The organism is Acinetobacter sp. 226-1, assembly GCF_030329325.1.
In the GTDB taxonomy this organism is placed as follows: domain Bacteria; phylum Pseudomonadota; class Gammaproteobacteria; order Pseudomonadales; family Moraxellaceae; genus Acinetobacter; species Acinetobacter sichuanensis.
The window spans coordinates 403700-461370 of record NZ_JACANU010000003.1; the positions used below are offsets into that span (position 1 = coordinate 403700).

45 protein-coding genes and 3 pseudogenes (1 of these 48 cut by a window edge) are annotated in these 57671 nt (G+C 36.2%); 15 read left to right on the forward strand and 33 right to left on the reverse strand.

What is annotated here, in order from left to right; genetic code table 11:
• The 3 genes and pseudogenes from HX124_RS08035 to HX124_RS08045 form a co-directional block, all read right to left on the reverse strand.
• A pseudogene (locus tag HX124_RS08035) lies at nt 1-763 on the reverse strand (SAM-dependent methyltransferase) (its annotated part extends 53 nt beyond the left edge of the window); the annotation flags it as partial.
• Nucleotides 764-769: 6 nt separating this feature from the next.
• Nucleotides 770-2068, reverse strand: a complete 1299-nt coding sequence (locus HX124_RS08040; RefSeq protein WP_286382994.1) for an FAD-dependent oxidoreductase — start codon at nt 2066-2068, stop codon at nt 770-772.
• A 452-nt stretch (nt 2069-2520) separates the two neighbouring features.
• Entirely contained in the window at nt 2521-3396 is an 876-nt protein-coding gene (locus HX124_RS08045; RefSeq protein ID WP_286382993.1) for a pirin family protein, read from the reverse strand.
• A gap of 306 nt (nt 3397-3702) precedes the next feature.
• On the opposite strand from HX124_RS08045, the gene ycaC reads away from it, so the two are divergent.
• Both ycaC and HX124_RS08055 read left to right on the forward strand, forming a co-directional pair.
• Entirely contained in the window at nt 3703-4329 is a 627-nt protein-coding gene (gene ycaC, locus HX124_RS08050; protein WP_286376111.1) for an isochorismate family cysteine hydrolase YcaC, read from the forward strand.
• A gap of 108 nt (nt 4330-4437) precedes the next feature.
• Nucleotides 4438-5361 (forward strand): LysR substrate-binding domain-containing protein, encoded by a 924-nt coding sequence (locus HX124_RS08055; protein ID WP_286376112.1) that lies wholly within the window; start codon nt 4438-4440, stop codon nt 5359-5361.
• Nucleotides 5362-5486: 125 nt separating this feature from the next.
• Here the strand turns inward: HX124_RS08055 and ahpC are convergent, their stop codons facing one another.
• Together ahpC and HX124_RS08065 are read right to left on the reverse strand one after the other, a co-directional pair.
• Nucleotides 5487-6050, reverse strand: a complete 564-nt coding sequence (gene ahpC / locus HX124_RS08060; RefSeq protein WP_286376113.1) for an alkyl hydroperoxide reductase subunit C — start codon at nt 6048-6050, stop codon at nt 5487-5489.
• Nucleotides 6051-6217: 167 nt separating this feature from the next.
• Nucleotides 6218-6682: an Lrp/AsnC ligand binding domain-containing protein gene (locus HX124_RS08065; RefSeq protein ID WP_107007227.1), complete on the reverse strand. Its 465-nt coding sequence runs from the start codon at nt 6680-6682 to the stop codon at nt 6218-6220.
• Nucleotides 6683-6818: 136 nt separating this feature from the next.
• On the opposite strand from HX124_RS08065, the gene HX124_RS08070 reads away from it, so the two are divergent.
• From HX124_RS08070 to HX124_RS08080, 3 genes are read left to right on the forward strand one after another with little or no spacing between them, the layout of a single operon-like run.
• Complete coding sequence (locus HX124_RS08070) at nt 6819-8078, forward strand: D-amino acid dehydrogenase (RefSeq protein ID WP_107007228.1); 1260 nt, start codon at nt 6819-6821, stop codon at nt 8076-8078.
• A 31-nt stretch (nt 8079-8109) separates the two neighbouring features.
• Nucleotides 8110-9222: an alanine racemase gene (gene alr, locus HX124_RS08075; RefSeq protein WP_286382992.1), complete on the forward strand. Its 1113-nt coding sequence runs from the start codon at nt 8110-8112 to the stop codon at nt 9220-9222.
• A gap of 12 nt (nt 9223-9234) precedes the next feature.
• Entirely contained in the window at nt 9235-9594 is a 360-nt protein-coding gene (locus HX124_RS08080; protein ID WP_286382991.1) for a RidA family protein, read from the forward strand.
• Between the two features lie 38 nt (nt 9595-9632).
• On the opposite strand, the gene HX124_RS08085 is transcribed toward HX124_RS08080, so the two are convergent.
• The gene (locus tag HX124_RS08085) at nt 9633-10274 is read right to left on the reverse strand and encodes a TetR/AcrR family transcriptional regulator (RefSeq protein WP_286382990.1); all 642 of its coding nucleotides are present in this window, start codon (nt 10272-10274) and stop codon (nt 9633-9635) included.
• 123 nt (nt 10275-10397) lie between these two features.
• Here HX124_RS08085 and HX124_RS08090 point away from each other — a divergent pair, with 123 nt between their 5' ends.
• On the forward strand, nt 10398-10862 hold the full coding sequence (locus HX124_RS08090; protein ID WP_286382988.1) for a hotdog fold domain-containing protein: 465 nt from the start codon (nt 10398-10400) through the stop codon (nt 10860-10862).
• A 194-nt stretch (nt 10863-11056) separates the two neighbouring features.
• Here the strand turns inward: HX124_RS08090 and HX124_RS08095 are convergent, their stop codons facing one another.
• From HX124_RS08095 to HX124_RS08105, 3 genes are all read right to left on the reverse strand, one after another.
• Nucleotides 11057-11215 (reverse strand): hypothetical protein, encoded by a 159-nt coding sequence (locus HX124_RS08095; RefSeq protein WP_286382986.1) that lies wholly within the window; start codon nt 11213-11215, stop codon nt 11057-11059.
• A gap of 232 nt (nt 11216-11447) precedes the next feature.
• Entirely contained in the window at nt 11448-14162 is a 2715-nt protein-coding gene (locus HX124_RS08100) for a TrlF family AAA-like ATPase (RefSeq protein WP_286382984.1), read from the reverse strand.
• Between the two features lie 29 nt (nt 14163-14191).
• A complete protein-coding gene (locus HX124_RS08105; RefSeq protein ID WP_286382982.1) occupies nt 14192-14410 on the reverse strand; it encodes a helix-turn-helix domain-containing protein in 219 nt (72 codons plus the stop codon).
• Nucleotides 14411-14744: 334 nt separating this feature from the next.
• Here HX124_RS08105 and HX124_RS08110 point away from each other — a divergent pair.
• Nucleotides 14745-15002: pseudogene (locus tag HX124_RS08110) on the forward strand (transposase); the annotation flags it as partial.
• A 235-nt stretch (nt 15003-15237) separates the two neighbouring features.
• Here HX124_RS08110 and HX124_RS08115 read toward each other — a convergent pair.
• From HX124_RS08115 to HX124_RS08150, 8 genes are all read right to left on the reverse strand, one after another.
• Nucleotides 15238-16080, reverse strand: coding sequence for a hypothetical protein (locus HX124_RS08115; protein WP_286382980.1), 843 nt, complete (start codon nt 16078-16080; stop codon nt 15238-15240).
• Nucleotides 16081-16083: 3 nt separating this feature from the next.
• On the reverse strand, nt 16084-16596 hold the full coding sequence (locus HX124_RS08120; RefSeq protein ID WP_286382978.1) for a hypothetical protein: 513 nt from the start codon (nt 16594-16596) through the stop codon (nt 16084-16086).
• 6 nt (nt 16597-16602) lie between these two features.
• Nucleotides 16603-17295: a P-loop NTPase family protein gene (locus HX124_RS08125; RefSeq protein WP_286382976.1), complete on the reverse strand. Its 693-nt coding sequence runs from the start codon at nt 17293-17295 to the stop codon at nt 16603-16605.
• 24 nt (nt 17296-17319) lie between these two features.
• Nucleotides 17320-20763, reverse strand: coding sequence for a DEAD/DEAH box helicase family protein (locus tag HX124_RS08130; protein ID WP_286382974.1), 3444 nt, complete (start codon nt 20761-20763; stop codon nt 17320-17322).
• A 245-nt stretch (nt 20764-21008) separates the two neighbouring features.
• On the reverse strand, nt 21009-22238 hold the full coding sequence (locus HX124_RS08135; RefSeq protein ID WP_286382972.1) for a PD-(D/E)XK nuclease family protein: 1230 nt from the start codon (nt 22236-22238) through the stop codon (nt 21009-21011).
• Between the two features lie 10 nt (nt 22239-22248).
• Entirely contained in the window at nt 22249-23622 is a 1374-nt protein-coding gene (locus HX124_RS08140) for a DNA translocase FtsK (protein ID WP_286382970.1), read from the reverse strand.
• Nucleotides 23623-23805: 183 nt separating this feature from the next.
• Nucleotides 23806-24939 (reverse strand): restriction endonuclease subunit S, encoded by a 1134-nt coding sequence (locus tag HX124_RS08145; protein ID WP_286382968.1) that lies wholly within the window; start codon nt 24937-24939, stop codon nt 23806-23808.
• Nucleotides 24936-26417 carry a type I restriction-modification system subunit M gene (locus HX124_RS08150; RefSeq protein ID WP_286382965.1) on the reverse strand — a complete coding sequence of 494 codons (1482 nt, stop codon included), beginning with the start codon at nt 26415-26417 and terminating at the stop codon, nt 24936-24938. Before HX124_RS08150 ends, HX124_RS08145 begins: the two co-directional genes overlap by 4 nt.
• 163 nt (nt 26418-26580) lie before the next feature.
• Here HX124_RS08150 and HX124_RS08155 point away from each other — a divergent pair, with 163 nt between their 5' ends.
• Complete coding sequence (locus tag HX124_RS08155) at nt 26581-27123, forward strand: hypothetical protein (RefSeq protein ID WP_286382963.1); 543 nt, start codon at nt 26581-26583, stop codon at nt 27121-27123.
• A 3-nt stretch (nt 27124-27126) separates the two neighbouring features.
• Here HX124_RS08155 and HX124_RS08160 read toward each other — a convergent pair.
• The 9 genes and pseudogenes from HX124_RS08160 to HX124_RS08200 form a co-directional block, all read right to left on the reverse strand.
• Nucleotides 27127-27287 (reverse strand): annotated as a pseudogene (locus HX124_RS08160) (helix-turn-helix domain-containing protein).
• A 361-nt stretch (nt 27288-27648) separates the two neighbouring features.
• Nucleotides 27649-28638, reverse strand: a complete 990-nt coding sequence (locus tag HX124_RS08165) for a hypothetical protein (protein ID WP_286382961.1) — start codon at nt 28636-28638, stop codon at nt 27649-27651.
• Nucleotides 28639-28702: 64 nt separating this feature from the next.
• Entirely contained in the window at nt 28703-29122 is a 420-nt protein-coding gene (locus tag HX124_RS08170; RefSeq protein ID WP_286382959.1) for a hypothetical protein, read from the reverse strand.
• On the reverse strand, nt 29119-31278 hold the full coding sequence (locus HX124_RS08175; protein WP_286382957.1) for a hypothetical protein: 2160 nt from the start codon (nt 31276-31278) through the stop codon (nt 29119-29121). Before HX124_RS08175 ends, HX124_RS08170 begins: the two co-directional genes overlap by 4 nt.
• Nucleotides 31275-32828: a site-specific integrase gene (locus HX124_RS08180; RefSeq protein WP_286382955.1), complete on the reverse strand. Its 1554-nt coding sequence runs from the start codon at nt 32826-32828 to the stop codon at nt 31275-31277. The genes HX124_RS08175 and HX124_RS08180 overlap by 4 nt, the downstream gene beginning before the upstream one ends.
• A complete protein-coding gene (locus HX124_RS08185) occupies nt 32825-34192 on the reverse strand; it encodes a tyrosine-type recombinase/integrase (protein ID WP_286382953.1) in 1368 nt (455 codons plus the stop codon). Before HX124_RS08185 ends, HX124_RS08180 begins: the two co-directional genes overlap by 4 nt.
• A gap of 146 nt (nt 34193-34338) precedes the next feature.
• Nucleotides 34339-34977: a single-stranded DNA-binding protein gene (gene ssb, locus HX124_RS08190; protein WP_286382951.1), complete on the reverse strand. Its 639-nt coding sequence runs from the start codon at nt 34975-34977 to the stop codon at nt 34339-34341.
• Between the two features lie 51 nt (nt 34978-35028).
• Nucleotides 35029-36393: an MFS transporter gene (locus tag HX124_RS08195; protein ID WP_107007235.1), complete on the reverse strand. Its 1365-nt coding sequence runs from the start codon at nt 36391-36393 to the stop codon at nt 35029-35031.
• A gap of 136 nt (nt 36394-36529) precedes the next feature.
• Nucleotides 36530-37615: a DUF475 domain-containing protein gene (locus HX124_RS08200; RefSeq protein WP_107007236.1), complete on the reverse strand. Its 1086-nt coding sequence runs from the start codon at nt 37613-37615 to the stop codon at nt 36530-36532.
• A gap of 221 nt (nt 37616-37836) precedes the next feature.
• Here HX124_RS08200 and tenA point away from each other — a divergent pair, with 221 nt between their 5' ends.
• Nucleotides 37837-38505: a thiaminase II gene (gene tenA, locus HX124_RS08205; RefSeq protein WP_107007237.1), complete on the forward strand. Its 669-nt coding sequence runs from the start codon at nt 37837-37839 to the stop codon at nt 38503-38505.
• A gap of 432 nt (nt 38506-38937) precedes the next feature.
• Here tenA and HX124_RS08210 read toward each other — a convergent pair whose 3' ends face one another.
• Nucleotides 38938-39285, reverse strand: a complete 348-nt coding sequence (locus tag HX124_RS08210; protein ID WP_286382946.1) for a GlpM family protein — start codon at nt 39283-39285, stop codon at nt 38938-38940.
• Nucleotides 39286-39453: 168 nt separating this feature from the next.
• Here HX124_RS08210 and HX124_RS08215 point away from each other — a divergent pair, with 168 nt between their 5' ends.
• From HX124_RS08215 to HX124_RS08225, 3 genes are all read left to right on the forward strand, one after another.
• On the forward strand, nt 39454-39828 hold the full coding sequence (locus HX124_RS08215) for a hypothetical protein (protein WP_286382945.1): 375 nt from the start codon (nt 39454-39456) through the stop codon (nt 39826-39828).
• Between the two features lie 272 nt (nt 39829-40100).
• Nucleotides 40101-42932 (forward strand): excinuclease ABC subunit UvrA, encoded by a 2832-nt coding sequence (gene uvrA / locus HX124_RS08220; RefSeq protein ID WP_286382943.1) that lies wholly within the window; start codon nt 40101-40103, stop codon nt 42930-42932.
• Between the two features lie 139 nt (nt 42933-43071).
• A complete protein-coding gene (locus HX124_RS08225; RefSeq protein WP_286382941.1) occupies nt 43072-43917 on the forward strand; it encodes an AbiJ-NTD4 domain-containing protein in 846 nt (281 codons plus the stop codon).
• 50 nt (nt 43918-43967) lie between these two features.
• Here the strand turns inward: HX124_RS08225 and HX124_RS08230 are convergent, their stop codons facing one another.
• Both HX124_RS08230 and blaOXA read right to left on the reverse strand, forming a co-directional pair.
• The gene (locus tag HX124_RS08230) at nt 43968-45323 is read right to left on the reverse strand and encodes an MFS transporter (protein WP_286376125.1); all 1356 of its coding nucleotides are present in this window, start codon (nt 45321-45323) and stop codon (nt 43968-43970) included.
• Between the two features lie 348 nt (nt 45324-45671).
• The gene (blaOXA, locus tag HX124_RS08235) at nt 45672-46457 is read right to left on the reverse strand and encodes a class D beta-lactamase (protein WP_286383038.1); all 786 of its coding nucleotides are present in this window, start codon (nt 46455-46457) and stop codon (nt 45672-45674) included.
• 1048 nt (nt 46458-47505) lie between these two features.
• On the opposite strand from blaOXA, the gene omp33-36 reads away from it, so the two are divergent.
• On the forward strand, nt 47506-48384 hold the full coding sequence (gene omp33-36 / locus HX124_RS08240; RefSeq protein WP_265935919.1) for a porin Omp33-36: 879 nt from the start codon (nt 47506-47508) through the stop codon (nt 48382-48384).
• A 66-nt stretch (nt 48385-48450) separates the two neighbouring features.
• On the opposite strand, the gene HX124_RS08245 is transcribed toward omp33-36, so the two are convergent.
• Together HX124_RS08245 and HX124_RS08250 are read right to left on the reverse strand one after the other, a co-directional pair.
• Nucleotides 48451-50430 carry a glycine betaine transporter gene (locus HX124_RS08245; protein ID WP_286382939.1) on the reverse strand — a complete coding sequence of 660 codons (1980 nt, stop codon included), beginning with the start codon at nt 50428-50430 and terminating at the stop codon, nt 48451-48453.
• A gap of 162 nt (nt 50431-50592) precedes the next feature.
• Nucleotides 50593-51270 carry an ion channel gene (locus tag HX124_RS08250; RefSeq protein WP_286382937.1) on the reverse strand — a complete coding sequence of 226 codons (678 nt, stop codon included), beginning with the start codon at nt 51268-51270 and terminating at the stop codon, nt 50593-50595.
• A gap of 160 nt (nt 51271-51430) precedes the next feature.
• Here HX124_RS08250 and HX124_RS08255 point away from each other — a divergent pair, with 160 nt between their 5' ends.
• Nucleotides 51431-51805, forward strand: coding sequence for a hypothetical protein (locus HX124_RS08255; RefSeq protein WP_286382935.1), 375 nt, complete (start codon nt 51431-51433; stop codon nt 51803-51805).
• A gap of 69 nt (nt 51806-51874) precedes the next feature.
• Here HX124_RS08255 and HX124_RS08260 read toward each other — a convergent pair whose 3' ends face one another.
• Both HX124_RS08260 and HX124_RS08265 read right to left on the reverse strand, forming a co-directional pair.
• The gene (locus tag HX124_RS08260; protein ID WP_286376128.1) at nt 51875-53590 is read right to left on the reverse strand and encodes a cation acetate symporter; all 1716 of its coding nucleotides are present in this window, start codon (nt 53588-53590) and stop codon (nt 51875-51877) included.
• A gap of 1 nt (nt 53591) precedes the next feature.
• On the reverse strand, nt 53592-53927 hold the full coding sequence (locus HX124_RS08265; RefSeq protein WP_107007248.1) for a DUF485 domain-containing protein: 336 nt from the start codon (nt 53925-53927) through the stop codon (nt 53592-53594).
• Nucleotides 53928-54112: 185 nt separating this feature from the next.
• Here HX124_RS08265 and HX124_RS08270 point away from each other — a divergent pair, with 185 nt between their 5' ends.
• Entirely contained in the window at nt 54113-57604 is a 3492-nt protein-coding gene (locus tag HX124_RS08270) for a hybrid sensor histidine kinase/response regulator (RefSeq protein ID WP_107007249.1), read from the forward strand.
• Nucleotides 57605-57671 lie beyond the last annotated feature (67 nt).

The following is a 57671-nucleotide window of genomic DNA, read 5'->3' on the forward strand; positions in this document are numbered from 1 at the left end:
CACATAATCGCGCTGTCATTTGAATTTTAATATTGTCTAAAGATGTCAACTGAGTATCAGCAGCTTTGATATATTGTGAAAATCCGTGTAATACTTGTTCAGAAAGATCAATGATTTGAATATGTTCAAACCCACAATTCGATATGATTTTTTCAGTATTTTTCTGATTTTCTAAATTTTGAATTTTAATATCAGCCGATTTAAGTAAATAACGATATTTTTGTTGTTCAAAATGTGAAAGTTGCTGCCATTTTTCCGATAACATTAAATAGTGAAAACCCAAACGTCCTTTTGAATTTAAAACGTCATGTATTGCATTTAGAAATGAATTTAAATTGCTATGATAAGCAGCATCAATACATAAAATGACATCAAAATAAGCAGTTGGAAAAATATTTTTTAAATTTAAAAATGAAGCACAATAAAGCTTAATCTTTGAATTTAAATTTTCTTGTAAAAACGCAATACATTTAGCTTGTACATCAACCGCACTAATATCCTGAATTTTATATTTATTTTGCCAATTTAACAGACTAGCTCCCTGTCCACAGCCTAAATCTAAAAGTTTATCTTTTGAATTTAAAACAACAGCATGCGCCAATTGATCTGCTAATTGGCAACATGCTTGTGGATATGACTCCGTTTCAGGTGTCCAATATCCTAAATTCGTCCAAGCATAAACAGCATGATCACCTAATTTTTTTGCATTAATCGCATATTTATGTTGTGACAATTGTTGCTGTAATGCTTGAAACCATTTCATTGAAAATTAATAACCGAGTTGGGGAGCAACCTCAACTTTAGGTTTTAAACCCACAAATGGCAATGGCGCACCAAAAGTTTGTGCGATATGCATTGCAGAAGTGACGGCTGACTCTAAAATTGGTAATCCATCGCATGACCAAGAACCACAATAGAACACCTTACGATTCGCTTGCTGATGTCGTTGCTGCAATTCTTTATTCAATGCCACAGTATCTGAATTTACCACTGCACGGGTCAACGTCACACTAGAAATCACTTTTTTCGCATCGATTTCAGTTACAGGTCGCCATGTCTGAAAAACAGGTGATTTACCGACTAAACTTGGCTCTACCGAGTTCAACCAAACTGTAAATTGTTGCTTGGTAAACTTACGATCCATCATATAACTGAGTACACACCAGTCTTTACGATTAGGCGGCATGACACTCGCATCGGTATGCATCACCAATTCGCCTTGCTCAAATTTAAATTGTTTTAACAAAGCAATATCATCTGCAAATTGTTCTTTATTTAAAAAATCTTCAATCTTATTGGTTGGTGTTGCCACAATGACACGGTCAAAATGAAATTGCTCACCCTGTATATTTTCAACTAAAACTCGTTCGCCTTGTTCTTCAATTTTTGAAACTGCTGAGCTGCTGTGAATGTCGATACCCTCAACAAGTTTATCGACTAATGCAGGAGTACCGCCTTGTAAACGTAATAAAGCATCACCATCTGTCAGTTGTCTTAAAAAAACCAATAATGGTTTTGCTGGCCACTCACCAATCGTTTTTGGATCACAGGTACAAATGGTATAAAGCACAGGCATCACTGCACCATGCCAAAACACTTCTTCAATGTCATTGTGGTTAATAAATTCGGCTAAGGTAATGTCTTGATTCTTCGATTTAAAAAACTGATGAATCGCAGTTTTGAGCTGTAACATCCCTTTGACTAAACGCCAACCGTATTGCTTAATGCCTTTACGATTATTAATGATCGGAAAATTTCCAATGCGTGTACGAGATGTCGTTAGCCATGTTTCTGTTTTGTCTTCAAATAACCAACTACACGCCATAAATGTGCGCACAGGAAATGTTTTTATTCCCAAGTATGCAGCAAGACTTAAAGTATTTTCCCATAAGTGTGGATTCATGACTCTTAAAGGTGCATCGATCAAACCACCTTCAAATTCAATACTGTGGCTATCCATTCCACGACCAGGTAAAGCTTCAAAAAGAGTAATGTCATGTCCTGCATCTTTCAGAATTCTTGCAGTAGCAAGCCCTGCCATGCCACTACCAATCACTGCAATATTCAAAGTTATTATCCGAGAGTTAACTATTTTTTTTATTATGAATGAAGGCTTGTAAAAATAGGCTATTAAAAAGTTCCAGTTTTTCAGGTTTTTCACAAATCAAAAAAGTGCGCTAGCGTATAAAAAAATTCAATATTACTTTTTGTTACGCAATACCATAAGCCATTTTATTTAAACAATTTTTTATTAATTTTAAATAAAAATCATTTAAAAATATAAAGATAAATTATTTTTTTTACCTTTCGTTCTATTTACAAACAAAAAAACATTGATTATGATGATTTACATAAATGATAACTACTTCACAAATTTTACTTCGGTAATCTGTGAAATGTATAAAGAAAACTTACAGCGTGAAAGGGCTTCTATAGTGTGGGATAGAAGCCCTTTTTTTTATCTTGAAATAAGCCGCAAATTTTCATAAAAAAAGCGGATTATTCAATCCGCTTTTTAGCTTATGCTTCAACAGAAATTTCGCCAAATTTACCTTGGTTAAAATCATTAAATGCTTTCATGATTTCAGCTTTGGTGTTCATGACAAAAGGTCCATAACCTTGAATGGGTTCATTGAGTGGCTGACCTGTTAGCACCAAAAATTTCACATCTTGTACAGCTTCAAGTTGGATGTGTGCTTCACCATCATTTGCAAACAATACAATAGAGTTATTTTGTACAGCTTGATGACCATTAATGAGCATCTCACCCTCTAAAACCACAACCAATGTATTGTGATCTACAGGTACATGTACATGTGTTTGATGTCCTGCTTTTAAAGTTCCATCCCACACATTGACTGGACTAAATGTTGATGCTGGACCTGCATGATCCATCAACTCACCTGCAATCACACGCATATGTCCCGCACCATCTTCCAACTCAATTACAGGAATTTGCTGTGCTTCAATCGCCTGATATTTTGGTGCTGTCATTTTGTCTGCCGCAGGTAAATTAACCCAAAGCTGTACCATTTCAAACAGTCCACCTTTGGCAGCAAACTCATGTGAATGAAATTCTTCATGCACCAGTCCTGCACCCGCAGTCATCCACTGTACATCACCTGTTTTAATGGTTCCGCCGCCACCATGTGAGTCTTTATGTTCAACTTCACCATGATACGCAAGTGTCACTGTTTCAAAACCACGATGTGGGTGTGAACCTACGCCATGCTGTGCTGTGGTCGGATCAAAATGGTAAGGCGCTGCATAGTCCAACAGTAAAAATGGACTGATTGCCTGACCTAAACGATCGTAAGAAAATAGATTTCTTACAGGGAAACCATCACCAACCCAATGCATGTGTTGATTGCGATATACACCTACAACTTTTTTCATCTTATTGCTCCTATCTATAGGGCTTAATATGAATCCATCATAATATTTTTAAAGGTGTGATACTGCTACGATATTGATATTGAGCTTCCTATTATTGAGATAATGATTATTTTCAATCATAAAAATAAAGCAAAAAAGTAAAAATAATCACTATTTAATCAAAATATCCTATATTTGAGATAATTCTTCTCATATTAGGTCTTCATTTTGCAATCACCTATGGCTATGATCAATTCAGTACGGTACAACGCAACTTTGCACATCCGTGCATTTTGACTAAAAAATTTACTTTCTGAGGATACAACAATGGGAAAACAATACGTTCGTTTAGATAAAGACAATGCTGCGGTTTTATTAGTAGATCACCAAACAGGCTTACTTTCATTAGTACGTGACATTGATCCAGATAAATTTAAAAATAATGTATTGGCACTTGCAGCAGCAGCAAAATATTTCAACCTTCCAACCATTTTAACCACCAGTTTTGAAGATGGTCCAAACGGTCCTTTAGTTCCTGAACTGAAAGAAATGTTCCCAGACGCACCTTATATTGCTCGTCCTGGTCAAATCAACGCATGGGACAATGAAGATTTTGTTCAGGCTGTTAAAGCAACAGGCAAAAAACAATTAATTATTGCGGGTGTTGTTACAGAAGTTTGTGTGGCTTTCCCTGCGCTTTCTGCACTTGAAGAAGACTTTGATGTCTTTATCGTCACTGATGCATCAGGTACATTTAATCATTTAACACGTGATGCTGCATGGGATCGTATGTCACAGGCAGGTGCTCAACTCATGACTTGGTTCGGTACATCTTGTGAGTTACACCGTGATTGGCGTAATGACATTGAAGGTTTAGGTGCATTATTTGGTGCACACATTCCTGACTATAGCAACCTGATTCAAAGCTATGTCAAAAACACTGAGAAAAAATAAATCTGTGTTGTAGATCAATAGCCTTCAACTGAAGGCTATTTTTTTCAAAATAAAAAATATGCAGTCAATGTTATACTTTTTTACAACTGTCCAAAGCCGAGATCTGTCATGTATTCTTTTGATGATTATTACTATTTTTATTTGGTGGTAAAACATGGCGGATTTAGTGCGGCAAGTGAAGCGAGTAATATCACCAAATCTAAACTCAGTCGTCGTATTTTGGAACTGGAAAGCAAGTTCAATGTCCGTTTGATTGAACGCTCAACACGACATTTTAAAGTGACTCAACTCGGTGAGGAGTTTTATCAGGCATGTTGCAAAGTCATTGCAGAAGTAGAATGCGCTGAAAGCGTCCTGCTACGTCAGAAAAGCGAACCACAAGGGCTGATTAAAATCAGTTGCCCTGCCCTGATGATGCATTTTCAGATTCGCCAACTGCTGAATCAGTTTTTAAAAGAATATCCTAAAGTTGAAATTGAACTGGAATTAACCAGTCGTCGGGTCGATCTGATTCATGATGATATCGATCTGGCAATACGTACCAATTTTCAAGCCAATGAAGACTCAAGTCTGATAGTACGTGACGTCATTAAAACTACGCATTGTCTGGTTGCCAGTCCTGAACTTTTAAAAAATCAAAAAGTGGAACAATTTACCGATTTACATCTGTTGCCCAGTATTGTGCTGGGGACACAAAAACCACAATATCAATGGCATTTACACAACCTCAAACAGCATGAAGAAATTATGATTCCTCTCACGCCACGTATGAAATGCAATGACCTTGCTGGGGTCTATTACGCAGCCAAAGATGGTTTAGGTATTGCAGATTTGCCTTATTTGGCAGTTGAAGAAGATCTGAAAAATGGTGATTTAATTCATGTTCTACCTGAATGGTGTTCCAATATTGGTACGGTGCAGTTGGTGTATGCCTCACGTAAAGGTCAACGTCTGGCAATGGAAAAACTGATTGATCATTTAGTGGAAGGTCTACGTCAACTAGCAACTGAGCATCGTGGCTATTTGACATAGTCTTATTTAAATTCGTTTTATTGAAATACACTGAATAAACATAAAAAATCCAGAAACATTGTTCTGGATTTTTCAAATTTAAATACGATGTTTTGAAGCTGACGATATTTTAAAGCAGATTGAGCTTAGATTTTACCAATCAAATCAATCGAAGGTGCAAGTGTCGCATCACCTTCTTTCCATTTTGCAGGACAAACTTCACCAGGATGTGCATGAACATATTGAGCTGCTTTGACCTTACGTAAAAGCTCTTGTGCATCACGACCAATACCACCTGCATTGATTTCAATGATCTGAATTTTACCTTCAGGATCAATCACAAAAGTACCACGATCAGCCAAACCTTCAGCCTCGATCAAGACTTCAAAGTTTTTTGCCAAAGCCCAAGTTGGATCACCAATCATTGGATATTGGATTTTTTTGATTTCATCTGAATGGTCATGCCATGCTTTATGCGTAAAGTGGGTGTCGGTTGATACTGAATAAATCTCAACGCCCATTTTTTGGAATTCAGCATAATTGTCGGCTAAATCACCTAATTCTGTTGGGCAAACAAATGTAAAATCGGCAGGATAGAAAAATACAACTGACCATTTACCAAAAAATTCTTTTTCAGAAACTTCGATGAACTCGCCATTTTTATATGCTGTTGCGTTGAATGCTTTAACTTCAGTATTGATTAAACTCATGTCGTATTCCTTCAGTTCGTTTCAGGGATTGCTTGTCTGTGAAACCAATATACGAAAGAATTTAAAATCGGTAAAACAGTAGTTTTTAATAAAAATGATCTGTTTTTTAGATCAAATAGACTTTATAAAATAAGATCATTCACAAAATAAGCAGAATATCTGACTGTTTAATTCAAATTGAGATATAAACTTTCTTTTACTTCCTCCATCACAACATAGCTGTGAGAAGAAGCCGAAGCAGGCAATTTTTTTAATAAATCTCCCAACAAACGACGATATGCGCCCATTTCTTTTAAACGTGCTTTGACCAAATAATCAAACTCACCTGAAATAAGATGACATTCTAATACTTCTGGTACTTCAGTTAAGCTTTTCGCGACCTGATCAAAAACATCACCTGATTTTGCAGATAACTTAATTTCTAAAAAAACCAATAAATTACGATCTACAGCAGCAGGGTTTAAACGTGCATAGTAGCCCATAATAATCCCATCACGCTCTAAGCGTTTCACTCGCTCTGAACAGGGTGTTGTAGATAGGTTGACTTTCGATGCCAACTCACTAATTGCGATTCGTCCATCCTTTTGTAAAATGTCTAAAATCATACAATCTATACGATCTAGCTTACGCATCATTTATTTCCTGTTTTTAGATTTTTTGCGAGAAAAACTATTATTTCACCTAAATTATAAGCCTTAAAATAGTGAAATAAACTATTAATTCATTCATATACTAGTGAAATAAACTAGATGATGAAAGGAATGAATTATGCATGTCCTCGTACTTGGAAGTGGTGTTATTGGGGTCGCTAGTGCATATTATCTAGCAAAACAAGGTGCTCAAGTGACTGTCTTAGACCGCCAGTCAGGTCCAGCAGAAGAAACTAGCTTTGGCAATGCTGGGCAAATTTCACCAGGCTACTCCACTCCATGGGCAGCACCAGGAATTCCATTTAAAGCAGTGAAATGGATGTTTCAACATCATGCACCTTTAGCTATTAATATTGATGGCAGCATGTGGCAATTGCAGTGGATGGCACAAATGCTGAAAAACTGTAATCCCAACAGCTATGCCATTAACAAAGAACGTATGACTCGTGTTGCAGAATATAGCCGTGATTGTTTACGTGAACTGCGCAAAGAAACAGATATTCATTATGAGCATCGTTCTAAAGGAACTTTACAAGTCTTTCGTAATGAAGCACAACTCGAAGCAGTACAGCGTGATATTCAAGTCTTAAAAGAGTGCGGTGTAAGCTATGAACTATTAGATGCTGACAACCTTGCAAAAGTTGAACCTGCACTTGCGCATGCAAAAGATAAATTAGTGGGTGGTTTACATTTACCCAATGATGAGACTGGTGATTGTTACTTATTTACCAATGCTTTAGCCAAAGCAGCACAAGACTTAGGTGTAGATTTTCAATTTAATCGCAATGTAGAAAAACTGATTGTAGAAGGCGATGAAATCAAAGGTGTATTGGTAGATGGTCAAATCATAAAAGCTGACCGTTATGTTTTGGCTTTTGGGAGTTATTCACGTGACTTTTTACGTCCTTTAGCACTTGATTTACCTGTCTATCCTGTCAAAGGTTACTCTCTGACACTGCCTATTACTCATCCTGAGTTTGCGCCACAATCTACAGTTTTAGATGAAACTTATAAAATCGCAATTACTCGTTTTGACCAACGTATTCGAGTTGGAGGTATGGCTGAGTTAAGTGGTTTTAATCTCGGCTTAAAACAAACACGCCGTCAGACTTTAGAAATGGTCACACAAGATTTATTTCCAGGTGGTGATTTAGCACAAGCTTCTTTTTGGACAGGTTTGCGTCCAATGACACCTGACAGTACGCCAATTATTGGTGCGACTCGCTACAAAAATTTATTTTTAAATACAGGTCACGGTACTTTAGGTTGGACGATGGCATGCGGTTCAGGCAAATTGATTAGTGACATTGTTTTACGTCATCAACCTGACATCAGTACGGATGGTTTATCACTGCAGCGTTATGCCCACGTGGCTTAATCCTTAGCACTTCATACATGGAGCGTATGTTATGCCTCGCCCGATTTATGCCATTATTCACCAAGATGCTTTGGCGCATAATTTAGCAGTTGTTCGCAAAACTGTTCCTCAAAGTAAGGTCTTTGCTGTAATCAAAGCCAATGCTTACGGACATGGTATTGAACGTGTTTATAATGCTCTTCAATCTGCAGATGGTTTTGCTTTATTAGATTTTGATGAAGCAAAACGCTTACGTGCTTTGGGCTGGCAAGGTTCGATTCTCTTATTAGAAGGTATATTTTCAGCACAAGATTTATTTGACTGTGTTCAATATAATCTAAGTTTTACCTTACATAGTCAGCATCAAATTGACTGGCTATTGCAACATTCCCAAGCGGCTCAGTTTAATGTTTTTCTGAAAATGAACAGTGGTATGAACCGACTTGGTTTTGCCCCTGAACAATATCATGCGGTTTGGCAACAGTTAAAATCCTGTGACAAAGTCCACTCTATTACCCATATGATGCATTTTTCAGATGCAGATGCTGAGCGTTTTGGTCAAAATGGTATTGCCCATCAGTTACACATTTTTGAACAAATCACCCAAGATTTAGCAGGTGAAAAATCATTAAGTAATAGTGCTGCGATTTTGCGACATGCGCATTTAGATACAGACTTTGTTCGTGCAGGCATTATGCTCTATGGTAGCTCACCTGACTTCCCACATCATGGTATTCAAGATTGGGATTTAAAACCCACCATGACTTTAAAAAGCGAAATCATCGCAATTCAAACATTAAAACCGCAAGACACCGTCGGTTATGGTTCGCATTTTCAAGCAGAAAAAACTATGCGTATAGGCATTGTAGCGTGTGGTTATGCCGATGGTTATCAAAGAATCTCAGCCACAGGCACACCTGTTTTAGTCAATGGTCAACGTAGCCAAACCTTAGGTCGCATCAGCATGGACATGCTTGCTGTTGATCTGAGTCATCTCGAAAATGTCAGCATTGGTAGTGAAGTGGTTTTATGGGGCAAAGCACAAACAGGGGAAATTCTTCCGATTGATGAAATTGCAGCAATGTCAGGAACCATTGGCTATGAATTGATGTGTGCTATTACCAACCGAGTTCATTTTCAAATAGACCAATCCAGTCAAACTTAAGGAAAAGACACAATGAATCATACAGATATTCAATACTTTAACTGTACAGAAGTGATGAGCGCGATTACTGTTTTTAATCAAACTGTCTATTTATCAGGTCAAGTACCCACCGATACAGATTTAGATATTACAGCTCAGACTCAACAAGTGCTTGAAAAAATTGATCAACTTTTGGCTTTAGCCAATACAGATAAATCTCGTTTATTATCGGCTCAATTATTTATTAAAAATTTGGCTGATTTTAACAGCGTAAATGCGGTTTGGATTGAATGGCTACACGGCTGCAATACACCTGCACGCGCAACCATCCAAGCCGATTTAGTCAATCCCGACTGGCTCATTGAAATCTCAGTTATAGCAGCAGCAAAATAAATCATAACAATATAATAAAGTGCATGAGCCAACTAGTTTTAGCTTACTTCCACACAGCTTTCTGAAAAATTAACAATATTATTCCATGCTGTTTTTGCGAGTATTTTTTTATAATTTTGTGGTGAAGTTTTGACTTTATTTGACACCCATGCACGACAATAATTTTCTGCCACACCAATGACCAAAGACAATAATAACTCTCGTGGAATATCAGTTAGAAGATGAAATTCTTTCTGTTGTTGGAACCATTGTAATAAATATTGATTACGCAAATGATTACGCTGTTGCAAATCTGGATAAAGTGAACTTTGTTTTAATGCAAAACGAGCTGCATACAAAAAACGGGCAAAGTCAGGATAATTAACCACCCAATCTATATAACTTTCCACAATTGAGATAATACCTTGTTGCATATTTTCTGCTTGCTTTAAAGCATCTTCACGACGCTGTGCTTGGTCGTCTAAAGCTGCAAAAAATAAAGCTGCAACGATACCTTCTTTATTTTTAAAATGATGATAAATTGCGCCAACACTCGCATCTGCCCGTTCACGAATCATTTCGATACTTGTTGTTTCCACGCCATTTTCTAAAAAACAAAGCAAAGCTTGTTTAAGAATTTGACGTTTTAATTCTGCTCGTTTTCCTACATAAATTCGTTCTAATAATTCGATATTTTCCATTAATTTTTAATTCCATCCGCTAACTTTGACCAATTTTAAGCAGAATATGTCTGCCGAGCCAATAACAGAATATTATTCTGTATTAAAATCATCATCTGTATTCAATGAAAATGGGAAATAACAATGAGCCAAGCACTTAAACTATGGAATAGCTTTAAAAATAAACCTGCTGGAAAATGGACATTCTCCAAACTAATCTGTTTAAAAGCACCTTACTTCAGTAGTATTTCACCTGTCTTTGAACAACTTAAACCAAATTATTGCGAAATCAAAATCAAGAAACATCGTGCTGTCCTCAATCATATTGGTACAGTTCATGCAATTGCAATGTGTAATATGGCAGAACTCGCAGGTGGAACAATGACCGATGCCACGGTACCCTCTACACATCGTTGGATTCCTAAAGGCATGACGGTTGAATATCTAAAAAAAGCCAATACCGATTTAGTCGCAATTGCTACGCCTGTCGATGCAAATTTCCAATGGAATCAAGGCAGTGATTACTTGGTTAATGTTGAAGTCAAAGATACAAAAAATGAAACTGTGTTTAAAGCTGTGATCACGATGTGGGTGTCAGCAAAGAAATAATGCTCTTCCCGATCTCCTTTGCAACACAAAGGAGATTCTTTAGGTGGTCTACATGATGATGATTTAATTTGTACAAATATTCCGTGCATAATAAGAAAGTTGATCCGCCATTAGATAGATTTCTTGTTGATATTCATCATCGTAATAAGACGCTGAGCCATCAATTGCAATAAACATATCAACAAAAATTTCAACTAATTTTTTGGAATATAATCCTTTGCTCGATACTCAGCATCTATATCTTTTAAAAGTTGAATCATTTCTGCAAAAAGCACTTCATCCATTCCTTGACGTTCATGAAGCTTAAGTGAGAAATCTAACCATATTTGTATAAACTGATCTATTTTATCCATTTTTTATTTTCTCATTTCTTTATTTCCCCAATAAAAAACCCTCTGCGTTCGCAAAGGGTTTTGATAATGACTTGCTGTTTTAATCAATTAGAACGGTTAACTATATAATATGAATATAAAATCAATATAATTAATAATACAATCAAACACTTAATTGATTATAAATACAATTTCTATTTAAAAAAATGTATTTATGCCAAATTTGAGCATTTATAAGTCTATAAATACAATTTTATTGATCCAATCGAATCATACGATTGTATCTTTTTTCTAAAGCCTGAATACCGCCCTCCATGATCTTACACACTTCACTCCTGACCTCTTTCGTTTGTAAAGCACCATGTGAAGAAACTTGGATGACACCTCTATTGTCCAAGGAAATAATCTTTTCTGAATCACCATTTACAACAATATTTGGATTATGAGTTACCACAATAATTTGACGGTGAATCTTACGTTCTTTAACTTTTTCGACAATTAAATCTGTAATTAGTGAATTATCTAAATCATCTTCTGGTTGATCTAAAATAAGAGGCTCATCACCAAACGATAAAAGCAAACTCAAAATGGTGGCAGATTTTTGTCCTGCCGAACCTTTATGGATAGCTTGGAAATTTCCACTCTTGTTTTTAAATTCAATAATGAGATCATCTTCTGGAAACCAAGAAAGTAAATTAAGAGCAAAATTTTCATGTCTTTGCATAGTATATAAATGATCTATTAACCTTTTTTCGCAATTGTCTAAAATATCCTGCCCTAAGGGTTCAGATAATAAAGATTGCTTAAAGCTAATTATTAGATCACTGGCACTCTCTAAATTTTCTTGCTCTTTTATAGCTTTTAATAAATTAAATAGAATCCCTTTTTCTTCTTCATCATCGTAAATACTGCTAATAAATACATTATCCTTTTTATCTATAACTTCCCTAAAAGCACTTTCTTTCATTACACCAAATGGCAAAAGTTTCACTTTCACATTTGATAGATTGCTAAAGTTTTCTTGAATAAACTCTTGTCTAGCAAGAGATATATTCTTTCTAATCAAAATAATTTCTTCATAAACTTCTTTTATCTTTTGATCTATAGCTTCTCTTTCCTGTTTATAGCCTTTTATTTGCTCTAAAATACTCAAGAGCTCTGACTGTTCATGTAATAATCTTGCATGATCATCAAAACTTACACCTGATTGTTCTAAAGATGATATCGTTTCTCTATAAACATCCTCAGCATTTTTTACATTTCTTGAAAATATTCCAGCCGATAAATCACTTTTTAAATCATTAGTTATGGCTTCAATATCATTTAAATACTGGTCTAAACTTCGCTTCAATGAATCAATCTTAGAGTTTAATTGCTCTGCTTTTTCAAGGCTTTCCTCCTGATTCAGAATTAAATTTAGAGAAGTAAAATTTCCTTCATCTTTTAAATTTTTTATATCATGTATTAATTCATCTACCTGAATAAAATAAGCATTAATTTTTTGATTTTTATCATTATAATTTTTAAAATTTTCTATGATTTCTTTATTCTGTTCATTTTCTATCTGCGCTAGAAGATTTGAAATTTCAGACAACCTACCTTCAATATCTTTTTCTTTTGAAATTTTTATTTCAAGCTGCTTCAATTCGAGAAAATCTTTTCCCAAACTCGCTATTTTATTCTGAATTTCTTCGTAATATTTATTAACTTCTTTCTCATTATCTATTACACCTACCAAAAAATAGGGATTTTTAGACATTTCAAAAATTTGTTTTTGACTATAAATACTTACAGGAAATCGGTTAGATATATTTCCATTCTCTGCGATTTCATGACCATCGCTATCTATTTTAAATATCTCAGTCAGATCCCCAACTTTCCAATTTAACTTATACTTCGTATTATCCTTCTCATAAATGCATGAGATAGAAGAATTTTCAGATAAGACGCCTATATCATTCCTATCTTTAGATAGCCTCTTAAATGACTGAAAACTTTTAAGAATTTCTGGAACTAGATCCTTATTACGATTTAATTGTTCCTCTTTCCCTAATATGATTCTAGAATATTCAACTACCGAGGACTTACCTGCACCTCTACTACCAATAATAGAGTTTAGCCAAGGACTAAAGCTTATTTCTAAACCATTTCGCTGATTGATATATTTAAAATTATTAACTTTAATCGAGTGTATGATTTTACTAGATCTAATTAAATTTGGGTCAAGTGGAGAATCTTGCCCTAATTTCACAGAACTACATCCATCAATCAATGCTAACTTAAGACCATCTATATTTGGCTCCCCCATTTTTACCCAAGTAAAACCCTGACCAACTTCTCTCGGCATATGCGCATCGCTACCCAGTACTTTAGGTTTGTCCGCTAAATAATGAAACTTTCTCTGTCTTTTATCATCCCAAGTTTCAAATCTTTCTGGAAAAATGATTTCAACAGCATCTGAAGAATCTATTAATGCTGTATATGTTTGCCATGAATCTATTCCAAAAGCACCTGCCCCTAAGTCCACATGAGCAGGGATAGCTAAACCACCTAAACGATGAATTTCTTCTATCACTTGTATAGGACTTGATTCGCAAGGCGTATCAATTTGTCCAGCAGTTCCTTTTACAGCTCCAATTAGTCCAGCAACATGTTCTGGTGAGCAACTAGGATCAAATATGCCTAAAATATGGATATTGCCATTAGCGGTTATTTCTATGCCAGGAAAAACATAAATTATCTGACCTTCCTCACGAAGGATTTGGGCTTCTGTGATCAAAAGGCTTAACCATTGAGTGGTATTGTGATCTGTAACTGCTACACATTGAATACCATGTTCTAAGTATCTCTCAAGCCATTTCCGAGGTGTAATTTGTTTTGGATCAAATTGCCCTCTAGCATAATCTCCAGAAGCAGGAGTATGAGTATGAAAATCAAACTTCCACCATTTAGCCCCAAAACTAGACATAACACCCTCAATTATTATTTATCAAATACTTATTCTAATAGATTTGGCAATAATTCATAAACTGGAATATTTAATGCATTTGCTAATTCATATAACCTTTCGAGAGTGATATTCACTTCACCTCGTTCGATACGCCCCATATAACTTCGATCTAAATTACACAGTGAAGCAAGTTTCTCTTGAGAGATATTTTTCTCTTTCCTATGTTTCCGAACTAATTGTCCAAAAGCGATACTAAGTTCTGACATTTCAATTCAATTGATCAAAAAACAGAACTATCACTATTTGAGGACTATATATCCACGGACTATAATCCTCTTTTATTATTTTATGCTGTGATTGTTATGTCTATAAGCAATATGCCTATGTTTGAAATTTTTCCACCACTTTTTAACAGTAAAAAGATTGAGCAATGGACAGCTAATGAGTTTTGGAAACACTTAAAACTTAGCAAAAAAGAACGCAATCGCTTTAATCGACAACGCATGTATCGGAGAGATGGATCCGGAAATTTGAACAACTCCTATAAGTGATATTCTGCTCCTCAAATGATGTTATAAACATCAATATATGGAGTATTTTATGGCACGTAGACCAAGAAGAAATCATTCAAATGACTTTAAGGCCAAGGTAGCACTTGCTGCGATCAAAGCAGAAAAAACACTTGCTGAATTGAGTTCTGAGTTTGATGTTCATCAAAACCAAATTATTGACTGGAAAAATCAATTGATCTCAGCTTCCTCGCAAGCTTTCGATCAATCAAAAGCTCCATCAGAACCCCCCATTGATCTAAAAAAACTACATGCAAAAATCGGTGAGCAGGCATTAGAAATTGATTTTTTAGAAGGTGTGTTGAAGAAACTGCGTATTCTGATATAAACCTACCATCTATTCCTATTCAAACCCTATCACTTATTCCTGTTCCGAGTAGGCCACTTAAGACAAATACTTATTGTAATCAGTAATTATCATCAACTAATTAAAACTAAGAATAGTCCACTGAATTTACAAAAAAATCCTCCATAATTTATGATGTATCTTCAGTGAATGTAACCTTCATTTTTATACTTATGACTTAAAATTTAACTTTTAAATTAAAATCAAAACTATTCTTAACTATAGATGCTAATTCAAGTTTAGACTTAAAGGACATAAGTGAACTGTTTTTCCCTTCTGTATCCACATTTGGAAAATTAAGCCCAACATCAATAAGAATGTTCATACTTCTATTACTATCGCTTGCAGATGACATAGATATATTAAGGTCACTTAAATGCGCAGCACCATCTTTAAGTGTAGCTAATTCATGACGGCAAATTTCGTCATTTTCTAAACCATATTCTTCCAGTATTTTTTCTGCTAACAATATTCTTTGCTCAGTTGTATATTCCTTCTGAGTATAACCTTTCATAATTGAAGCAATTTGGTTTAGCGTTTTTTCAGCTTTAGCCGTCAGATCTATATTAGCTTTAGCAACCCTAGATGCAGCACCATCAAGTGATGCTGAAAAATCAGCTTTAGAATTAGAAAAATCAAAATTTTTATGTTCAAACTCAAATGAGGTTGCACCTAATGCCGCAAAAAATCTAGCATAGGCATTTGCTTTTTTTAGATTGTAAGTTAAGAAATCATCTATAACTTCTTCCAAGTTTAAATACTTTTCTTGGGTGTTAAGCCCTTCATCTGAACATACTAGAACTTGATCTACTTTCAATAAACCTAATTTGTCTAATTCACAGAGTTTATCCGACTTCCTTTTTGCAATTCGACTTAAAGGTAGCTGAATAACAGTAACATTGGGTGCAAGTAATAATTCAGAGGTAGACTTATCATTTAAAGCCGTATCAATTGTATCCTGAGACAAACACCATACTACTCGACGATCATCAATATTATTAGGAAAGCTTTTAAGACTCATCTTCTATCCTTTGCTTAATTTTTGAAACAAAAATACTAATATTACGCTTAAACTTATTAATGCTAGTGGAACGAGCCATCTTCGCTTGTTCCTTTTTTTTTTAATTATTCCAAGAATGTATTCGCATTGCTGAGCTAGCAAGTCTGAATTAGATGCATTTCTATTAGTCCTTGTCCAAAAGGAAGTTAATACTTTTTCAAATTCTAACGTAATATGGTTATAGTCTTTAATTATTAAGGCTGTTTTCGACTTTCTTCCAATATTGTCTTTCTGCTGATTTTCAATTAGCAACATAAAATCCAAAAGTTCATTAGGATTTAATTTATAATAACATTCCACATTATGAAAAATTTCTCTTTCGCCTTCATCAGTCAGTTCAAATATCAAATTGTTAACCCACGACTGAGCATTTTCTTCGGTTATTTTTTCAAGAGAATTTTGGGTATATTCATACCAATCATCAGAGCCATTATTGTCTAATGCTTGTGCAAAAATATAAATTTTCATATCTTCCATAATGGGTTATTCTCCCATATGGCCGATAATGAAATGAATAATTTCATTTAATCCCGTTTCATCCTTTATACTCCCAAAATGTAAATAGGCTTTTGAATTATCCACATTTAATCTAGATTTAATATTTTTAAAAAATGCTTCGTCTTGAAGTTCATCGATCAATTGAAGTTTTTGTTGTTGATTATTAAATTCAATACCTTCAAGTAGATCTAAATGAGTACCAATGATAAACATCGGTATATTTTTACCATTTAACTCTTTTTGAATATTTTTTATATCTTTTTCAATTTGATTTTCTACAACTCCATCATCTAAAATCCATTCATCAATTTTAAATAGGTAAATAAAAATATCTGCATTTTTAAGCGCTTTTAACCACTGTTCATAATTAGAAGTAACCCCACTATAATCATTTTGGATACTGTTCAGCCGCACATCCCAACCAAGATCTGCTAGTTTCTTTTTGCTAATTTTAACTTTTTTAACACCAATTGTAGCTTCGTGTTTTAATGTAATTTCACCCTTAAGTAAATAATTTAGTAGCGTTGTTTTACCAGTCGCTCGTTGTCCTAAAATTACTATAGATTTTCCTGAAACCTTCTTTTTTATCGTTTCCCAGTTTTCATATGCTAAATAAGTAGCAAGACCAGTCAGCGCAGCCCCACCTAACCATGCTGCTAAAACCAAAGGCGCAACCATATTTTTCTCCTTAAATAAATATCCTTAAGCCACAGCACTTTCATTAAACGCTTCAACAACCTCAAATATGTTGTCAACATCCGCATCTGCAAATACACCATCTACCCCTTCATAGTGGATTTGATTAAAAGGTGGTTCATAAAGTTGTGCCGCATCCAGTACACCGTTTTGAGTCAAATGCTCAATTAGCATTTCCACAAAACGTATTTGTTTCTCGTTATACGTTGAGCCTTGCAAATACTTAGAAAAAGCTTCCTGAACCGCCTGACGCTCTAATCCCACCAGAGAACGAATGAAGAGAGGTAAGGATTTCTCTGTTCCAAAACATTCTTCAAATTTATCTCGGCTTTCTACTTCTTGTGCTTCAAAAACAAAGCGTTCTAACTCACTTAGATCGGTCGGTGTCAGTGCTAAACCACGCTTTAACTTTGCGATAGTAATATGGTTTTCATTCGCTTTGATGAAACTCTCTACTCGCTTACGGTACTGGGCTAGGTTTACGCCACTTGAAACGACTGGTATATCGACTGCTTGCATATCTCCAATTTCATCATCAAGCATAGAATACACAATGGTTGAGGTTGATTTTTCAATCAGTTTCACCAAGCCACGAATACGTTTACGCATCGCCTCCAGCATTGGCAAGGTGATGCCTTTCCAATATTCCACGGTTTGAATGTCTTGAATCAGCGCAATCTGTTCTGCAACCACAGGAATGTTTTCTTTGCTTTCCAGTTTAGAAGCAATTTCAATCACTTTATTAGCATAGCTTTGAGTTGCTGTATTGTTCTTTTCCAATACTGCCAACTCAAGGTTGTAGCAAAGCATATCAAACAGTTTGGCTTCTAAAGTTTCAGGCTCAAGCTGATTCGGGAGTTTCGAAATGTGTTCTCGTAATGTACCGATGGCAAGATCATCTAAGTTGTTCCAAGCATCATCATTTTTGAAATGTTCAACATGCTCAAGCTCAGACTTTACAATGAAATTGTCATTGTTCATTGACTTCACTTCAGTCTGTAAACTTTGACGCATATCTTGCTGTACAGCTTTTAGCTCTTCGGTGGCATCGTCCTTCGCATTCAGTAAACTCAGGATATTTAAACGTGCTTTAAACAAACGTTGTCCGAGTGGCTCTGTGGTCGATCCAGGTGCACCATCAGGGTTTTCATTGAAGTATTCAAAGTTAGAGCAATAATCGAAAATAAAGAATTCTTTTTTATCTTTTTCAGGGCTAAACAGTTCTTTGCAGAGGCGTGTACCACGCCCGATCATCTGCATAAATTTGACTTTAGAGCGAACCGCTTTAAAGAATACTAAGTTGACCACTTCAGGTACATCAATCCCTGTATCGAGCATATCCACTGAAATCGCAATCTGTGGCTCAGCTAAGTCTTTCTTGCTAAAGTCATCAATTAAGCTTTGTGGATACTTAGTGGCATGAGTAATGACACGGGCAAACTTACCATCATATTGCGGATAGTTTTCATTGAAGCGATCAGCAATAAACTGGGCATGTTTTTGATTGACGGCAAAGATAATGGTTTTACCAAGACGATCACCGCCTTCGGTCTTAATACCATTTTCCATCAAGTGCTTGAGCATTAAATCAATCGTGCCTGTATTAAACAGCTCTTTATTAATCTTGGATGCTGAGACTTCTTCAGGTGCATCTTCATCGCCCCAATTTAGACTGTCCCAGTGTTGTTTTTCCTCTTCTGAGAGTTCGTCATATTTCACGCCTTCACGCATAAATTTAAGCGGAACAGAATAAGCTTTCGGTGGCACAAGATAGCCATCGGCAATGGCTTGGTCGAGGTCGTAGTAATCGGTTGGGACACCGCTTTCTAAGCCAAAGAGTGCGTATGTATCACGGTCAACTTCATCTCGTGGCGTTGCGGTTAAGCCCACCAGTAGGCTGTCGAAGTATTTAAAAATTTCACCAAACTTTTGATAGACGCTACGGTGTGCTTCATCGACAATAATCAGGTCAAACATGCCTGTACCGAATTTACGTGTGCCATCGGCATTCATTTCATCAATCAAGCCGATCATGGTTTGATAGGTAGAGAAATACACTCGTCCGACTTGATTCTTATCTTCCAATAAATTGACGAATGAGGCATCTTTTAAATTGGCTTTAAAGGCATTGTGCGCTTGATTGACCAATGAAGTGCGGTCTGCAAGGAATAATGCCTTTTGTACCACATTGGCTTTCATCAGCACATCGACCAGTGCAATGGCAGTACGGGTTTTACCTGTGCCTGTCGCCATAATCAGTAAGCCTGCACGTTCTTTACGTTGATAAGCTGCAAGCATGGCTTTGATGGCACGAATTTGGTAGTAACGCTCGACAATGTCCGTATTGATCGGGAAGCTGCTTAAATCAGGGTTGTTCTTACGTCTTTCGATCAAGCGTTTGAGTTCTGCTTGCGTATAAAAGCCATGAACTAAGCGTGGTGGGCCACCTTGCACATCATTCCAAATTCGGGTTTTGTAACCATTGGTATAGAAGATGACAGGGCGTTGTCCTGTTTGTTGTTCTAAGCAATCGGCATAAAGTTTGGCTTGTTGCTGTCCAATATCAGGGTCGGTTGATGTGCGTTTGGCTTCAACGACTGCTAAAGGTAAGCCATTAGCATCATACAGTACATAATCCACTGCACCTTTACCCGATGGATTCGGCATACCTGTAACAGCAACTTCTTCTCGAACGGATGTACCAATGTCCCAACCTGCTTCTTCAAGCATGAGGTCAATTTTAAGTTTTCGAGTTTCGTCTTCTTTATAGTCGGTATGGTCTTCAATTTTGCTGTTGGCAATTTTGGCTTGTTCAACGTCTGCACGTTTCTGTGCAAGTTCAGCATCTATATTGGCTAATAGTTTTTCACGCTCTTCTAAACTTGCGGACAGTTCAAATAGTTTTTGTTCACGTTCCCGTAAAGCTTTATGTTGTTCAGCAAACTGTTTTTCTTTAGCTTCTGTTTCTTTTTGCAGTTGTTCTTGGTTGGCGGTGATTTGCTGAGTATTGTCAGCATTTGGTATTAGTTTTGGGTTAAATAAAATCGACTGAGAACGGTCTTTTGATGGTGAGCCATAGTTCCGTTCAAACCAAACATACATCAGGAATAAATGGCTGATGTGTTTTACAGTTTCTTCTGTTGTGAGCTGCTTGAACTTTTTCCCATGTACGGCACTGTTGCCGACCATGCGGATGTTGTCCATTTTGTCCCAAATATAGGGCGGGATAATTTCTTTAAACTTTATGTCGTTGAGTAAGTTATGTAGTGAAGCATCATAAGGCTGAGTCAGTTTTTTATCGTATTGATACAACCACAGTACAAGGTTTTCGAGTGATGTACGAGCCGCAGCAAGGGCAAATTGTGGGGAAATATACACGAGCTTTTCAGCTTCTTTAGCCGTAGCGGCTAAGCTTTTAAATTCAGGTTCTAAAAACTGAAAATTGCTCATTATTCCCTCAAGTAATATTTTTAAATATGCTTTATTTCCATACTATAACCGAATCAACCTTTTGATTTAATGGCTAATTATCTAAAGTATAAGGTTAATTTCAATAATAACTTTATAAAAATAAAATACTGGTTACTGAGAGCAGTCGTTAAAAGCCGTTTGTAGCTGTGCATTCAAGCTAAACTACGTACTATACGGATCTTTACAATCCGTATAGTTCATTTGCCTTTAAAAAATCGGGGACTTTAATGGTTAGCTACACCACTTTTATTCAGTATTTTTTTTATGATAGGGTAAGCTTTTTCTACAAATTCTTCAGCAGAAATAGATTCATTTTCTTCAAGTAAGAGAACATCATAATGATTCTCTTGTTCAATAAAAGGAATATTCTCATTGTTTAAAAAGGCTTGGAATTCAAGTGAATCTTGTTTTTTTATGTATTTCGCTTTAAATCGACGACACCACAAATTGGTGTATGCTGTACTTTTATAAATCTCGAATTCTAATTGGTAATCATCTTGTGTGGTATGCAACGTATTACTATTTAATGAGCCTCCTATAGACGATAGGTTATCTTCGTGCTTTATAAACTCAGCAGCATCTGAAAAACAATCTAGTTCTTGATCTTTTAACAACTCAACAATTTCACGAACCTTTTGTTCATAATACTGATATACCGACTCTTTATTTTTTTCATCTTCAATACTTGCTAAAATTTCACGGTTATTGCGATAAAAATTAACGATGTCCATTTGCATTTTTGCATACTCCGAATGTGGGTTAAATTTTTCAATTGCTGAAATATAATCAATGAGGTAGGTAAGATAATATTGATCTGCCTGTAAGCTCTTTTGTCCAAGCTCTTTTAAAATATGTTTGGACAAGTCAAAGTGAGTCATGACGATATAATTTTCAGGCGTTTCTTCTGGTTCCTTAATGACTAATAGAATAAATTTTAGTTTTTTATCCTTAGGATTATTCGCACGCGCATGTGAAACATAATCTGAAAAAGGATTATCATTTGCATGATGGTGAATCTTATTTTCTATCACGAGGATGTGTTCGTCAGTTTCCACCCAAAGATCAATGCGACCTAATTCAGTCCTTTTTTCTAGAACAATATTCTCCGTATGTATTTGATATGGAAAACTTTCACCCATAACACTAAACAACGCATTGACTACAAGGTCTTTTAAGTTATGTTCTTCTTTGCTGTCCATAAAAAATGCAAGGGTCTTTGAGCTTACATTTTCTAAATGGCTTAACCCCATTATTTCAATAAAGGATTTGCGATGTGTTTTAGTCAGAGGCAGCTTCTTAAAAGCTTGAATTGCATTTTCAGCTCGATAAATACTTAAAGGTATAAATGAATCTTCTTCCTGATCTAAAGGCAATGCCTCAATCAGTTGTTTAAATTGCTCTAAACTACTCTGAGCGGTCTGTAAATCTAGTGGTATCACATGAGCATCTTCCATGTATCTCTCCTTATTTTTTAATTAAAACTGAGTATTTGCCTGCACTTTCACTTTTTTGTATAAAATCCACATGTAACAGCTGATCTATGATTTTTGCAGCCGAGTTATAAGAAATCATTAATTTTCTTTGCAGTTCAGCTGTGCTAATCATCTCTTTCTCACTAACAAATTCAACAGCTTGTGGGAACAGATCATGTAGGGTTATTACATTATCGTCCTCTGGCTCAGCGAGAATACTTTCAAGCGTCTGTATTGCACTTTCTTCATCGAAATTTTCCTCAACATCCTCTTGCCATTCAATATCATCATCTATGACTTCAAGTGCATAATTTTGTGCCATTTCAATAATTCTATTTTTGACTTCTTCTCTTAAGTCCTCAGGGTATTCCACTTCAATCCATTGAGCCTTTTGCACCAACCATTCAAGAAAAGATTGAGTAATCGGCATTTCAGCGGTTAAGGTAAAATAAGTGTCTGCATCATCACTCCATATCTGCTGTGATGGATGAATTTCTGAAAATTTCAGCTCAGAAAGTAAGACGTTTGAGCAATTCAACTGAATTTCTTTCGGTTGATTGTCATCATTGTAGAAACCTTCAAACTCATATTGTTCAATTGCTTTTTGCATATCAACATCTTGTATATCGATGCTTAAGCTTTCTGGCGTTGGTTCAGCATGTAAAATTCGATGCATGGTAAAAGTACGAATCTGGATTTTACGATTATAATTAATTTTAGTAGCGATGAGATACTGCTTTCGGCCTCTCACAATGACCCCGTGTGGCTTGATCGTATAGCGCGTAGCTTCTCTTTCAAGAGCTTCAGGGTGATATAAAATTTCTAACCATGTATTATCTTGGTGAATGCACTTAAAAATAAGTTCTTTAATTTCATTTTTTGGATTGAGATGCGTTTGAAAAGCCCCGTCTAACGCAAAGCCAAATTTTGTCAGCCATACATTTTTGTTTTTTAGTTCTAAAGTGTTTTGAGCTTGTTCAAACTGTTGAGAGAGTGTCTTTTGCCAAGATTCTGGGAAATAAGGTTTTAAAAAGTTGTAACTATGAATAGTTGCAAGTGATTGAAACTCATCTTGAATAATATTTTGTTTATTTAAATTGAGTTGAGCATCTGGAGATAAGCGGTAACAAGCAGAACGACGACCGCTTGCTACGACTTGATCTATATGTCCTCGATGCAAAATTTCATTTAATGTTTTTAAATCACGTTGCAGAGTTTTACGCGGAGCATGGAATGGTTCATAGGTTGTTTTTAAGCTTTCTAGTAAATCTTCGATAGAAATATGGTGATTTGGCGACTTCGGTAATGCCTGAAAGACATTTAAAATCCGAAAAAATTGGGATACGAAAGATTCTTTTGCATTCATAGTTTTATGCTTATTTCTTGAACTTGGGTTAGCATAATGCATTTGATAGACAAGATTTGTCTTGCTATTAAATTTTTATATTTATTTTAAGTAGATTTTAGAGGGGGATATACACGGACTCTTCAGCTTCTAAAAACTGAAAGTTGCTCATGTATATTTCCCCTCATATTTTTTAATTAAATTTTATAAAGTGCCGTTAAATGCTTGGTTTTGTAATGAGCTAAATAACTGATTTTGCATATCTAGCTGTTTATAAAGATTTTTCTTTTGCTCCTCAATCTTAAGAGCAATTTTAACCCATACTTTTTGAATTTCTAATGGCGGTACACCTATTACTAAGTTATTCAAAAATTCTAAATTCACTCCTGTCTGACCTGCTGAGCGTTGTGAATTTGCAATGACTAGTTGTTGAATAGATTCAGCACCTAAGAGATAAAATAAGAAATCATTATCCAACTCTTCTTTTGGTTCAGCTTTCATTAGGGCTACATTGTATGCACCTTCTAATCCTCTTAGAATCTGAAAAACAGGTGGACCATATCGGCCAATCATCACGTCAGTACGCTTGAAAAATCTACGAGCTGAATCTTTAGGTATAAATGTAAGATACTTATCAGTTCTAAAATCCCTGATTTGAACTAATCGAATATATCCTTCTTTGAAAGTATCAGAAAATACACTTTTAGGTGGTTGTGAACCACCAGTAAATTTAATAATTGATTTAAAATCTTTTAACGGAAAACTTTTCGTATTTTGAATAGGATCACCAAAATAATCATAAAAAGTAGATTGTAACAGCTGATCTAACTTTTCAATCGCTTGCTGACGTTTTTGGCGTAGCTCATCCGCTTGATCTAAAATAGACGCAATTCGGTGTTGTTCTGCAAGTGGTGGGAGTGGGATTTCATAATTCCAAAATTCACCCATAACCATTCTAGGCATTTTTGCCCCAGCAACAACATTAGTCGCAAAAGTTAGAAAAATTTCTGATCTCAAAAAATAAGCTAGATATTCAGGATCAACTTTTTTTACATCACAATTGATTGGGACTAATTCAGTTGTAGCGAATCCATCTTCGTCTGCGATCACAACTTTATTCAGATATGGGCGCAATTTGGAATAAAGTACAGTACCTTTAGAAAAATAGTGTGTTGAATTTCCAATTTCCGAAATACTCACATATTCTTTTGAAATAACTTTACCTGAATGTTGTTCAATCTGATCAAGGTTTAATAACCAAACTTTTTCACACTGGCTTTGAAACTTCTGCTTAACATCTAATTTTAAGGAAGAAATTTTTGCTTTTTCGACACTCACTTAAGCATCTCCTTAAGCGTAGCCATTCCTTTTAAAATATCCTGCTCAAGCACTTCTAAATCCGCCAAAATCCTGCTTGGTACTTCATATTCCACTTGCTCATACACCACTTCCTTATAACGGTTAATCGACAAGTCATAACCATTGGCAGCAATATCGGCTTTATCCACCATAAAGCTTTGCTCTGTGGCTTTACGGTCTTTTTCACTCTCTAAGTTTTTAAAACGCGCAATAATGTCAGGAATGTTGTTATTTTCATGCTTAGACGCATCGAGTTCATTGCGCTTATCATCAAGCGAGTAACCATCTGCCTGCATATCATAAAACCAAACTTTGTCCGTACCGCCAGACATGGTTTTGGTGAAAATCATAATGGCAGTCGAAACCCCTGCATAAGGCTTAAACACACCAGATGGCATCGAAATAATGGCTTCAAGCTTTTGCTCTTCTACGATCTTTTGACGCAAATCTTTATGCGCTTTCGATGAACCAAATAACACGCCATCAGGCACAATCACCGCAGCACGACCGCCAGTTTTTAACAAACGTAAAAACAAGGCTAAAAATAACAATTCGGTCTTTTTGGTTTTGACTACGGCTTGAATGTTCTTGGCACAGCTTTCATTGTCCAAACTGCCTGCAAATGGAGGATTGGCAAGGATCAGACTGTATTTTTCCGCAATATGTGAATGCGTTTCACTCAAAGAATCACGGTTTTCAATACGTGGGTTTTCAACACCGTGCAGCATCATGTTCATCGAACCAATACGAAGCATGGTGCTATCAAAGTCATATCCAAAGAAGGTGTCGGAGCTAAAACGCTTAGCCGCTTCAGGATTGGCAAAAATTTCAGTGCTGTAATGATCATTTAAATATTCACTTGCAGCAACAAGGAAGCCAGCTGTACCACACGCAGGGTCACAGATGGTATCGGTTGGCTTAGGTTGCATCAGCTCCACAATCATCTTAATAATGTGGCGAGGGGTACGGAACTGACCGTTTTGACCTGCCGAAGCAATTTTACCGAGCATATATTCGTAAATATCGCCCTTGGTGTCTTTGTCATCCATTGGCACATCGGCAACCAAATCCACCACTTTAGTTAATAGCGCAGGTGTTGGAATGGTAAAACGCGCATCTTTCATGTGATGGCTATAGGTGGTTTCGTCTTCTGCACCGAGGCTTTTAATGAATGGAAAAACTTCATTGGCAACGGTGTTATACAGCGTTGCTGCATCACCCAAAGTAATAAACTTCGACCAACGTAAATGATCTTGCTCAGGGGTGAAAATTGGATGTTCTACAGCAGTTTTTAAGCGGTTAGCTTTCTTTTCTTTGGTGATCTGAATTTCATCGAGTCGGCGAATAAACAGCAAATAAGTCATTTGCTCCATGACTTCTAAAGGATTGGAAATACCACCACTCCAAAATGCGTTCCAAATCTGGTCAATTTTGCTTTTAATTTCGCCTGTAATCACGTAGAGGACTCTCAAATTTCTTTGAGAGTATTGTCTTAAAATTTAGTTAAAAAAGCGAATAGATCTGATCGGGAAACGACATAATTTGTCTCCTATATTCACAGATGCAAGAAATTCATCTAGATTAGAAATTAAATAAACTATTCGCTAAAGAGGAAGGAGCATGAAAAGTGAGGAATATAAACGCAACAAAGACAGATTTCAGAAACTTTTGAGAACTGTAAGTGAAATATCCAAATCAGAACTAGCTCCATTTTTGGATCATAAAAAATTCTTACATTCCACGCTATTTCATCAAATAGCAGTCTTTGCTGCGATGCATTATAAAGAACACAGTAATAGCACGCCTATTATGCAAGTTTTGGATTTCACAAAATTGAAAGGGACCGAATATCTAAAAGCAGTAAGATGGTTTGAATATAGAACTGGTACATGCTTTTTTATCGAAGATAACAAATTAAAGAAGAGTAAGAGTAATACTCTTTTAGACGAGAATTATCAAATGTTTGGAGAGTTTCTAAAAACTTACAAAGGGCCATTACCTGAAATTAAATCACATAAAACAGAGATCGAAGAAGACTATATAGAAAAATACAAAAAATACTCTAAAGAACCCCGTGACGAATTTGACTTGATAGAGAACACGTCTATGAAAATTGGTGGTCGGACTGTATTTGGAGGATATGGTACTGGAAAAAAACGCTAAAAATTAGGGCAATAATTCTTTCATGTCTACTTCTAGTGCGGTGGCGATTTCATACAGCTTTTCAACAGTGAGATTGTTGACCTCACCACGTTCAATACAATACGCCCCATATAGCTCCGATCAATTCCACATTGAAGTGCAAGAGATTCTTGAGTGATTTTCAATTCAGTTCATTGAAGATATCCTAAGCTAGGTACAACAGAAATAGGAGCGTTAGATTATGAAACCTATCATAGGTTGAATGAACTTTATTTTTTATGCTATTTCACTCTGGTATGTCTGATCTATTTGTGAAGTCCAGTCTTTTGAATAGATATTCGGATTAGTATAGTCAGTATTAGTGTTTAGCTTTAAATCAGTTCTATTCTTTATTATTTTAATTAAAGTGGTATAGCCTGAATAGGAATGACTGGTATGGTATGAACAGGAATGACTGGTATGTTTATGCAGGAATATGCAACATAAATATTTAACATGTGAATTTCTCTTTGATTTATCAGACTAAATCTATGAGGTTTAATCCAATTAAATCAAGTTGTTTCTATTAAAAAACAACTTATCAACTACAGTTAATTGAGATTTTTCTTCCGCTGATGATTCATCATTTGGCTTTTTAAGTTTGGGATCCATAAAAGTTTTATGCCAGACTCTCAAAAAAGAATCCTTTTCTTCATTCTTTAGATATGAGTAACAAATTTGTTGATCATCTATGATTTCAAATGCTTTATTAAATATATACCGACAACTATCATTTGGCCTATAAATACCCGTAATCAATGTATGAACTTTTAACTTCTTTTTTTCTGATAGTTTTAAGCATATATTGTTACCCTTATTTGATTGTACTGAAGGGTAAGCCCATCCATTTCTAAAATTATATAAATCATTTGCAATATAATTACTGTAAACATAGGCACTTACAGAATCTTTAAGAAAAATTTTCCTTATAGCATTGTTTAAAATATTTATTTTTTTCTTGGTACTTGAGCTGATTTTTAAGTTATTAAAATCACTATTGAACCCAATTCCAATAACTTCTATTGGTGATAAAACTTCATATGATATTAAAAGAAACTCATCATTCTCAGTAAGTCTCGCTTCCGAAACACAAATATCTAAATTTGCTTCACTTACATAAAGATAAGATTCATTTTCTCTATTAACTCTACCCCTATAAGCATATTCAATAGGAGGTTCCCATAGTTCACTTTCTTCAATTATTTCACTTGAGATTTGTTCTCTTAATTGATCTGTTAACTTTCTTACCCGAAATAGGTGTCCTCCTTTTTTAAAAGAGAACGTTTTCAGTGAGTCTGAAATGAACGAAAACTCTTCAGGTAGTGAAATACATATACTTTTCCAAAAATTTCCTGGTGATTGATCATCTTTATTTGCTTGGAAAGCTGTAATTTTATCCTTTAATTTTTTTATACTAATTACAGAGAAAAAAATATCTAGCTCCAAGCTAAACAATTTTTTTTGCTCATCAGTTTTTAATATACGTTCACGATACATTATGACTCACAATAGTTTTCTATTAATTTAAATTTTTCAATGCATTAACCATAAAAAGATATAGTTAGTTTTTCTTTAGCAATGGTCTATCTAATGTCGCCAAATCTACATTCGGCATTTGTGACAAATTATACTGCCATCGTCTGTACTGATCAGCCCATAAACTTTCTTTTTCTTCAAGGAGCTTTTTCAAATGTGAAATTTGGCTTCTTAGCTCTTCATTCTCTTTGATAAGCATATCAATCGTTACATCACCCATTGAAGCTATAACAGTCGATTTTGCCTCTCTGAGCGTCTTTTTTCGAAAATTAAAAGCCTGTTTTACAGGCTCATAGCTCATTAAGGTAAATTTAGAAATAGAGGGCTTATCTAATGCTCTAGCTACTGACACTGCGAAAAGATCCCAAGTTAACTTACCTGACCATTTATTAAGGATACTTTCGATAACTTTCATTTCTTTGACATCAATGAATTTATGTTTCATAAGCCACCTTGCAATAATGCTAAGAATGAACTCTTTGACTCATTCGCTAATTGTTCAGACATAGGATTCTTTTCATCTACCGTATTCATAAAATTTTGTTCACCTAATGCAATTTTTGTCAGGCTCACATCTAACTCTTCTGGGATACGAAGTATTAAGCCATCAGGTAATTGATCATCTTCTAGATACTTCAATAATGTCTTAATAATGGCAAGTTTTTTCCCATGATAAATTAACCAAGCATTTGCCCCTTGAAAGCCCTCATGAGTTGCTGTAGTTGCTCTATTAATTTCATTTTGAACAATTTTTTCTAATTGCTTGAGATTTTCAACATTCTTAGGTAATCCTTTTACACAAGCATGTTCCTTGCAGCTTATACATTCACCTGCTTTAGTACATGGGGTCATAGTCCAGTCATGTTCACAGTAACCATAACCCGAGACTTGTACTGTACCTATTCGATCTTCACGACCTAGCATTGCAAAAGTAACAGGTACTTTCTCTTTGACTGCATCTAAAGCTCTATTACCATCTAGGCTTTCTAAGCCTAAAGATAAAAGTCTTTTAGACTCTTGTTTTAATTCGTTTATCGGCCTTAAATCATAAGCACGATTATCTTCAACTCGTGAACGTCCAGCAAACATAGCTAGATCGAGTGATTCCATTTCACCACGTTCAGCCATTGTAGATAACCATACTCGAATCTGGTGAGAAGAAATAACTAATTCCTGACCATCTACATTTTTAATATCTAACTCGCTAAAGAGAGAATGGCTACCCGGTAATCTCTGATGTATTGCACCTAATGCATCATTTAGTAAGTTTAGATTTGGACATTCAAAACTATACTCTTTGGGTGCAAATTCAATATGAAATTCATTCTCTCGAACCAAACATAATAGATCACAAACAGGCTTATCAATTTCAGCTATTTTGGGCCAACTTGGAAATTTTTTCTTATATTTTTCAACAGTGAATCGAGCCAAGTCCCTATAAGTAATATAACTTTTTTCACCAATTAGATTTGCAACCCATTTTTGTTTATATAGCTTCTTAATAACCTCAGTATTTGTTGATGTACTATCGAAACTTGTAGAAAAATCTACTAAATTGAATGCAGCAGCAAATTCACCAACTGTAAGGGGTGCATCTTCACTGTGCTCTTTAGAAGTTATACAGCCGTTATGCCTATAAAACCTATCTGGGTTATCTATTGCCCATTGTGCAGCCTTGCGTGCAGATTCTCCAATTTTAATTAATCGATTAACCGCTTCTTTAACTGTAGGAACGATTAAAGGATGGATAGGCTTTGGTATCAAACCACCACCTTTTTCAGCTTTCCAGCGAATATATAAAATTGAAGTTTCTTTATCTTCGAGCAAATTAGTTTCTTCATTTTTTACTTTTCCAATGTGCTTTTCTTCAAACAAACAATCTGTAGTTAAAAAGCTTAATTCTCCACCTCTACTAGGCGCACACATCAACAATACTGCTTGAGCTGAATAGAACTTTTGATAATTTGTTTGAGCTAAAGAAAATGCATCAGCTAGTGCTGTTATTTCATGTGTACTTAATAATCGTTCAGCTTGCCATAATCTATCTTCATGTGAAGTACCTTGAGCTCGATTACCTGGTCTCTTCCAAGGATTTTTCCATGATGGAATCTTCAAATTGATTTTAAATTTTCTAAGATCATCAATAAATTGCTCTAACATCTGGCCATAACGATACCTTGAAGACTCTGAACTTCTTTCGTAAATCATTTCAGTTATCTTATGAATGACTAAACCATCAACCAATAAAATGTCGGCTTTTGAATAAACTTGGAGTAATGAATCATGGCAGGCTTTTAAAACCATCATCATATTTCCTGGATTTTTGGCTTTCCAGGTTTGATTATCACGTACATATGCTTTTGCAAAATCAATATAAGGGCTTTGCATAGGTTCGCCAGTCTTTTTCCCTGCGGGAGCTAAACCACTAAACTCCATTGACTGACATCTTCCATTACCTAAATAATGTTTCCAGTTCGAACTTTCGAATCCACCTTGATCTTCATAAATTTTTAACTGGGTTTTGGCTCTTTCAATAAAGTCAGCCAAGTTTTTTTCGCAATCTAGTTCATGTTTTGGAGTAAAAGCTATTAGTTGATTCATGCGATCGACTCCATTTGAATATACTTATCACATGCATGCATAATGGCTTTTATATGAGCCAGTTGCAGATCATAAGATTGCAAAACTAATTCACTTGCTCCTTCTCGCTTACGTTGTTCTAATTCTTCGACAAACTCTAGAAATAATTCATCCCATGGTGCATAAGCTAAAGGTTGAAATTGATTACATAATAAACATGCTTTCATACCTGCTTGACATGCAGGTGAACCACCACAATTACCTAATTGATTCCCACTGGATTTAAACACACGACTGTTGATATCAGATGCTCGTAAAGCTTCACTTTCGTTTTTGATAATGCGGCCTTCAAACTGGGTAGCTAAGAGCGTCATGGCATTATTCATTTTATCGAAGATACGTAAAGCTAATTCACCAGTATGAGCTGTATAAACTTTTAGTTGCTGGGTATCTGAATGATCTAAAAGATAAGCCATTTGCACCCCCGTAATACCGTGCCGCGATAAGTTTGTTGCTCGTGTACGTCTACATCTAAGATGAGTAAAGTGAATATAATCTCCTGTTCTTTCAGAAATAGCCTCGCACTTTCTGCTTAGCACTTTGTTCATATAATTTGCCTCAGAATAAGACAAGTGAAAATAATCAGGAGTTTGATTTAAAATAGTTTTAAATTCATAAATGTTTTTACATTCATAAAATCTACTAAAACTTATAAAAATAGGAAGTTGTACTAGTTCAGACTCGGTTAATTCTTTTAAGTGTGCTTTCGCTTTTTTACGTATTATTTCAGTCAAATTTTTTAAAACTAGATAAATATCTTCAGTAATTTGAATGGATCTAAATTCTTGTCTAAATTGTCCACCTCTTTGCTTAGCTCTAGGAATATTTAATTCATAAATTATCCCATTATCATTACTTTGAGTTGATAAATCACAAATCCGTAAGGCTCTAATTTGACCAGGCCTACGGGCAGTCGCATAAATTGAGTAAAACCAACCAAACTCTTCTAAAGTAAGAATTTCTTGTTGAAAAGCATTACCAACCCATACTAATAATGATTGCTGTTCAGTTAAAGAATAAGGTCCTGTATAAGGACAGTGATGCAATACAGCCTTACCTTTGACATTTCCACTCAAGACTAAACGATCAAGTGTATTTTCTAAGTTTTTTTCTAAACCCTTATAGTTCCAATCAATCCAACATCTTAGTAAAGCTCGTATAGTCCCGAGTTTATATTCGTTCTCTTTAGTCAAATTAGCTTTTAAAGCCAAAATTAACTCGGAAGTAATAATCCCTCCTTTGTATATATCTGGAGATAACAAATATTGTTTGAAGTACCCAAAGCAGTTAGACGCATAATGTGAAGAAACCTCTTCAGCTAATTGTGCAATCGACAATTTAAACCCTTCATAGACTAAAGGGTCTATAGCATCATTAACTAGCTTCCAATTAATAGTTCTATTTTGATCTAGAACCCATACATCATTGTTCAAATGAAACTCATACCCTGATTTAGTAAATCTAGGTAAAAATTGCTCAGGCTCATTAGAGAATTTAATTTGTGTTTTCATTGATTACGTCCTTCCTTAATGCCCTGATCAATTATTTCCAACTCTACTTTCAGCAATTTTTCTGCCTGTTCCTTAGTATGTCGAAGATTGTAAACTTCAGCAGATTTTTCACTTTTATGACCATTGATATACATTCTTTGTTCAATTTCTTTTTTCTCAGAAATGAAATCATGTATACGACCCTCATTGATGGCATCTTTGTTATTTTGGTCGATAGCTTTTGATAATTTATTATTTAAATTATGTCTAAAACCATGCCTAGTAACTCGCTTATCAACTAAAATTCCATTTGTTTTAATGAATTGAGCTAACTCCTTATTAATTGCGATTTTTTCAACAATTCTAGAAAATTGAATAGAAGATAAAGGCTGACCCTTTGTTAATCCTTTATAAGAAACAAATAAGAAGCTATGTTTCTGTATATTTGGAATAAAACGTCGCTCATTTAATACATATTCTCGTATTTGATCTCTTAAACTTTCTGAAATAGGTATATCTCTTTCAAGAGTCTTGGCATTCGGTTCATCTTTACGAAAGATGTCTTCAGGATCATCATGCCGAGCACGTACCATGATTTCACATTGTGCAAAATTGATATCTGATACTTTTAACTGCAATATCTCTCCAGCTCTCAAGCCAGTATCGTAAAGAATTTTAAAGAGTAAATAATTTCTTTGTCTCACGGATATAGTATAGGGATTATAATCATTTGAAGGCTCAACGATCTCCATTAAGTACTTAAAAACTTCAGGTGGAGGAGATTTTCTATTTGGATCATTAGTCTTATTTTTAGCATGACCACCTCTCTTTTTTTGTCTTAATATGGCCTGCCTTGTATTATCTATAATGTCTAAATAAGTTGAATAAGCAGCTCGTTCTCTTAAAATATTTTTAGCAATAAAATCAAAATAATCAGCAAAGGTCGTTAATCTATTAGAAAACAATTCCTTTCCTACTTTAGGATCAGGCATTTTATAAACCGGAAATAAAATCTTTAAAGTATTGTCTTCTCTTTTTTTTGAGTCTCGCTCTAATATCTTTCTTCGTGCACTGACTGTCTTTAATCTACAGTGATCAGCTAATTTTTGAATCTCTAAATCAGTATAAAATTGATCATTATTTGAAATATTTGAGTCAAATGAAAAATTTATGATTCGTTCAAAAATTCTTTCCCCTTGGATCATTTCCCAGAGATAGAAATGTACCAAATGATTCAAACATGCTTTTTGAGTTGAATGCTTCTCGTAACGAAGATTCGTAGTCAAATACAAAGTAGTCCAAAAATCTGGAATATTATTGTGATCAACTAATAAGCCAAATCTTTCACCATCTTTAGCAATATAGTTTTTTCTATGTAAGCTCACTTTATTTTCATATCTTAAATACAATATTTTTTATTGTATAAAGATAAACTTCTTAAATGCAATGTTTTTTATTAAAAAAAAAGAAGAACCTAATATAAATCAAGTTCTTCTTCTCTATTAAATACAATATTTAATTATTGTACAAGTTAGAACGGAAGATCATCATCTAAATCTGCTGGTGCTTGAGCAGGTGTAGCAGGCGCTACTGCTGGCTTAGGTGATTGAAAACCTTGGTTTACATTGTTACCTGCATTGCCATAGTTACCTTGGTTGCTATTGGCTTGGTTACCGTAGTTACCTTGGTTGCCCTGATTTGCATAACCGCCTTGATTACCTTGGTTGTTATTAAAACCACCTTGGTTATTGTTGTTAAAGCCACCTTGGTTGTTATTGTTGTTAAAACGAGGTTGATTATAACCACCGTTTTCACCACCTTCACCACCTTGCTGACGATTTGAATCTAACATTTGCATTTGTTCACCACGAATTTCTGTGGTGTAACGCTCTTGACCATTTTGGTCTGTCCACTGACGAGTACGCAAAGAACCTTCAATATAAACTTTAGAGCCTTTACGCAAATATTGCTGAGCGATTTCCCCTAAACGGTTATGTAGCACAATACGGTGCCATTCTGTTTGTTCTTTTCTTTCGCCTGTGTTTTTATCTGTCCAAGACTCACTGGTCGCAATTGAAAATTGAGTGAGAGACCCACCATTTGGGAAAGTCTTCGTCTCAGGATCACGACCTAGAGTACCTACTAAAATAACTTTATTTACACCACGCATCAGACGTTATCTTCCTATTCGATTCTATGTTTTACTTTATAAGAGTTATGTTTAAATGGCTACCTCTTTACCAAACAAGTGCGTTAAATGTTGTCGCCCAGCATCATCTATTTGCTGTTTATCAACTTTAATATAGGCAACTTGTTGGTCAGACATCACCACGACCTCTTCAATACCACGAATTGTTAATAACTGAGAAGTCCAATCATCGGTTTGTTTATTCTCAGGTAATCGCAATACAATTGATGTTAAATAACGTGGTTGCGCCAGCCCAAAACTAATGAGCAGCCAAATTATAGCAATTGCCGATAAAACACTCCAACCCATTGTCGTATTATTAAGTAAAATTAATTGACCACCGAGCGTTCCACCAAAAAATGCACCTAAGAATTGTGCACTGGCATTGACGCCCATGGCAGTCGCTTTAGATTGAATAGGAGCAGCTTTTGATAACCACGAAGGTAATAATGCTTCCATGACATTAAAAGCAATAAAGAAGAAAGCTAAACCTAACAGTAAGATATATTTAGATTCATAACCAAAAATAAGAATCACCAAGCCTGCAATAATGCCTGCAATGGCAGTCAGAAAAATACCACGCATTTTGCGATATTTTTCAGCCAAAATAATACTTGGAAATGCAAAAAACAAACTGATCACAAGTAAGGGTAAATACACAATGCCATGTTTAGATAATGGAATATCTGCAAAGTTAATCAACTGCGATGGCATATAAATAAACATTGCGGTTAGTAATAAATGCAATGAAAACACTGACACATGTAAACGGTTTAAATCCCCCATTTTCAAGACTTGTTTCAGTTGATTGAAATAACCCTGATTAAAATTCTTATGATGACGTGTGGTTTTTGGCACTAAAAATAAAGTCAAAATCGCCAACAAGCCCATCAAGGTCGTAACCCAAAATAGACCTGAAATTCCCACTAAACTGGTCAGCCACGGACCTAAACTAAATGCAACGACAAAAGACAAACCGATACTCATGCCCATGACCGCCATGGCTTTACTGCGGTTTTCTTCACGAGTGACATCAGCAAGCAATGCCATCACCACTGCAGAAACTGCCCCTGCACCTGCAATGGCACGCCCAATGATGACACCATAAATAGTTTCTGACATTGCCGCCACAGCACCACCCAGAGCAAACAACAGTAAACCAAATACAATCAGTGGTTTGCGACTAAAGCGATCCGCCCAAAGGCTAAACGGAATTTGTAATAATGCTTGACTTAGACCATACACACCTACGGCTAAACCGATCAGTGCTGGCGTTGCATATTGATATGACTGTCCTGCAACAGCAAAGACAGGAATAATCATGAACAGTCCCAACATGCGTAAAGCAAAAATACTACTTAATGCAAAGGTCGAGCGGCGTTCTAAAGGATTCATCATATCTACTGGCTTATCAAAACTGGCGAGCTAATTTGTAGCCACATCATCGCATATTGCAGACGGTGTGGAAACATTGAGCATAAAAAAGGACGCTTTCAAAGCGTCCCTTATTGTAAACATTTTTCTTAAAAAAGAATTAACTTTGCTGTTCAATTCGTTTGTTATATTGGATTGAAGCTAAAACTGCCCAAACAATAAATGCAACACCAATTAAACCTGTAACAACTTCAGGTACATGCAAACCTGTACCACTCGCAATCATGATAAAGGCTAAAGCACCAATCGCATAATGTGCGCCATGCTCAAGATAAACATATGCATCGAGTGTTCCTTTTTCAACAAGGTAAATCGTCATTGAACGAACGAACATAGCACCAATGGCAAGACCCAACATGATGATAACCACGTCTGAAGTGATGGCAAATGCACCAATGACACCATCAAAACTAAAAGATGCATCTAAAACTTCAAGATAAATAAAGCCACCTATACCTGCTTTAATTGCACCAGTTGGCGCACCTGAAGCATCATGACCAACGGCATTACCGTCTTCATCAATCTCAGGTTCACCACCCAATAAATGACTAAGGACTTGCACACCTACATACACCACGATGCCCCAAATACCAGCCATTGTCACAACTAAACGTTTTGCTTCTTCGACATTCGCCGCCATAATCAACAATGCAATCAAAGCTAAAAATACTGACATCGCAGGAACATTAGCTAAATGTGCTAAGCGTTTTTCCAACCATGCAAACCAATGCGTATCTTTACCTTCATCCAAGAAAAAGTTAAGAAAAACTAAAAGTAAGAATGAACCACCAAAAGCCGCAATTTCAGCATGATGTGCAATTAAACGTTCAGAATAATCTTTTGGATTATTTAATGCCATATTGACCACTTCCATCATGCCCATATCTGCTGTTGCAGCAACAATCACAATTGGAAAAATCAAACGCATACCAAATACAGCAATCAAAATACCCACGGTTAAGAAAATCATTTTCCAAAAATGATCCCAACCACGTAAGACTGACGCATTGACCACGGCATTATCAAAAGAAAGCGACACTTCCATCACTGCCAAAATTGCTGTGATTGCTAATGCCGTAAACATCGTCTTAATGCCTGCTTCTGGTCCATGGGTAAAGCCCCAATATGCAGAAATAGCAAGACAGACGACCGTAAAGATGATTGAGAAACCAAAATGTTTCCACATGATAGATCGACCTATAAATAAATTTTTATCTAATGATAAATAGAGGACTTAAATAAAATTAAGCTTTATGTCGTAATTATGACAACTTTTTCACACTATTCTCAAATTCTTCGTATGATTTTTTTGAATATTTAAACGAAATTAAACGGATTTTCATGTCGCAAAAAAATTATTATTTGTTATAGTTAAAGTATAATTTATAAACTATTTGGAATAAATTAATGTCTTTTTCTCAAGATGTTTGGCAACGTAATTTAGCGCTTTATGAAAAAACGCTTGCTCTTCCTTTTAACCAAGAACTTGCAGCAGGCACCTTAAGCAAAGCTGCTTTTTGCCACTATGTAATTCAAGATGCTCATTATTTAGTTGCTTATGGACGTGCGCTTGCAGTGTGTGGCGCAAAAGCATTTGCAGCTGATGACATTATTCAATTTACCCAAGGTGCCAAAGAAGCCATTATTGTAGAACGTAGTTTACATGATGGTTTTATGAAAGACTTTGGGATTAGCAAAGCAGATTTTGAAAATACGCCTTTGACTTTGGCTTGTCATCACTACACGTCTTTCCTTACTGCAACGGCTTGGTCTGAGAGTTATCCTATTGTATTAGCATCATTGCTGCCTTGTTTTTGGATTTATGCAGAAGTTGGCAAAGATATTGTCAATGCATCTGTGGCAAATAACCCTTATCAAGCATGGGTCGACACCTATTCAGGTGAGCATTTTAATGAAGCTGTTCAAAATGTTTTAGCCACTATTGACCGTATTGCAGCGCGTTGCGATGCTGATACCATTGAAAAAATGCATCAAGCATATACCAAAGGTGCTGAGCTTGAATATTTATTCTGGGATGGCGCTTATCATCAAAGACAATGGTTAAGCCTAGATTAATCAATCATTTAAAATCTATAGCTTTATATAACTAACTAGTGTTACGCACTTGATTCAAAGTACATAGCTAAAAATAGAAAAATCTAGATTACACGACAGAGTCTTATATCCAAAATTTAAATTTAGGGATTAGCCTTCGGCTTGACCTACTTTTCTTTCGGGAAAAGTAGGCAAAACCATTGTCATCCGCAGAACTCGTCCACTAGCATCAAAAGATTTAATATTTCGCAGAAACTTTATTTATAAGAAGGAGTCCTGCCTCAAACAATTGCGGATGACGTTTCCGCGTATCAAAATTCTTCTAGATCTAAAGTATAATTTTAGAGCTACTGCGTAACATCAGTAACTAAGTATTCGGGAGGATTTTTAACAATTTATCCAATAATTTTATTGAATTAACAGGTATTAATACCCTGCTATGACTTTTCATCTTTACGCTGATGCATAATAAAAATTCCAAGCATAAATCAACACAATGGCACTCAATACCCAACACAAAGTAGCGAGCCCTAAACATGACCAAACAGGCACTTTAGGTGCCAACAAATAAACCGTCAATAAATAGACAAAATAAGGAATTAAAGACCACATACCAAATAATGCGGTTTGCTGTAAGGCATGGCTACCCTTATCTTGAGCGACAATGACATGTGCAATTAGGGCAAAAGTTGGAAACAAAGGTACCAAACCTGCAATATAAAATACCTTGCTTTTTGACAATACAGCGATCAACAAAACAACCGCTGCTCCAATCACACATTTTAAAAATAAAGACAGCATGGTTGAGCTGCTCTGCATCGACTTGAAGATATAATTTTACTGTATTTCTTTCATACTGCTACACATCGGCACGAAGCAATAAAATCAAAACTAGACAAAGTCATACAATAATGCCAGAATAAATGATAATAATTATCATTATCAATTCATCAAAGGTGTGAGGTGCAGATGCAAGATCCAACATTAGCAACGGAAGCCATTCGTACATTTTTCACTTTACAATGTTGTTGGCTAAACAATAAAGAAATTTATCTAGAAAAAGGGTGTCAGCATTGCGGTGCTGCTGCAACGTACCTGATTTATTATACAAATACACATATTCAAAAATTGATGTTGGCATTTATTACAAAATTTAATTGCCATCTTGCAAAAGGTTGGGACTTACTCGATTTAGATGATTTTGAAGATCAATATTATGATTTTCTACAATTACTTGAAAAGGAAGTTAATTTTTATGCCAGACAACACCATGATATTGCAAGAGTATTTGCATTTGAAGACTTAGATTTTATTTTCGAGCGCCCATATTCGATGGCATGTTAATCGGGCTTTTATAAAACCGAATGATTGATTCTATAGGGAATTTTACTGTTCAAATATCATATTCAACAGCAATGACGTTTGAACAGTTTTGTCTTTAACTTGATGAAAAGCTCATTTTATTGAATTTGAAAAATGCAAAGAAAGGTTCTGATTTAATAGATCTTTCACATATCCGACATAAAATGTCGCGAAAAAACGATTTAATACAGCTTGAACAAAATTAAATCGCTATCATATATAGCCTTCAAATTGCATACATTCGAGATCGTTCTATGAGCCAAAGTCATATCCGTATTCGAGGCGCACGTACCCATAATTTAAAAAACGTATCGCTCGATATTCCACGCGACAAATTTGTGGTGATCACGGGACTTTCAGGCTCAGGTAAATCATCACTTGCTTTTGATACCTTATATGCCGAAGGTCAGCGCCGTTATGTTGAATCTTTGTCTGCTTATGCCCGTCAGTTTTTATCGCAAATGGAAAAACCTGAAGTTGATTCGATTGAAGGTTTAAGCCCTGCAATTGCCATTGAACAGAAATCAACCAGTCACAACCCACGTTCAACGGTGGGAACCATTACTGAAATTTACGATTATCTGCGTTTACTTTATGCACGTGTGGGTACACCTTACTGTCCTGAACATGACCTGCCAATGGTGGCGCAAACTGTTTCGGAAATGGTTGATGCAGTCAAAGGTCTGGAAGAAGGTACAGCACTGATGTTGCTTGCACCTGTGGTACGAGAGCGTAAAGGCGAGTACAGCAATTTATTTGAACAATTACAAAGTCAGGGTTTTGTCCGTGCCCGTGTCGATGGTGAAGTGATTGATATCGACACACCACCTGAATTGGATAAAAAGAAAAAACACACCATTGAAGTGGTGGTAGACCGTTTTAAAGTCCGTGATGACTTGGGCAACCGTATCGCAGAAAGTTTTGAAACCGCACTGCGCTTGGGTGGTGATATTGCAATTTTATCGTGGATGAATGGCGAACAGCCTGAACGGGTATTTTCAGCAAAACATTCATGCCCTCAATGTGACCGTGCTGTTGCAGAATTAGAGCCTCGCTTATTCTCATTCAACAACCCATTTGGGGCATGCCCTGTCTGTGATGGTTTAGGAACACGTAGCCATTTCAGTGCAGATAAACTGATTCCAAGTCCTGATGTTTCGATCAGTCAAGGTGCAATTCGGGGTTGGGACAGACAACGTCCGTACTATTATTCGATGATTCAAAAAGTGGCGGATCATTTTGGTTTTTCTTTAGATACACCATGGAATGAGTTGGATGCCGATACCAAAAAGAAATTTCTTTATGGCACAGGCAAAGAAAAAGTTGATTTAAGTTATATCGATGAGCGTGGTCGTAAGCATAGCCGTGTACAAGCTTTTGAAGGAATCTTGCCACATTTAGAACGTCGTTATCGCGAAACAGAGTCCAACTATGTTCGTGATGACTTGGCGCAATATTTATCCAATGCAGCCTGTGATGCCTGTGGTGGTTCTCGCTTAAATGAAATCTCACGCCATGTTCGTGTCAAAGACAAAACCATTGCCCAGATCACTAAAATGTCGATTGGCGACGCAGAAGATTATTATCAGGATTTAAATCTTGAAGGTGCCAAAGGTGAAATTGCCGATAAGATTTTTAAAGAAATCCGTGAGCGTTTGCACTTCCTTGTCTCTGTGGGTTTGAACTACTTAAGCCTGTCCCGTTCTGCGGAAACGCTTTCGGGTGGTGAAGCACAACGTATTCGTTTGGCTTCGCAAATTGGTGCAGGCTTGATGGGCGTGATGTACGTGCTTGATGAACCTTCGATTGGTTTGCATCAACGGGATAATGATCGTTTGCTTGAAACATTGGTTCGTCTTCGTGACTTAGGCAATACGGTTTTAGTGGTTGAGCATGATGAAGATGCAATCCGTGCCGCAGATCATATTATTGATATTGGTCCGGGTGCAGGGATTCATGGCGGTCATGTGATTGCCGAAGGAACCTATGATGAAATTTTGGTGAATAAAGATTCACTCACAGGTCAGTATTTATCAGGCAAGTTAAAAATTGAAGTGCCTAAAACACGTGTGCAACCGCCAAAGCCTGATGAACAGATCAAGCTAATGGGTGCGGCAGGACATAACCTGAAAAATGTCGATCTGACTATTCCTTTGGGCATTATGACCTGTGTCACTGGGGTTTCTGGTTCAGGTAAATCCACCTTAATTAACCGCACTTTATTACCGCTTGCTGCAACACAATTGAATGGTGCAACCACGCTCACTGCAGAGAAATTCGACTCGATTGATGGTTTGCAGTTCCTCGATAAAGTCGTCGATATTGACCAAAGCCCAATTGGACGTACCCCTCGTTCTAACCCTGCAACTTATACAGGTTTATTTACCCCGATTCGTGAATTATTTGCTCAAACTCCAGAAGCCAAAGCACGTGGTTATGCCGCAGGTCGTTTCTCATTTAACGTGAAAGGTGGTCGTTGTGAAGCTTGTGAAGGTGACGGGATGATCAAAGTGGCGATGCATTTCTTACCCGATATGTATGTGCCATGTGATGCCTGTCATGGTGACCGTTATAACCGTGAAACTTTGGAAGTCGGCTATAAAGGAAAAAATATTTCTGATGTTTTGGGTATGACTGTTGAAGATGCGATGCATTTCTTTGATGCAATTCCTGTGATTCACCGTCGTTTGGAAACTTTAAATCAGGTTGGTTTGGGTTATATCCGTTTGGGTCAGTCTGCAACCACGCTTTCAGGCGGTGAAGCGCAACGTGTGAAACTTGCTCGTGAACTTGCTAAGCGTGATACAGGTAAAACCTTGTATGTGCTTGATGAACCAACGACTGGTCTGCATTTCCATGATATTGCGAAACTTTTGGATATTCTTCATGAGCTTCGTAATAAGGGCAATACTATTGTGGTGATTGAGCATAATTTGGATGTGATCAAAACTGCTGACTGGGTGATTGATTTGGGTCCTGAAGGTGGTGCAGGCGGTGGGCAGATCATTGCTGAAGGTACACCTGAAGACGTGGTGAAATCTAAAGTTTCACATACAGCGAAGTTTTTAAAGCCGATGTTGAAATAAAAATCTCCCAACCATTTTTAGAAATGGAGTTCCCCTCTTTTTAAAAAGAGGGGAAATTCCCTCTCCTTTCCTTGCGCCATATATGGCTCAGGGCTAGGGAGAGGTTATAAAAAATGAAAATAAGTGAATAGGGGATAAAATGCACTTTTCAGAAAGATATGGATATAAACCTGTTCGAGAAGTTATTCAAAAAGAAAGCATGGATGATGATTTAAAAAATGGATTATGGAATGTGATTAGTGAATGCATTTTTCAAAAATACTCTCCCCCCTATCATGCTCGAACCAATCTTATATCAGGAAGTAACCTAGAATCATTTTTTAAATTATTATTCCATAGTTGCTTCAAAAAAAGAATTGATCAAATTCCATATTTGATAGAAGCCACTATTGGAGAAATTGACACTTTATTTTTCAAAAAATACCGTTGGTATGAAATTTATGATTTTATTGAAGCTTGCATTCAATATTTTCCTTTTGATAAAGATAAAGAAGATTTCATTCTTTTATTAAATGATTGCTTAGAAGTTGAAAACTCTGCTTATAGAATAGTTGACAATCAAATTACAGAAATCACTTCCGAACAAGAAATCCAATCCATCGAAGAAGCTTTAGCCAATACCAATCCATATTCAGGTGTTCAACAACATTTAAATCAATCATTAAAACTCATGTCAGATCGTCAAAATCCTGACTATCGAAATTCAATTAAAGAATCAATTAGTGCAGTCGAATCCATTTGTAAAATCGTGACCAATGATGAAAAAGCTACTCTAGGTAAAGCATTAAAAATTATTGAGGATAAATTCAGCTTACACCCTGCACTAAAAGGAAGTTTAAGCCAACTTTATGGTTACACTTCTGATGGAGATGGAATTCGCCATGCAATGCTTGAAGAATCCAATTTAAGTTATATCGATGCTAAATTCATGCTCGTTGCTTGTACCAATTTCATCAACTATTTGATTGAGAAAACCAAAGATTAAATATCCTAACTCAACTAGAAAAAAAGACCTCTTTCGAGGTCTTAACATACTTAGTGACTCACCACCACTTCACCTGTTTGCTGATAACGCTTACGAATTAAAATCACACAAACCCAAGCAATCACCAACGGAATAGCCAAAGCATAAAAATAACCACTGCTACCAAAACCAGATAAAACAGTACCACCAATCGCAGAACCGAGTATCGCACCAAAACGCCCCATACCAATCGCCCAACCCGTGGCTGTTGCGCGAACTTCAGCAGGATACGATGCAACCACTAAATAATTTAACGCGAGTTGTTGTCCGCCGATACCAAAGCCTGCCAATGCAATCAGTGCAAAAATCATCGACCATTGTGCAGTTTCAATACTTAGACCCAAAGCAATAGCAACGGCAATTCCGCAAGCAAACATGAAATACAGAATTTTAACTGTATTAATTTTTGGTAAAAAATAAGCCAATGGAATCGCAAACACAATAAATGCGGCATTTACCGTCACAGAAGCATAAGGCGCTTGAATAGGATCTAGACCAGATTGTTTTAAAATCGTTGGCAACCAAGACAGTAACATAAACCATGCAATCCAGTTAAAGAAATATGTTCCCCACACACCCACTGTTGTTTTGGCTAAACCATTTTGAAATAAACTCGAAAGCTTGGCTGGCTCTACTTTTTGAATCTCTGATTTTGCAAAAACATCTTCATTAAGCTGAATCGGTTGAGCTGAAATTTTATTTAAAATTTTGGCAATACTGGCTTTATTTTTTTCGGTAGGACGCTGCGCCAAATACTCCAAAGATTCAGGTAAAACAAAAAACATCAAAACTAATAATGCCAACGGAATGACACCACCAATAATATAAATACTTTGCCAACCCCAAAGTGGTAAAATTTTAGCCGCCAATATACCGCCAATCATCGCTCCTGCGGGTAGTGCCAAAAGTACACCTGTCGTGACTAAGCCTTTATAACGCTTTGGTGAGTATTCAGATGCCAATGCTAAAAGCACAGGCGTTGCGCCTCCCATACCTAAACCTGCGATCACTCGCAAGACAAAAATATGATCTAAATGCGTGACAAAAGCCGTTGCAAAAGTCGCGAGCGCAAAAATAAATATACAAATCATCAAAGTCTTACGGCGCCCTAACTTATCTCCGAGCATTCCTAAGAACATCGCCCCGACTGTCATGCCAATAATACCTGCGGTCAATACAGGTGCTAAAGCTTTGGCATCGAGTTGAAATGCATCAATAATTGCTGGACCTGTAAATGCAACTGCTTGGGTGTCAAAGCCATCAAATAATGCGATGAGAAAGCATAAAAGAATAATAAACCATTGATATGGTGAAAATCTCTGATCCACAACCTGTGAAATTTGTGTGGGTTTTGGTGTTAAATCCATTTTACATCCTTATCCGTATTCTTATTTTATTTTGAACGGATCGTCATAAATCACAATACATCTAAAGGTATCTCCTTATACCTTTAGTGACATTGCTTGATCAGGCTTGATCGACTTCATGACTATATTAAGCCTAAATACTTAATTCAGTTTCTATATTTACTACACAATAATCGTTTTTTTAAATTAATATTATTTAAATAAACTGTTTTACTTATATCAAAAAAGTGAATATAGTAATCTTATCAAATTGATGAATGCTTTTAATTTATTCGCTGTAAGTTTCTTAGCATTACATTTTCTGCCCAGTCACCTCTCTATCGACTGGGCTTTTTTTTTATTTATTTCTTATTTCAAATAACTATAAATATTTAATTTATCAAGAACATCTAAAGTGAGTTCTTTTCTTGCTCCAACATGATCACCCTGTTTCATCGTCATATTTAAAGAAAATGCTGTGATTTTACCATGCCCATCATCGACCCAACCTGTATACCAACCGACTTGTGGCTCAATATCCATTGCCCAACCACTTTTGGCATAAAGTTTTAAGTCACCGCGTTGTTCGATCAAAAGCATTTTTTTAACTTGTTGCTGTACTTTTACATCAAAATCCAATTGTTCTGTTGCTAAACCATATACAAATGCTGCTTCTTGTTGTGGTGTGATTTTTAATGGACCTTTCAACCAAAATTGATCAACTTGTGTACCAATATCAGCATTGCCAAAGCCCACACGTTTGACTTCACTTTGCATGAGTTCTAAACCAATCCGACGAGCCAACTCTTGATACACAGGTACTGCTGATGCTTGCATTGCTTCAGCTAAAGTCATGTCTTTCTCCCAACTCGAAAAACTACGCTTTTTTCCATCCCATTTAAATATTTCAGTATTACTTGCTTTGTTATGCTGCAAGCCAATCAAAGCATTCAATATTTTAAAAGTTGATGCAGGAATAAAAGCCTGATTGGCACGAGACAAATTATTGCCAAACTGTTGAAAATGCTGTCCGTCATAAATCACCATCACTGCTTGTGTATGTGCTTCATCAAATAAGTATGGAATTTCTTGTACTCTTGATAAGTTTTCAGGCATTGGCTGCACTTTTATCACATCATTTGTCTGAGATAACATTTGCTTTTGGCAGCCCAAACTTATACCCACTAAACCTAAAATAACTATACATTTGATATAGTTCATTATTTACCCAATAAATAGTATTTAAACCGCATCATAATTGATCTAATTTTTAAAAAATGTAAGTTTTTTTCACAAGGATGTAAGAAAATATTTACAAGTGCAACAATTAAGTGCATAATGCACCCCATTAGGGCGATTTAGGAATATTCCTCAGCAGAATTTCTAAATTTTCCGAAGATTTTGGCGAAAAACCCCAGTTTTGATAAAAAACTGGGGTTTTTTTTAACTTTTTCTCTTAAATGAATAAAAAATACGCACCAATATAGTGCAACAAAAGTCTTTAATTTATTTAATTTCGATACAAAACAATATTTTACATTTCAACTAAATTAAGGATGAAAAATAACTAAACATTAATATTTTTTTAATATTACTGTTATTAAAAATTAATCAAAAAAAAGCCCAACCTTGGGGAAAGTTGGGCATTAAAAAGTAAAACTATGAATAAATTATCAAATTTGTCATATAAATTTGATATAAGAATTATGCGAAATTTAACCAATAAAGTAAAGCAGATTGTTTTAGTAGGATTTGAAATAAATCACATAATTTGTACAATATGATAAAAAATCAACAAAAATAATTTTGTATGTTTATTTTTTAAACAAAAGAAGCTTTTTAGCAAAATATCTATCTTTTTAAATTACGAAATAAATCACATATTCACATTAAATAAAGCCACTGAAACAAAACTGAAATAATCAATTATTTCGATCAATTAAATAAAAATAATCCATAAAACCAATCCAATTTTCAAGGTTTTTTTACCTAATCTATATACATATTTTATAATTTTTATAGGTTTAGTTAGTTGTTCTCATTGATATTTTTTCAGGGTTGACAGGTTGAGGTTCATTTGTCCAATTTTCGACCGCTACCATATTTAAAAAACAAACTCAAAATATAATATCTTTATACTTCATTGACTTAATACATTGTTACAATACAATGCAGTATATTTTACCCATTTCACAAACTGGAAATGATTATGAAAAAACTCGGTTTAGCCACTGCTTTATTATTAGCCATGACCGGTGCTCAAGCGTATCAATTCGAAGTTCAAGGTCAATCTGAATACATCGACACAACTGTAAATGACAAAGATTTTACAGGTGGAATTCAAGGTACATATTACCTTAAAGACGTTGATGCTTCTAAAGGTCCTTTGGCTGAAGCTGCATTTTTAAACCAAGCTTCTAACGTTTCGCTTGCTTATAACTATGGCGAAGTTGGTTCAAATGGTGTTGACGTAATCGCTCATAACTTTGGTGCTAAAGCTGAAGCTTATATTCCAACTAAATTCGTTCCTGCTTATGTAAGTGCTTCTTATAGCCATACTATTTTAGACAGCAAAAACCAAAATCGCGCTGACGACAATGGTGATCGTTATGCATTAGAAGTGGGTGCGCTTGCAACTAAAAACTTCTTAGTTGCTGTTGGTTATACAAGTGTTGCAGACCAAGCTGCGCTTGATGCATTCAATGTTATGGGTACAGGCATTGCAAAAGCTGTTGCAGAATCTGCAACAATTGGCGATGACCAAGATGCAATCACTGCACGTACTAAATATGTAGGTAACATTGACGGTACAAATATGGCGATTGGTTTTGAAACTGGTCTTGTATACGGTGATGACACTGCTTACCAATTAAAAACTGATTTGTATTTGAACCCACAATTAAGCGTTGGTGCTTCTTATGCAGAGTCTAGCTTTGATGCAACTCCTGATTCAGCTTGGGGCGCAAACGTAAATTACTTCATCACTCCTGCTGTTGCAGTGGGTGCAAGCTACGTAAATGCAAACTCTAAAGCAGCAAACGACACTCAAACTGTGGGCGTTAATGCTAAATTCCGTTTCTAAGAATATTTCTTCAGAAGCAAAAAAAGGACTCATTTGAGTCCTTTTTTATTGTTGATCTGGTGAAAATCAATCTAGGTTTGAATTACGAATCACATTTAAGAAATGTAAATGACGTTCATATTGGTCAATAATATCTTGTAAAACATCTTCTTGTGTCCAGTCCATTACATCATAGCCCTGTCCACCTTCACGTAAAAAGACTTCTGCTTGATAAAATGTATCAATATTTTCATGCTGCTCATCGAGCATAAAACTCGCAGCTTCTGTGACATGATTAAAAACTTTATACACAAAATTGACTTCGCTTTGATGGTCAACGCTCAGCACCAAACCTTCTTCAATTTCCTGAATTTTCACATCTAAATGTCGGCGTTTAAATTCACGTTGAATATTTTCAAAAGCTTGTCGCACCACTGTTTGTATATATTCTTCAACCTCGTGATGGGTATGCGGATAATGCATAATCAGCCCAAGGCGTTGTTGCCAACTTCTTGGATTTTGTACTGCTCGTGGCGTAATACGTGCAACTTGTAAAGCATGCATTTTTGTTACATCTAAACGTAATGCTTTGAGTAGCCCCCAACAGAGCAGCAACATAATCAAAGTAAATGGCAAAGCACTCATCATGGTTGCCGATTGCAATGCACCTAACCCACCGACCAACAGTAAAATAATGGACAAAATAGCCATTAAAGCTGTCCAAAATAAACGTTGCCATGCAGGTGAATTTTCAGTTTTTGCTGTTAAATAATCTGTGACCAGCGCACCAGAGTCAGCTGAGGTGACAAAAAATAAAATCACTAAAATCGTTGCAATAAAACTAGAGATACTTGCAAAAGGTAAATGATTTAAAAATTCAAATAACGCTACAGAGGAATCTTGTTGCACGGCGGCAATCAGGCTAGTATTTCCTTGTTCTAAAATACTAAATAATGCCGCATTCCCCATAAACCCCATCCAAATCAGGGTAAATCCTGTTGGAATAAGTAAAACACCAACAATAAATTCACGGATGGTTCGTCCACGTGATACACGTGCAATGAACATACCAACAAATGGAGACCAAGAAATCCACCATGCCCAGTACATAATCGTCCAACCACCAATCCAGCCATTGGGTTGATAAGCATAGAGATTAAAAGTCATGGAAAATAAATTGGACATATACTGCCCAGCATTTTGAATTGTGGTTTGTAAAATATAGACACTTGAACTTGCCAAAAATACAAAGACCAGTAAAGCCAATGCTAAAACTAAGTTCAATTCAGAGAGGCGTTTAATTCCTTTATCTAAACCGAGAAATACAGATAAAGAAGCCAATGCACTCACAAAAATAATCAAAATAATTTGTGTACTGATTTGAGTTTCCCAACCAAACAGGTAGCTAAGCCCTGAATTGATTTGCGTTACACCAAATCCTAGCGTGGTTGCCACACCAAACACTGTACCAATGGTGGCAAAAGTATCTACAGCATCCCCCAAAGGACCGTAAATTTTTTGACCAATAATGGGATATAAACCAGAGCGTACTTTGAGTGGTAAATGATAACGAAAGGCAAAGTATGCCAATGTTAAACCGACTAAAGCATAAATCGCCCATGCATGTAAGCCCCAATGAAAAAAGGTGATCCGCATTGCTTGCTGAGCAGCTTCAATACTTTGAGGCTCACCTGTAGGTGGATTGACATAATGCATGACTGGCTCAGCTACGCCAAAAAACATTAAACCAATCCCCATGCCCGCAGTAAATAACATGGCAAACCATGAGCCGTTACTATATGACGGCTGACTATGGTCAGGACCTAATTTAATTTTTCCCATATCGGATAAAGCAATAAAAACCAATACCATGAGAAAAATGGCGACAGAGAGTACATAAAACCAGCTAAATGAATCAGTAATCCACTGATTCATATGTTGAGTGATCAGTTCAAAAGCATTAGGTGTAAAAATTACAACTGCTAAAAATAAAACAATAATCCCAACGCTACTAAAAAATACATTTGGATTGACATTATCAAACCAAGATCGTTTTTTGGAAGGCATATCTTCCTCACATTTTTTTACTTAAAGGACAGACCAAAAGGTCAATAAAGGCATTCACATGACATGAAAAAAGAGCAAGTTCAGCTAAAAAGAACTTGTAAAACATGATAATTCATCTAAAACAGTCAAAACGTTGGCTTACTGTAAAAACACAATCGGTGATTAATCGGTCTTATGTGCAATATAATGCAAAGCAATTAAGCGCGACACAATCAGTGCTAAGTACATTACACCGCCAAACATTTGTAACATTGCAACAATACGTGCTGCGGGTGCAATTGGAATAACATCAGAAAGTCCTGTTGCAGACTGCAAACTAAAACTTAAGAACAGTAAGTCCAACCAAGTTTGATATTCACCAACATGATTTGGGTTTTGAAAGCTATTGGGTACGGTTAACTGACAAATGCTATATAAAAATGCAAAACCCCATGCAAGCAATGTAAATACTGCTCCTGCTGCAAATAGCTCATCTTTGGTTAAATAGCGGTCTTCAAACATATAGCGCACTAAACCATAAGCAGCACAAAAATAAGCAGCCGCTTCAAATAAATGTGCTGTGATTTGCATAGGGACAGAACGTAAACCGATCAACATCAAAATAGAAAAAATAAATGCACCTGTCACAAAGAAAAGCCCGATCACACTATAAACAGGTGTCTGTCGAATGACCTTTGCAATCATTAATAATGCCAATACACCCAGTGCCCACATGAGCGTTTGGTAGCTACGACTGGTACTTGTCACTAAATATAAAATAAGCATATTGAGTTGTACCAATAACAACCATGCTGATGGCAAAAGCTTAAAACCTCTCCAAAACTGCACTAGCGTTTGCATATATTTTCCTTTTCGTTCTTATTTTTTTGTGGTGAATGATACGATATCTTACAGAAAATTTTAAAAAATCATCAATACATTGCCTATCTTTCATTCGATACTATGTCAGATTTTAAACTCAAAATCGTTTAGCCCAAAAGCATCATACAAGGACATCATGATGAAAATAAAAATATATGGGGTTATTTTATGTAGCAGTCTAATTTTATTTGGCTGTACAAAAACAGATCCTTTACTTGAAAAAAATCAAAACTATATTGGTGAATGGAAAAGTGAAAATAGTACACTTGAGATTAAAAAGAATGGTGAAGTTAAGTTTGCACAGCACCTACATTCAGAACAAAAAAATGCCTCAAGTGATATGAAGTCTTCAACAATTTCAAATATCAAAGCACCACTCACTCAACTTGATCAGCAGCATTTGCATATTGGTGAAGGTGATTTATCAAAGGACTTTAAAATTAATAAAGCACCTTATCAACAAGATAATGAATGGCGTTTGATTTTAGATGGTGAGATTTATACACGACATTAACCTCAAAACATCTACTCCTCAGCATAAAAAAAGTCCCTTTTGGGACTTTTTTTACTTTAAAAAACTGACTTAGTGATCTGAAGCACCAGAGATACCAATACCTGTTTGTGAGCGAACAAACTGCGCATCAAATGCTTTACGTTCTGCTTGTGCACGTGGTGAGTTATCTGTTACAGAGAACAACCAACAGCAGATAAATGCTAATGGCATTGCAAAGATTGCTGGACCATTGAATGGGTTCACTGGTGTATCAGAAATATTTAATGTATCTACCCAAACTGCTTTAGATAAGATAATTAAAGTTACCGCTGTTACCAAACCAACCAAACCACCAATCACTGCACCACGTGTTGTTAAGCCTTTCCAGAACATTGAAAGTACAAGTACTGGGAAGTTAGCACATGCAGCAACAGAGAATGCTAGACCCACCATGAATGCTACGTTTTGTTTCTCGAACAAGATTCCCAAAATCATGGCAAAAATAGCTAAACCTAAAGTTGCGATTTTAGACATACGAAGTTCAGATTCAGGTGTCGTTTGACCTTTCTTCAATACGTTTGCATACAAGTCATGAGAAATTGCTGAAGCACCTGATAGTGTTAAACCAGCAACAACTGCAAGAATTGTCGCGAATGCAACTGCTGAAATAAAGCCCATGAACAAGTCACCGCCCACCGCATCAGACAAGTGAACCGCAGCCATGTTATTACCACCAACAAGTTCTAACTTGCCAGTAACCGCCATTTTTGCAACATCAATAAATTGTGGGTTGTTTGATACGAAAAGAATCGCACCGAAACCAATAATGAACGTTAATAAGTAGAAATAACCAATGAAACCTGTTGCAACAACAACTGATTTACGTGCTTCTTTTGCATCTTTAACCGTAAAGAAACGCATTAAAATATGTGGTAAACCTGCGGTACCAAACATGAGAGCTAAACCAAGAGATAAAGCATCTAATGGATTTGCAGCTAAGCTACCTGGACCCATGATTTGCGCTGCTTTTTCAAAGCTTACATCATGAACTTTTGCAAAAACTTGAATCGATTGATTGAACATTTCAGCGAAACTAAAGCCAACGGCTTTCATGACCATAAATGCCATGAATGTTGCACCTGAAAGTAGCATTACTGCTTTAATGATTTGCACCCAAGTGGTTGCCAACATACCGCCGAAGATAACGTAAGCCATCATCAGAAGACCAACGATCACAACAGCAACGTTATAGTTCAAACCAAATAAAAGTTTAATGAGCTGACCTGCACCCACCATTTGAGCAATCAAATAGAAAGCAACAACAACCAATGAACTCACAGCCGCAAGTGTACGCACAGGTTTTTCTTCTAAACGGAATGAAACCACGTCAGATAAGTTAAATTTACCTAAATTACGTAAACGCTCAGCAACTAAGAAAAGTACAACTGGCCAACCCACCATGAAACCAAGTGAGTACAGCAAGCCATCAAAGCCTGAACTGAACACCATTGCGGAGATACCGAGGAACGATGCTGCTGACATATAGTCACCTGCAATCGCTAAACCATTTTGGAAACCTGAAATCCCACCACCAGCAGTATAGAAGTCAGCAGTACTTGTGGTTTGTTTTGCTGCCCATTTCGTAATAAATAGCGTTAAGCCAACGAAAATAGCAAACATGATAATTGCATGCCAGTTGGTTGCTTGTTGTTCTGCTGCACCAAGATCTGGACCAGCTTGAGCAAGTGTAGAAAACAGAGCTGTAGATGCTAGCGCTGCTTTGGTTTTTAAAGCATTCCATTTCATCTTAGTATTTCCCTTTTTCTTTAGCAATCGCTTCTACTTCTCGCATTGCTTCATCATTTAAGTGATCAAGCTTATTGTTGGCAATATATGAATACACGCCACATAAAACGAAAGATAAAACAATAATGCTCAGTCCTAAAGGAATTCCCCAAGTCGTTACACTACCTTGCGATACTGGTGTGAGTAGAAACTCTTTGTTGTAGCCGACTAAAAGCATAAATCCAACATAAACAAACAACATAATTGCTGTTAATGTCCAACTTAAATTTCTCTTTTTCGCTACCATTTCTTTAAATTTTGGATTTTGTAGAATTGCATCTACCTGTCTCTCATCCATCATCTCGCTCCTTGATTCGCGACCAGTCCACTGGTTGCAATTTTTAATCATTATTTTGATGAGATAAAATTAACAATGTTGAAGCTTCACGTAACTTAGACTTTGGTCGTTAAATTTTAATCAGAATAAATGCCTCTGTTCTGGGATGCGTTATCATAGGCATAGCTTGTTAGACTGTAGTGATTATGAATAGTTGGTTGATTATTGGGGTTCTCGCCCTTTACATCATAATTTTATTTGCCTGCGCCTTCTTTGGTGAGAAGCATGCAAGTAGATTAAGTACACGTGGGCGAATGCTTCTCTTTAGTCTAACATTAGGCGTATATTGCTCTTCTTGGACGTTTTATGGCGCTACAGGCGCGGCAGTTCGTGAAGGGATTATTTTTCTTCCCATCTATTTAGGTCCTTTGCTTTTTGTCGGCTTAGGCTACGATATTTGGCGGCGTTTAGGTCGAGTTCGTCAGCATCATGCCATTTCATCCATTGCAGACTTTGTTGCGGCGCGCTATGGAAAAAGTGGAACACTCGCCTCTTTAGTCACCATTTTAGCCGTCATTGCGATTATTCCTTATTTAGCTTTACAACTACGCGCGATCGCACTCAGTGCATCCGTCATGCTCGAACATAATACACAAGTCATTTCAACCACCACCAATGGTGTATTGGGCTTAACTGCTGTTTTAGCCATTTTAGCCATGATGTTTGGTACACGACAAATTGCCAATACCGAACAACATGGTGGTTTAATGCTTGCTGTTGCATTTGAGTCATTTGTTAAATTATTTGCCTTACTCTGTGTTGCATTCTTTTTTATTTTTGAAAACCCAGAAAATCTGTTACAAATTTCCAAAGATGTCAGTAAAACATTTCATGAAGTACAACTTTTTGGAGTTCCTGAAACATTTTGGGTGCAAACCTTACTTGCAGCTTTAGCAATCATCTGTTTACCTCGTCAATTTCACGTTGCAGTTGTCGAACTACGTGACGAAAAACATATTCGTGGTGCACGTCGTTGGTTTGCAGCCTATTTAATTTTAACCATTATTGCCATTATTCCAATCGCCAGTTGGGCACTCCATGCTGCACCTGCTTACTTAAGTATTCCAGATGTTGCTGTGCTGTCTTTACCACTGAGTTATGGGCAAGACTGGCTGACTTTATTGGCATTTTTAGGTGGATTTTCAGCATCAACTGGCATGTTACTGGTATCCTCTGTAGCGCTGTCGATTATGCTCAGTAATGATTTAATTATGCCTGCACTTTGGCGTTTAAATGTTTTATCCAGACATGATAAGCGCCTCCCACAAGTATTAAAACTCACGCGTCGAATTTGTATTTTGGCAGTGATGTTTTTAGGCTTTTTATTTTTCCATTTCTTCAATGATATTGACCAATTATCAACATTTGGCTTACTGGCTTTTAGTGCGGTTGCACAGTTTTCACCTGCGCTGATTGGCGGGTTATATTGGCGCGGAGGAAGTCGTCAAGGTGTTTATGCAGGTTTAGTCATTGGCTTTATTTTATGGATATACACTCTACTTCTACCGACTGTTTTACGTAGTTTACCTACCGAATATAGTGCTTTTGCAGAGCAGTTTTTAGTTCATGGTCCCATGCATATTCAATGGCTAAGACCTGAAGCACTCTTTGGTTTTGAGTCCTTCGCGCCACTGACTCATGGCGTCACTTGGGCTTTGGGCTTAAATATTCTACTTTATATTTGGGTTTCTCGTATTTACCGCCCTTCTGTTGCAGAACAAATCCAAGCTGAAAGTTTCTTTTACTATGAAACCAAGCCTTTACCTGCACAAAATACCTCAACAGATATCAGTTATTTAAACCATGATGTTGCGCGTTTAAAAGTTGGAGATTTAATTGCTCTAGCAAAACGTATTACAGGTGAAGGTCCAACTGTCCAAGCTTTCCGTCAATTTTGCATCATGAATAATGTGGTACTGAATGAAAATAGTAGTGCAAATGGCATGTGGTGGCGATTTACCGAACAATATCTCGCAGGAACAATCGGTGCTGCTTCAGCACGTACTCTGCTCACAACGGCAATGGTCAATAATGGTTTAGCATTAGGACAAGTTGCTAATATTCTTGACCAAGCTTCACAGTGGCAACGTTTTAATCAAAACCTGATTATGACCATGATCGACCACATGACCCAAGGGGTCAGTGTTGTTGATGAGAATATGTGTTTAGTGGCTTGGAATAATCAATATCTCAAACTTTTTGATTATCCAAAAGACTTGGTCTATGTCGGTTGTCCAATTGCAGATTTGATTCGTTATAACGCAGAACGTGGCGAATGTGGTCCAGGCTCAATCGAAGAGCATGTACGCAAACGTATTCACTGGATGAAAGTCGGTAGTGCGCATGAGTTTGAGCGTATTCGTAAAGATGGACGCGTCATTCAAATGCGTGGAAATCCAATCGAAGGTGGTGGTTTCGTTACGACATTTGCTGATATTACAGCTTTCCGTGAAAATGAAGCCGTTCTTGAAGCTCGTGTTTCAGATCGAACCCAACAGTTAGCAAATGCTTTAGCAGAACAACAGTTAGCACGTGAACAAGCTGACAAAGCCAATATGTCGAAAAGTCGATTTATTGCAGCAGCCAGTCATGATTTATTGCAGCCCATGCATGCTGCTCGTTTATTTAGTACAGCACTTGAACAAAGCGTACAGACCGATGAAGACCGTAAAACTTTACAACAACTTGATCGTGCTTTATATGGTGCAGAAAGCATGCTCTCTGCGTTGCTAGATATTGCACGTTTAGAAGGCGGCACCATTCAACCTAAACGCCAGATTTACCCATTACATGATTTATTACGTGATTTAGAACTGCAATTTAAATCCATTGCAGCGCAGCGTAATATCAAATTAGTGGTACATGATGCTCAGTTCTGGATAGACACTGATCCACAATGGATTCGCCGTATTATTCAAAATTTTGTGAGTAATGCGCTACGTTATACGGCTAAAGGACGTGTTGTTGTTGGTGTATTACGTTCTGCATCAAAGCCTAGACATATTCGCATAGGTGTTTGGGATACAGGTCCGGGTATTGCTGAGGAACAACGTATTAAGCTGTTCCAAGAGTTTGAACGCTGTGGACATACTTCACCGTGGGGCGAGCAAGGTTTAGGTTTGGGCTTAGCCATTGTACAGCGTATGACGAGTTTGTTGGATTATCCTGTACATGTTGCTTCTGAGTTAGGCAAAGGCTCATGCTTTATGATCGAAGTACCTATAGTTGATGCACCAAAAGTAGTTGCAACACCTGTACAAGCGGTTCCTTTACGGACTAAAGCATATAAAATTTTATGTTTAGATAACGATGAAACCATTTTAGAAGGCATGAATACTTTATTAACCAAATGGGGTTATCAAGTCTTTAAAGCCACTGAACCTGAACAAGCTTTAGAAATTATCCAAAATGAAAATATTCAAGTTTGGTTAGTTGATCAGCATCTTAACCATCATAAAATTGGTTTAGATTTTATTTTGGAAAATCGTCAGGAAAATGTTCCTGTTGCACTGATTACAGCCGATTCTGATCCAGAACTTCCACAACATTTAAAAGAGTTAAATATTGTCTTACTGAAAAAACCACTCAAACCTGCTTCATTACGTTCATGGTTATCAGGTCTAAAAATATCAAAATAAGCTCAAGCTAAAAGTTTGAAAAATATGTTTTGATACATTTATTGCGTCTAAAAAATTATTTTTAGGC

Excerpts from the sequence above, each read along its gene's own strand:
- HX124_RS08230 (WP_286376125.1), bottom strand. The coding sequence starts at position 45,323 with ATGGATTTAACACCAAAACCCACACAAATTTCACAGGTTGTGGATCAG.
- HX124_RS08105 (WP_286382982.1), bottom strand. The coding sequence starts at position 14,410 with ATGTCAGAACTTAGTATCGCTTTTGGACAATTAGTTCGGAAACATAGG.
- ycaC (WP_286376111.1), top strand. The coding sequence starts at position 3,703 with ATGGGAAAACAATACGTTCGTTTAGATAAAGACAATGCTGCGGTTTTA.
- HX124_RS08135 (WP_286382972.1), bottom strand. The coding sequence starts at position 22,238 with ATGGAAGATGCTCATGTGATACCACTAGATTTACAGACCGCTCAGAGT.
- blaOXA (WP_286383038.1), bottom strand. The coding sequence starts at position 46,457 with ATGTTATCTCAGACAAATGATGTGATAAAAGTGCAGCCAATGCCTGAA.
- HX124_RS08170 (WP_286382959.1), bottom strand. The coding sequence starts at position 29,122 with ATGAAACATAAATTCATTGATGTCAAAGAAATGAAAGTTATCGAAAGT.
- HX124_RS08045 (WP_286382993.1), bottom strand. The coding sequence starts at position 3,396 with ATGAAAAAAGTTGTAGGTGTATATCGCAATCAACACATGCATTGGGTT.
- HX124_RS08090 (WP_286382988.1), top strand. The coding sequence starts at position 10,398 with ATGAGCCAAGCACTTAAACTATGGAATAGCTTTAAAAATAAACCTGCT.
- HX124_RS08265 (WP_107007248.1), bottom strand. The coding sequence starts at position 53,927 with ATGGATGAGAGACAGGTAGATGCAATTCTACAAAATCCAAAATTTAAA.
- HX124_RS08195 (WP_107007235.1), bottom strand. The coding sequence starts at position 36,393 with ATGATGAATCCTTTAGAACGCCGCTCGACCTTTGCATTAAGTAGTATT.
- HX124_RS08115 (WP_286382980.1), bottom strand. The coding sequence starts at position 16,080 with ATGAGTCTTAAAAGCTTTCCTAATAATATTGATGATCGTCGAGTAGTA.
- HX124_RS08080 (WP_286382991.1), top strand. The coding sequence starts at position 9,235 with ATGAATCATACAGATATTCAATACTTTAACTGTACAGAAGTGATGAGC.
- HX124_RS08125 (WP_286382976.1), bottom strand. The coding sequence starts at position 17,295 with ATGGTTGCGCCTTTGGTTTTAGCAGCATGGTTAGGTGGGGCTGCGCTG.
- HX124_RS08065 (WP_107007227.1), bottom strand. The coding sequence starts at position 6,682 with ATGCGTAAGCTAGATCGTATAGATTGTATGATTTTAGACATTTTACAA.
- alr (WP_286382992.1), top strand. The coding sequence starts at position 8,110 with ATGCCTCGCCCGATTTATGCCATTATTCACCAAGATGCTTTGGCGCAT.
- HX124_RS08140 (WP_286382970.1), bottom strand. The coding sequence starts at position 23,622 with ATGAATGCAAAAGAATCTTTCGTATCCCAATTTTTTCGGATTTTAAAT.
- HX124_RS08095 (WP_286382986.1), bottom strand. The coding sequence starts at position 11,215 with ATGGATAAAATAGATCAGTTTATACAAATATGGTTAGATTTCTCACTT.
- HX124_RS08085 (WP_286382990.1), bottom strand. The coding sequence starts at position 10,274 with ATGGAAAATATCGAATTATTAGAACGAATTTATGTAGGAAAACGAGCA.
- HX124_RS08215 (WP_286382945.1), top strand. The coding sequence starts at position 39,454 with ATGCAAGATCCAACATTAGCAACGGAAGCCATTCGTACATTTTTCACT.
- HX124_RS08055 (WP_286376112.1), top strand. The coding sequence starts at position 4,438 with ATGTATTCTTTTGATGATTATTACTATTTTTATTTGGTGGTAAAACAT.
- ssb (WP_286382951.1), bottom strand. The coding sequence starts at position 34,977 with ATGCGTGGTGTAAATAAAGTTATTTTAGTAGGTACTCTAGGTCGTGAT.
- HX124_RS08260 (WP_286376128.1), bottom strand. The coding sequence starts at position 53,590 with ATGAAATGGAATGCTTTAAAAACCAAAGCAGCGCTAGCATCTACAGCT.
- HX124_RS08120 (WP_286382978.1), bottom strand. The coding sequence starts at position 16,596 with ATGGAAGATATGAAAATTTATATTTTTGCACAAGCATTAGACAATAAT.
- omp33-36 (WP_265935919.1), top strand. The coding sequence starts at position 47,506 with ATGATTATGAAAAAACTCGGTTTAGCCACTGCTTTATTATTAGCCATG.
- HX124_RS08245 (WP_286382939.1), bottom strand. The coding sequence starts at position 50,430 with ATGCCTTCCAAAAAACGATCTTGGTTTGATAATGTCAATCCAAATGTA.
- HX124_RS08165 (WP_286382961.1), bottom strand. The coding sequence starts at position 28,638 with ATGTATCGTGAACGTATATTAAAAACTGATGAGCAAAAAAAATTGTTT.
- HX124_RS08255 (WP_286382935.1), top strand. The coding sequence starts at position 51,431 with ATGAAAATAAAAATATATGGGGTTATTTTATGTAGCAGTCTAATTTTA.
- HX124_RS08210 (WP_286382946.1), bottom strand. The coding sequence starts at position 39,285 with ATGCTGTCTTTATTTTTAAAATGTGTGATTGGAGCAGCGGTTGTTTTG.
- HX124_RS08270 (WP_107007249.1), top strand. The coding sequence starts at position 54,113 with ATGAATAGTTGGTTGATTATTGGGGTTCTCGCCCTTTACATCATAATT.
- HX124_RS08250 (WP_286382937.1), bottom strand. The coding sequence starts at position 51,270 with ATGCAAACGCTAGTGCAGTTTTGGAGAGGTTTTAAGCTTTTGCCATCA.
- HX124_RS08225 (WP_286382941.1), top strand. The coding sequence starts at position 43,072 with ATGCACTTTTCAGAAAGATATGGATATAAACCTGTTCGAGAAGTTATT.
- HX124_RS08155 (WP_286382963.1), top strand. The coding sequence starts at position 26,581 with ATGAAAAGTGAGGAATATAAACGCAACAAAGACAGATTTCAGAAACTT.
- HX124_RS08200 (WP_107007236.1), bottom strand. The coding sequence starts at position 37,615 with ATGTGGAAACATTTTGGTTTCTCAATCATCTTTACGGTCGTCTGTCTT.
- HX124_RS08175 (WP_286382957.1), bottom strand. The coding sequence starts at position 31,278 with ATGAATCAACTAATAGCTTTTACTCCAAAACATGAACTAGATTGCGAA.
- HX124_RS08130 (WP_286382974.1), bottom strand. The coding sequence starts at position 20,763 with ATGAGCAATTTTCAGTTTTTAGAACCTGAATTTAAAAGCTTAGCCGCT.
- ahpC (WP_286376113.1), bottom strand. The coding sequence starts at position 6,050 with ATGAGTTTAATCAATACTGAAGTTAAAGCATTCAACGCAACAGCATAT.
- HX124_RS08100 (WP_286382984.1), bottom strand. The coding sequence starts at position 14,162 with ATGTCTAGTTTTGGGGCTAAATGGTGGAAGTTTGATTTTCATACTCAT.
- HX124_RS08180 (WP_286382955.1), bottom strand. The coding sequence starts at position 32,828 with ATGAAAACACAAATTAAATTCTCTAATGAGCCTGAGCAATTTTTACCT.
- tenA (WP_107007237.1), top strand. The coding sequence starts at position 37,837 with ATGTCTTTTTCTCAAGATGTTTGGCAACGTAATTTAGCGCTTTATGAA.
- HX124_RS08070 (WP_107007228.1), top strand. The coding sequence starts at position 6,819 with ATGCATGTCCTCGTACTTGGAAGTGGTGTTATTGGGGTCGCTAGTGCA.
- uvrA (WP_286382943.1), top strand. The coding sequence starts at position 40,101 with ATGAGCCAAAGTCATATCCGTATTCGAGGCGCACGTACCCATAATTTA.